Source organism: Peptostreptococcus canis (assembly GCF_014229965.1).
Taxonomy (GTDB): domain Bacteria; phylum Bacillota; class Clostridia; order Peptostreptococcales; family Peptostreptococcaceae; genus Peptostreptococcus; species Peptostreptococcus canis.
This window is the reverse complement of sequence record NZ_JABGBW010000003.1, coordinates 115,343-173,013: the sequence shown is the minus strand read 5'-3', so window position 1 is coordinate 173,013 and position 57,671 is coordinate 115,343. Positions and strand designations below refer to the sequence as shown.

At 30.4% G+C, this 57,671-nt stretch carries 52 protein-coding genes and 1 other annotated feature (2 of these 53 running past the window's edge); of the genes, 45 read left to right on the top strand and 7 right to left on the bottom strand.

What is annotated here, in order from left to right; translation table 11 throughout:
* The 13 genes from HLB29_RS06160 to HLB29_RS06100 form a co-directional block, all read left to right on the top strand.
* Positions 1-345 carry the end of a radical SAM protein gene (locus tag HLB29_RS06160; RefSeq protein ID WP_185624282.1) on the top strand. Its footprint begins 486 nt before the window's first position, so 345 of the gene's 831 nt are visible here — the last part of the coding sequence; its start codon lies off the left edge, out of view; its stop codon occupies positions 343-345.
* A gap of 236 nt (positions 346-581) precedes the next feature.
* The gene (locus tag HLB29_RS06155) at positions 582-1,067 is read left to right on the top strand and encodes a DNA-deoxyinosine glycosylase (RefSeq protein WP_185624281.1); all 486 of its coding nucleotides are present in this window, start codon (positions 582-584) and stop codon (positions 1,065-1,067) included.
* A 347-nt stretch (positions 1,068-1,414) separates the two neighbouring features.
* Positions 1,415-2,692: an adenylosuccinate synthase gene (locus tag HLB29_RS06150; RefSeq protein WP_185624280.1), complete on the top strand. Its 1,278-nt coding sequence runs from the start codon at positions 1,415-1,417 to the stop codon at positions 2,690-2,692.
* Between the two features lie 13 nt (positions 2,693-2,705).
* On the top strand, positions 2,706-4,130 hold the full coding sequence (gene purB, locus HLB29_RS06145; RefSeq protein WP_185624279.1) for an adenylosuccinate lyase: 1,425 nt from the start codon (positions 2,706-2,708) through the stop codon (positions 4,128-4,130).
* 134 nt (positions 4,131-4,264) lie between these two features.
* Positions 4,265-5,089 (top strand): carbon-nitrogen hydrolase family protein, encoded by an 825-nt coding sequence (locus HLB29_RS06140; RefSeq protein ID WP_185624278.1) that lies wholly within the window; start codon positions 4,265-4,267, stop codon positions 5,087-5,089.
* A gap of 188 nt (positions 5,090-5,277) precedes the next feature.
* Entirely contained in the window at positions 5,278-6,369 is a 1,092-nt protein-coding gene (locus HLB29_RS06135; protein WP_185624277.1) for a DUF975 family protein, read from the top strand.
* A gap of 221 nt (positions 6,370-6,590) precedes the next feature.
* Positions 6,591-7,178 carry a DUF3867 family protein gene (locus tag HLB29_RS06130; protein ID WP_185624276.1) on the top strand — a complete coding sequence of 196 codons (588 nt, stop codon included), beginning with the start codon at positions 6,591-6,593 and terminating at the stop codon, positions 7,176-7,178.
* The gene (locus HLB29_RS06125; RefSeq protein WP_185624275.1) at positions 7,165-8,580 is read left to right on the top strand and encodes an RsmB/NOP family class I SAM-dependent RNA methyltransferase; all 1,416 of its coding nucleotides are present in this window, start codon (positions 7,165-7,167) and stop codon (positions 8,578-8,580) included. Before HLB29_RS06130 ends, HLB29_RS06125 begins: the two co-directional genes overlap by 14 nt.
* Positions 8,581-8,614: 34 nt before the next feature.
* On the top strand, positions 8,615-9,220 hold the full coding sequence (lepB, locus tag HLB29_RS06120; RefSeq protein ID WP_243155099.1) for a signal peptidase I: 606 nt from the start codon (positions 8,615-8,617) through the stop codon (positions 9,218-9,220).
* Between the two features lie 88 nt (positions 9,221-9,308).
* The gene (locus HLB29_RS06115; RefSeq protein ID WP_185624274.1) at positions 9,309-10,961 is read left to right on the top strand and encodes a nucleoside kinase; all 1,653 of its coding nucleotides are present in this window, start codon (positions 9,309-9,311) and stop codon (positions 10,959-10,961) included.
* Positions 10,962-11,109: 148 nt separating this feature from the next.
* A complete protein-coding gene (gene nth / locus HLB29_RS06110; protein ID WP_185624273.1) occupies positions 11,110-11,769 on the top strand; it encodes an endonuclease III in 660 nt (219 codons plus the stop codon).
* 70 nt (positions 11,770-11,839) lie between these two features.
* Positions 11,840-12,310, top strand: coding sequence for a tRNA (uridine(34)/cytosine(34)/5-carboxymethylaminomethyluridine(34)-2'-O)-methyltransferase TrmL (trmL, locus tag HLB29_RS06105; RefSeq protein ID WP_185624272.1), 471 nt, complete (start codon positions 11,840-11,842; stop codon positions 12,308-12,310).
* 42 nt (positions 12,311-12,352) lie between these two features.
* Positions 12,353-13,207 carry a DegV family protein gene (locus tag HLB29_RS06100; protein WP_185624271.1) on the top strand — a complete coding sequence of 285 codons (855 nt, stop codon included), beginning with the start codon at positions 12,353-12,355 and terminating at the stop codon, positions 13,205-13,207.
* A 67-nt stretch (positions 13,208-13,274) separates the two neighbouring features.
* Here HLB29_RS06100 and HLB29_RS06095 read toward each other — a convergent pair whose 3' ends face one another.
* Positions 13,275-14,726, bottom strand: coding sequence for an aminoacyl-histidine dipeptidase (locus tag HLB29_RS06095; RefSeq protein WP_185624270.1), 1,452 nt, complete (start codon positions 14,724-14,726; stop codon positions 13,275-13,277).
* A 149-nt stretch (positions 14,727-14,875) separates the two neighbouring features.
* Between HLB29_RS06095 and HLB29_RS06090 the strand changes: the two genes are divergently transcribed.
* The 14 genes from HLB29_RS06090 (at position 14,876) to HLB29_RS06025 (ending at position 33,277) form a co-directional block, all read left to right on the top strand.
* Positions 14,876-17,296, top strand: coding sequence for an endonuclease MutS2 (locus HLB29_RS06090; RefSeq protein WP_185624269.1), 2,421 nt, complete (start codon positions 14,876-14,878; stop codon positions 17,294-17,296).
* 10 nt (positions 17,297-17,306) lie between these two features.
* Positions 17,307-17,771 carry a 2-thiouracil desulfurase family protein gene (locus HLB29_RS06085; protein WP_185624268.1) on the top strand — a complete coding sequence of 155 codons (465 nt, stop codon included), beginning with the start codon at positions 17,307-17,309 and terminating at the stop codon, positions 17,769-17,771.
* A gap of 11 nt (positions 17,772-17,782) precedes the next feature.
* On the top strand, positions 17,783-18,661 hold the full coding sequence (locus tag HLB29_RS06080; RefSeq protein ID WP_185624267.1) for a diacylglycerol/lipid kinase family protein: 879 nt from the start codon (positions 17,783-17,785) through the stop codon (positions 18,659-18,661).
* Between the two features lie 105 nt (positions 18,662-18,766).
* The gene (gene argS / locus HLB29_RS06075; protein ID WP_185624266.1) at positions 18,767-20,467 is read left to right on the top strand and encodes an arginine--tRNA ligase; all 1,701 of its coding nucleotides are present in this window, start codon (positions 18,767-18,769) and stop codon (positions 20,465-20,467) included.
* Positions 20,468-20,851: 384 nt separating this feature from the next.
* A complete protein-coding gene (locus tag HLB29_RS06070) occupies positions 20,852-22,306 on the top strand; it encodes a carbon starvation CstA family protein (protein WP_185624265.1) in 1,455 nt (484 codons plus the stop codon).
* A 152-nt stretch (positions 22,307-22,458) separates the two neighbouring features.
* The gene (locus HLB29_RS06065) at positions 22,459-23,580 is read left to right on the top strand and encodes a hypothetical protein (RefSeq protein WP_185624264.1); all 1,122 of its coding nucleotides are present in this window, start codon (positions 22,459-22,461) and stop codon (positions 23,578-23,580) included.
* 9 nt (positions 23,581-23,589) lie between these two features.
* A complete protein-coding gene (locus HLB29_RS06060) occupies positions 23,590-25,359 on the top strand; it encodes a B12-binding domain-containing radical SAM protein (RefSeq protein ID WP_185624263.1) in 1,770 nt (589 codons plus the stop codon).
* A 94-nt stretch (positions 25,360-25,453) separates the two neighbouring features.
* Entirely contained in the window at positions 25,454-26,587 is a 1,134-nt protein-coding gene (locus tag HLB29_RS06055; RefSeq protein WP_185624262.1) for a tetratricopeptide repeat protein, read from the top strand.
* 31 nt (positions 26,588-26,618) lie between these two features.
* Positions 26,619-27,953 carry a cytochrome c biogenesis protein/redoxin gene (locus HLB29_RS06050; RefSeq protein ID WP_243155098.1) on the top strand — a complete coding sequence of 445 codons (1,335 nt, stop codon included), beginning with the start codon at positions 26,619-26,621 and terminating at the stop codon, positions 27,951-27,953.
* A 128-nt stretch (positions 27,954-28,081) separates the two neighbouring features.
* Positions 28,082-28,286 (top strand) — a binding site (T-box leader).
* A 230-nt stretch (positions 28,287-28,516) separates the two neighbouring features.
* The gene (locus tag HLB29_RS06045; protein ID WP_185624261.1) at positions 28,517-29,353 is read left to right on the top strand and encodes a transporter substrate-binding domain-containing protein; all 837 of its coding nucleotides are present in this window, start codon (positions 28,517-28,519) and stop codon (positions 29,351-29,353) included.
* Between the two features lie 37 nt (positions 29,354-29,390).
* Positions 29,391-30,611, top strand: a complete 1,221-nt coding sequence (locus tag HLB29_RS06040) for an argininosuccinate synthase (protein ID WP_334298242.1) — start codon at positions 29,391-29,393, stop codon at positions 30,609-30,611.
* Between the two features lie 29 nt (positions 30,612-30,640).
* Complete coding sequence (gene argH / locus HLB29_RS06035) at positions 30,641-32,038, top strand: argininosuccinate lyase (protein WP_185624260.1); 1,398 nt, start codon at positions 30,641-30,643, stop codon at positions 32,036-32,038.
* A 207-nt stretch (positions 32,039-32,245) separates the two neighbouring features.
* The gene (locus tag HLB29_RS06030; RefSeq protein WP_185624259.1) at positions 32,246-32,830 is read left to right on the top strand and encodes a DUF3793 family protein; all 585 of its coding nucleotides are present in this window, start codon (positions 32,246-32,248) and stop codon (positions 32,828-32,830) included.
* An 18-nt stretch (positions 32,831-32,848) separates the two neighbouring features.
* Positions 32,849-33,277, top strand: coding sequence for a flavodoxin (locus tag HLB29_RS06025; protein ID WP_185624258.1), 429 nt, complete (start codon positions 32,849-32,851; stop codon positions 33,275-33,277).
* Positions 33,278-33,474: 197 nt separating this feature from the next.
* On the opposite strand, the gene HLB29_RS06020 is transcribed toward HLB29_RS06025, so the two are convergent.
* A complete protein-coding gene (locus HLB29_RS06020) occupies positions 33,475-33,702 on the bottom strand; it encodes a helix-turn-helix domain-containing protein (RefSeq protein WP_185624257.1) in 228 nt (75 codons plus the stop codon).
* An 8-nt stretch (positions 33,703-33,710) separates the two neighbouring features.
* Complete coding sequence (locus HLB29_RS06015) at positions 33,711-34,211, bottom strand: DUF2975 domain-containing protein (RefSeq protein ID WP_185624256.1); 501 nt, start codon at positions 34,209-34,211, stop codon at positions 33,711-33,713.
* Between the two features lie 287 nt (positions 34,212-34,498).
* On the opposite strand from HLB29_RS06015, the gene HLB29_RS06010 reads away from it, so the two are divergent.
* Together HLB29_RS06010 and HLB29_RS06005 are read left to right on the top strand one after the other, a co-directional pair.
* Positions 34,499-36,175 carry a formate--tetrahydrofolate ligase gene (locus HLB29_RS06010; protein WP_185624255.1) on the top strand — a complete coding sequence of 559 codons (1,677 nt, stop codon included), beginning with the start codon at positions 34,499-34,501 and terminating at the stop codon, positions 36,173-36,175.
* A gap of 98 nt (positions 36,176-36,273) precedes the next feature.
* Complete coding sequence (locus HLB29_RS06005; RefSeq protein WP_185624254.1) at positions 36,274-36,915, top strand: YczE/YyaS/YitT family protein; 642 nt, start codon at positions 36,274-36,276, stop codon at positions 36,913-36,915.
* Between the two features lie 129 nt (positions 36,916-37,044).
* Here the strand turns inward: HLB29_RS06005 and HLB29_RS06000 are convergent, their stop codons facing one another.
* Entirely contained in the window at positions 37,045-38,049 is a 1,005-nt protein-coding gene (locus HLB29_RS06000; protein WP_185624253.1) for an NADH:flavin oxidoreductase, read from the bottom strand.
* A gap of 143 nt (positions 38,050-38,192) precedes the next feature.
* Here HLB29_RS06000 and HLB29_RS05995 point away from each other — a divergent pair, with 143 nt between their 5' ends.
* The 4 genes from HLB29_RS05995 to HLB29_RS05980 all read left to right on the top strand — a co-directional run bounded on the left by HLB29_RS05995 (position 38,193) and on the right by HLB29_RS05980 (position 42,062).
* Positions 38,193-38,621 carry a hypothetical protein gene (locus tag HLB29_RS05995; protein ID WP_185624252.1) on the top strand — a complete coding sequence of 143 codons (429 nt, stop codon included), beginning with the start codon at positions 38,193-38,195 and terminating at the stop codon, positions 38,619-38,621.
* A 72-nt stretch (positions 38,622-38,693) separates the two neighbouring features.
* Positions 38,694-39,689 carry an asparaginase gene (locus HLB29_RS05990; protein ID WP_185624251.1) on the top strand — a complete coding sequence of 332 codons (996 nt, stop codon included), beginning with the start codon at positions 38,694-38,696 and terminating at the stop codon, positions 39,687-39,689.
* Positions 39,690-39,708: 19 nt separating this feature from the next.
* Positions 39,709-41,244 (top strand): hypothetical protein, encoded by a 1,536-nt coding sequence (locus HLB29_RS05985; protein ID WP_185624250.1) that lies wholly within the window; start codon positions 39,709-39,711, stop codon positions 41,242-41,244.
* A 188-nt stretch (positions 41,245-41,432) separates the two neighbouring features.
* Positions 41,433-42,062, top strand: coding sequence for a hypothetical protein (locus tag HLB29_RS05980; RefSeq protein WP_185624249.1), 630 nt, complete (start codon positions 41,433-41,435; stop codon positions 42,060-42,062).
* 65 nt (positions 42,063-42,127) lie between these two features.
* Here HLB29_RS05980 and HLB29_RS05975 read toward each other — a convergent pair whose 3' ends face one another.
* On the bottom strand, positions 42,128-42,748 hold the full coding sequence (locus HLB29_RS05975; RefSeq protein WP_185624248.1) for a response regulator transcription factor: 621 nt from the start codon (positions 42,746-42,748) through the stop codon (positions 42,128-42,130).
* A 1-nt stretch (position 42,749) separates the two neighbouring features.
* Positions 42,750-43,874 carry a sensor histidine kinase gene (locus HLB29_RS05970; protein WP_185624247.1) on the bottom strand — a complete coding sequence of 375 codons (1,125 nt, stop codon included), beginning with the start codon at positions 43,872-43,874 and terminating at the stop codon, positions 42,750-42,752.
* A gap of 260 nt (positions 43,875-44,134) precedes the next feature.
* Here HLB29_RS05970 and HLB29_RS05965 point away from each other — a divergent pair, with 260 nt between their 5' ends.
* From HLB29_RS05965 to HLB29_RS05955, 3 genes are read left to right on the top strand one after another with little or no spacing between them, the layout of a single operon-like run.
* The gene (locus HLB29_RS05965; protein WP_185624246.1) at positions 44,135-45,067 is read left to right on the top strand and encodes an ABC transporter ATP-binding protein; all 933 of its coding nucleotides are present in this window, start codon (positions 44,135-44,137) and stop codon (positions 45,065-45,067) included.
* A 15-nt stretch (positions 45,068-45,082) separates the two neighbouring features.
* The gene (locus HLB29_RS05960; protein WP_185624245.1) at positions 45,083-46,216 is read left to right on the top strand and encodes an ABC transporter permease; all 1,134 of its coding nucleotides are present in this window, start codon (positions 45,083-45,085) and stop codon (positions 46,214-46,216) included.
* Positions 46,203-47,324, top strand: a complete 1,122-nt coding sequence (locus HLB29_RS05955) for an ABC transporter permease (RefSeq protein ID WP_185624244.1) — start codon at positions 46,203-46,205, stop codon at positions 47,322-47,324. Before HLB29_RS05960 ends, HLB29_RS05955 begins: the two co-directional genes overlap by 14 nt.
* A gap of 176 nt (positions 47,325-47,500) precedes the next feature.
* Here HLB29_RS05955 and HLB29_RS05950 read toward each other — a convergent pair whose 3' ends face one another.
* Positions 47,501-47,986 carry a GAF domain-containing protein gene (locus HLB29_RS05950; protein ID WP_185624243.1) on the bottom strand — a complete coding sequence of 162 codons (486 nt, stop codon included), beginning with the start codon at positions 47,984-47,986 and terminating at the stop codon, positions 47,501-47,503.
* A 259-nt stretch (positions 47,987-48,245) separates the two neighbouring features.
* Here HLB29_RS05950 and HLB29_RS05945 point away from each other — a divergent pair, with 259 nt between their 5' ends.
* The 9 genes from HLB29_RS05945 to HLB29_RS05905 all read left to right on the top strand — a co-directional run.
* Complete coding sequence (locus tag HLB29_RS05945) at positions 48,246-48,506, top strand: TM1266 family iron-only hydrogenase system putative regulator (protein ID WP_185624242.1); 261 nt, start codon at positions 48,246-48,248, stop codon at positions 48,504-48,506.
* Entirely contained in the window at positions 48,503-49,582 is a 1,080-nt protein-coding gene (gene hydE / locus HLB29_RS05940) for a [FeFe] hydrogenase H-cluster radical SAM maturase HydE (protein ID WP_207719533.1), read from the top strand. Before HLB29_RS05945 ends, hydE begins: the two co-directional genes overlap by 4 nt.
* A 73-nt stretch (positions 49,583-49,655) precedes the next feature.
* Positions 49,656-51,059 carry a [FeFe] hydrogenase H-cluster radical SAM maturase HydG gene (hydG, locus tag HLB29_RS05935; RefSeq protein WP_185624241.1) on the top strand — a complete coding sequence of 468 codons (1,404 nt, stop codon included), beginning with the start codon at positions 49,656-49,658 and terminating at the stop codon, positions 51,057-51,059.
* 23 nt (positions 51,060-51,082) lie between these two features.
* Entirely contained in the window at positions 51,083-52,399 is a 1,317-nt protein-coding gene (locus tag HLB29_RS05930; protein WP_185624240.1) for a GTPase, read from the top strand.
* Positions 52,400-52,489: 90 nt separating this feature from the next.
* On the top strand, positions 52,490-52,990 hold the full coding sequence (locus tag HLB29_RS05925) for a DUF1097 domain-containing protein (protein WP_185624239.1): 501 nt from the start codon (positions 52,490-52,492) through the stop codon (positions 52,988-52,990).
* 192 nt (positions 52,991-53,182) lie between these two features.
* Positions 53,183-54,238, top strand: coding sequence for an NADPH-dependent oxidoreductase (locus tag HLB29_RS05920; RefSeq protein ID WP_243155097.1), 1,056 nt, complete (start codon positions 53,183-53,185; stop codon positions 54,236-54,238).
* A 117-nt stretch (positions 54,239-54,355) separates the two neighbouring features.
* Positions 54,356-55,432 (top strand): SH3 domain-containing protein, encoded by a 1,077-nt coding sequence (locus tag HLB29_RS05915; RefSeq protein WP_185624238.1) that lies wholly within the window; start codon positions 54,356-54,358, stop codon positions 55,430-55,432.
* A gap of 65 nt (positions 55,433-55,497) precedes the next feature.
* Positions 55,498-56,070, top strand: coding sequence for a nitroreductase family protein (locus tag HLB29_RS05910; protein WP_185624237.1), 573 nt, complete (start codon positions 55,498-55,500; stop codon positions 56,068-56,070).
* 3 nt (positions 56,071-56,073) lie between these two features.
* A protein-coding gene (locus HLB29_RS05905) for a cation:proton antiporter (protein WP_185624236.1) crosses the window boundary here: on the top strand, positions 56,074-57,671 show its 5' portion. The gene runs 298 nt beyond the window's last position; the window shows 1,598 of its 1,896 coding nt (coding positions 1-1,598); its start codon is at positions 56,074-56,076; its stop codon lies beyond the right edge, outside the window.

Genomic DNA, 57,671 nt, shown 5'->3' with positions numbered 1-57,671 from the left:
AAAATATTACATGATAATGGAATATATACTGTATTGTTTATGTCTCCGATTTTTCCAAAAATAACGGATTTTAAAGAAATAGTTCGGTGTAGCAATTCATTTGTGAATGAATATTGGTTTGAAAATCTTAATCTGAGAGGTTCATATAAACATGATATAATGAATTATATAAAGCAAGAATATAGTCAATACTATGCTTTATATGAAGAAATATACATAAAGAAAAATAATAGTTTTTGGGAGAACTTGTCGAATGAAATAGAAGATTACTGTATGAGATTGAACCTTAACTATATAAATTATTTTTATCATGAAAAACTGGTAAAGAAAAATAAGCAAAAATAAATTAATACATCTAAAAGCTATGATATTTGCTAGAGAGCGTGACAAGAATTATAGATTTTTGACACAGATGAAAATTTAATTTATTATGTAGTAAAAAATATCTCTTTATTTTTAATATAAAAAGTTTTTCAAATTATGATATAAGGTATGAAAAATCTGTGAAGATAATTGCATATCTTATAAGATATACCGTATTATAAAGATACCAAAAATTTACCCAAATTAGGAGAACAACAATGCAGATACATACAATTCAACCGATATACAATAGGGATTCAAAAATACTTATTTTAGGTACATTTCCATCCATAAAATCAAGGGAAGAAAGTTTCTTTTATGCACATCCGCAAAATAGGTTCTGGAAAGTTCTTGCCTTAGTGTTTGAACAGTCATTGCCGAATTCTATAGAAGAAAAAACGGAATTTCTTTTGAAAAATAAAATCGCATTATGGGATGTTATTTCATCATGTGACATAGTGGGTTCTTCTGATAGTAGTATAAAAAATGTAAAAGTAAATGATATAGGAAAAATATTAAAAATAGCAGATATACAAAAAATATTTGTGAACGGGAATAAGGCATATCAACTTTATAGAAAATATATAGAGCCCGAGTTTAATATTTCAGCTGTTTGTTTGCCATCAACCAGTCCGGCAAATGCCAGATATAATTTGGAAAAATTGTTAGAAGACTGGCAAAAAATAAAAATCGGTAAATTATAGGTAGGGATATTATTTACAAAAAAAGAAAAGTAGGAATGTATGAAAGTAAATATTTTAGAATTAATGATATATTTACGAGGAAGGAATTTTAAGAATTATATATAAAAATTATAAAATTTAGTTCTAACATAGTTGAACTAAATTTTGAAAATATAAAATAAATTTCATATTTTTTGATTCTATTCTTTACTATAATTATATAACTATGTTATAATCTATAGGTAATAGGCAGTGTTCTTGTGGGAAATTTTGTTTGTTGCAATCTAAAATTTCATATCCATAAAGAACGCTATTTTTTTGTGAATTAGGAAGATAAATTAATATTACATTAAGAAAGGACAGATTTTATGTTAACAGCGATTACTGGTATAAACTGGGGAGATGAAGGAAAAGGGAGAATGGTTGATTTGCTTTCTGAAGATTACGACATAGTTGTAAGGTATCAAGGCGGAAATAATGCAGGTCATACTGTTGTAAATGAAAGAGGTAAGTTTATACTTAATCTTTTACCTTCAGGAATATTACGTTCTAATGTAGTAAATATAATAGGAAATGGTGTAGTAATTGATATAAAACACCTTGTAAACGAAATGAATAAATTGATAGAGGCAGGAATTGAAATAACTCCCGATAATTTGAAAATTAGTGATAGAGCGGTTATAGTTATGCCTTATCATGTTGAACAGGACTGTCTGGAAGAGGAAAGACTTGCAGATGCAAAATTTGGTTCTACTAAAAGAGGTATTGCACCGGTTTATGGTGATAAATATCTGAAAAAGGGAATTAGAATGGGAGAGCTTCTTGATAATGAAGAAGATCTTAAGAATAGATTAAAAGGAATCATTGAATGGAAGAATTTGATGATTGAAAAAGGATATGGTAAAGAGCCGATTAGCTTTGATGCCATGTGGTCATATTTAAAAGAGTACGGCGATATTTCAAAGAAATTTGTTTGTGATACCGGTGTATACTTAAATAATGCACATAAAGATGGTAAGAAGATAATGTTTGAAGCCCAGCTTGGAGCACTTAGAGATATAGATTTTGGTATTTATCCGTTTACATCTTCATCTTCAACGATAGCACCTTATGCACCGATAGGAGCAGGTGTACCCAATTTGAAATTGACAAATTCAATCGGTATAATGAAGGCTTATTCGACTTGTGTTGGTGAAGGACCATTTACTGCAGAAATGTTTGGTGAAGAAGCTGAAGAATTACGTAAAGCCGGCAACGAATACGGTGCGGCTACCGGTAGACCTAGAAGAGTAGGAGGATTTGATATACTTGCATCCAGATATGGGGTAAGGGCTCAGGGTGCTGATGAAATAGCCCTTACTAAGTTGGACGTACTATCATATATGGAAAAAATTCCCGTATGTGTAGGTTATACTTTTAACGGTGAAAGACTTGAAGAATTTCCAATAGGGGAAAAATTATTTAAAGCTAAACCTGTATATGAATATAGAAAAGGTTGGATGAAAGATATTTCAAACTGTAGAAAGATAGAAGATCTTCCTCAAGAAGCAATAGATTATATCAAGTATATTGAGGATGTTGTAGATTGCAAGATTAAATATGTATCTGTCGGACCAGAGAGAGAACAGTATATTGTAATGCCATAATAGGAGGTTTTTGATGAAAAATACTTATGAATCACCACTTACTTCGAGATATGCAAGTGATAAGATGCAGGAGCTTTTTTCTCCGGATAAGAAATTCAAAACATGGAGAAAACTATGGATTGCATTAGCTGAAACTGAAATGGAGTTGGGATTGGATATTTCTCAGGAACAAATAGACGAATTAAAAAAATTTCAAAATGATATAAATTATGATGTGGCAAAGGCTAGAGAGAAAGAAGTCAGACATGATGTCATGAGTCATGTTTATGCTTATGGTGTTCAGTGTCCTAAGGCTGCGGGTATTATCCATTTAGGTGCAACTTCGTGTTTTGTGGGAGATAATACCGATTTGATAATAATTTATGAGGCTATGGAATTAGTTAAGAAGAGATTAGTTAAAGTAATTTCTACTCTTACAGAATTTGCCAATGAGTATAAGTCACTTCCAACTCTTGGTTTTACGCATTATCAGCCGGCTCAACCGACTACTGTAGGTAAGAGGGCTACATTGTGGATTCAAGATTTTCTATTAGATCTTGAATCTTTAGAGGATTTTCTCCAAAGAAAGAGATTAAGGGGAGCCAAAGGAACAACGGGCACTCAGGCCTCATTCTTAGAATTATTTGATGGAGATTATGAAAAGGTGAAATTATTAGATAAGACAGTTGCAGAGAAAATGGGTTATGAAGATGTATTTGCAGTGACCGGACAGACATATTCGAGAAAAATTGACAGTCAGGTTGTTAATATACTTGCAGGAATAGCTCAATCGGCAACAAAATTTTCTAATGATATAAGATTACTTCAACATTTAAAAGAAATTGAAGAGCCATTTGAAAAAAATCAAATAGGATCTTCTGCAATGGCATATAAAAGAAATCCGATGAGAAGTGAGAGAATAGCTTCTTTATCGAGATATGTAATATCCGATATGCTAAATCCGGCAATGACTGTTTGTGGTCAGTGGTTTGAAAGAACTCTGGATGATTCTGCCAACAAGAGAATATCTGTTCCGGAAGCATTTTTGGCGATAGATGCCGTATTGAATCTTTGTGCCAATGTAAGCGATGGATTGGTTGTTTATCCTAAAGTTATTGAGCAGAGATTGATGAAAGAACTTCCGTTTATGGCTACTGAAAATATAATGATGGATGCCGTAAAGAGAGGCGGAAATAGACAGGAATTACATGAAAAGATAAGGGTTCATTCACTTGAAGCAGCTAGAGTAGTTAAGGCTGAAGGTGGAGAAAATGACTTAGTAGATAGGATTGCTAATGATTCATCGTTTGGAATTACAAAAGAGGAAATTCTTGAGGTTTTAAAACCGGAGTTATATGTTGGTTGTGCACCAATGCAGGTTGAAGAATTTATTGATAATATTGTCAAACCTATGATAAAAGATGAAGATTCAGTTGAAATTTCAGAGATAACAGTATAATTTTAAAAATTATTGATATAAAAAATTAGCAAAGTGCTTGTATAAATGGCATGGTATCACTATAATTTATTATAATGAAACCATGTCATTTATTTTGTTTTTTATAAGAGAAAATTATTTGAAAGGAGAGTATTATGAGGGATTTTAAAGTCGCAATATGTCAAATGAAAATTTGTGGGGATAAGACGGTTAATATTAATAGGGCGGTTGAAATGATTGAGGAAGCCTCAAAAAATGGGGCTGAATTAGTGGTGCTTCCTGAAATTTTTAATAGTCCGTATGATACGAAGTGCTTTGAAATTTATGCGGAAGAATTTCCTGGAGAAACTTCAGTTGAAATGATGAAAGTAGCAAAAAAGTGTGGTGTCCACTTAATAGCGGGTTCAATTCCGGAGCGTGAAAATGATAGTATATATAACACATCGTATTTTTATAATAATCGTGGCGAAATGATAGCCAGGCATAGAAAAGTGCATCTTTTTGATATAGATATCGAAGGTGGACAATATTTTAAGGAAAGTGATGTTTTGACTCCGGGAGATGATTTTACAATAGCGGATACGGAGTTGGGAAGTATAGGTATTGGAATATGTTATGATATAAGATTTCCCGAATATTTTAGGGGCCTGTCTGATATGGGAGCAGAAGTGATTGTATTACCCGCTGCCTTTAATATGACAACGGGTCCGGCTCATTGGGAAATGTCGGTTAGAATGAGAGCTGTTGATAACCAGGTCTATATGATTGCCGCGTCTCCGGCAAGAGATGAAAATTCTTCGTATATTTCCTATGCAAATTCAAGAATTGTAGATCCATGGGGAAATATTATAGCGCAGGCAGATATTGATGAATGTATAATATATGCTGAGATTTCAAAAAAGAAAATAAATGACGTTAGAGAGCAATTGCCACTTATAAAACATAGAAGAAGAGATTTGTATAGTCTTGAGATTTATTAGAGAGAGTAGTAAAAATTACTTTGTTAATGTTGAAATTTAGCATTACATTATTTTTACTTATTATGTTGATTTAGAATTATTAATTATGTATAATTGAATAAACAATATAAGTAATAAATAAGTAAGAAATTTTTAAAATCGGGTAAAGTATTAAGAAAAATAGATATTTTACTTAAAGGGGTGGTAATATGTTATCAAATTCGGATATAAAAAAATTAAGCAAGGAAAAAATAAAAGGTCAGTGGTTTAAAATAGGTCTTTTATACCTTTTAATTTCTGTGCTGATAGGAGTACCTATTGTTTTATTTTATGATACAGTAAATACCGGTGCTATGTCTGCATATAACGCCATCATGTACATATTTTATATTATGCTGACTATTGCCATTTATAATGTCTCATTTAAATTAGCAAAGGATGAAAATTATGGAATTAGGGACTTTTTTGTAAAGCCTAGAGTATATGGTAGAACAATATTGTTTCTTATATTGTATGCTTTTATAAGTTTAATTATAATGATTATTGTCTTTATGATTTTCTTTTCTGCTTTTCTTGCAAGCAGATTAGGAGATTTAGGAGGAGTTACAAATTTAATGAGTGAAGCGAATTTGAGTCCTCTTACTGTTACTTTCCTGATATTGACACTCTTAGTTACTATGGTGGTGGGTATTTATATAGAGTTAATGTATTTAAATACTCAGTTTATTATATTGCTGAATCGCGATGATTTGGGAACTATAAGAAGTATGAGATTATCTAGAAAATTAGTAAAAGGAAATAAATGGAAGCTGTTTAAATTGTCATTTTCATTTATTGGCTGGTTTATTTTATCCATGTTTACTTTAGGAATATTATATATTTGGCTTATTCCTTATATGGTTACATCTTATTGTATATTTTTGTTTGAGCTATTTAAAGAGAAAAAAGAAGTTCTTGAAGAATTTGGCATATTACAAGATGATACGATTTCAGAAATTATTAATAATGAAAGAGAAATTATTATTGAATCTGATTATGAATTATATGAAGATACTTTTATGGATTCTGATTTAGAAAATGAAGTCAATGAAGAAAAATCTTTGGATGAGTTGGATGACAATAAAGAGAACGATGAAAATATGTCCAATGAAATTGAATCTGATGAAATTGAATCTGATGAAATTAAACCTGATAATATTGAGTCCCATAAGGATAATTTAAAGAAGGAAGATTCAATAGAAGTGAAATATGATGCTTCAATAGAAGACGATAAGAAAGAAAGTAATGAAAAAACTGATTAATTAATAGTACCTCTAAGGTTTTCTTTGTTTTGAAGTTACCTTAGAGGTTTTTTATAAGTTTAATTGCTTTGTATTTGTTTTTAGTGATAAAGATTTTCCGTAAAGAAATATAGGCTAAATAATTGGATTTACAAGGAATTAATAATGTGGAATTTTAGGATAAATATAGATTGTGATGTTATAATTTTAGATAATATAGTGAAGTTTATTGGAGGTAATGTATGTCTGATGAAAAAATAATAAAATTTAAAGATTTACAAGATAAAGTTAGGCCGTCGGATATTGATAAATTTGAGAGATATATGATGGATAAATTCGAAAAAGTTGCCAAAGGTGATATTAGCATGTTCGAATTTACTACTGAGATTTCGAAGTATATCGAGGAAAATGACATAGATATTGAAAAATTTAAAGAAATTGAAAAGGAAATATTAAAGAGATATGGTTACGATGTAGAGGGTTTGGAAGAAGAAATGTCCAAACTTGAGCAAAGTAATTCAGATGAAATTTTTTCTAATTTTGAAGGGTTTGAAGGACTAGATGTAAAAACTGCAGCCAGAAGATTAAGTTTTTACGATTATTATTCTGACGTTTTGACGGATAGAAAAGTTTTAGAACTTAATTTAAAGAATGACAAAAATGAAGTCAGATTTATTTTTGATGATGGCAAAATTACGCTTATAAGTGAGAAAAAAATAGATTTAAGTGATGAGGAAATAAATAAGATAATAGCTTATTATAAGTTGAGTACAAAGGGAACATTGACAGTAATTTTATGCGAGGCAACAAATAAATATGAGTACCATTAAAGATAAACTTCCGCAAAAATTTAAGGAAGAAATGAAAGAATTACTCGGTGATGAGTATAGTGATTTTTTGGAATCGTATAATAATCCCAGAACCAACTCAATTAGAATTAATAATTTAAAGATTGGTAGGGAAAAGTTCATTTCTCTAAAACTATTTGATATAGATTTTGATAAAGATGCTGTAGACTGGTCAGATATCGGATATTATATAGACAGTGATTTAAGTCCGGGAAAAAATGCGTTGCATGATGCAGGTGCTTTTTATATTCAAGAGCCTTCAGCAATGAGTGTTGTAGGTTGCACGGATATAAAAAAGAATGAACATATTTTGGATTTATGTGCTGCTCCGGGTGGTAAATCCACTTATATATTGTCAAAATTAGAAAATACAGGTTTATTGGTATCTAATGAAATTGATTCAACGAGGATTAAGGCTTTAGGTGAGAATTTGGAAAGATTTGGAGCCATTAATTCAATAATAACTAATACTGATTCAAAGCGCTTATTAACTTTTTTTAAAGGTTATTTTGATAAGGTATTTATAGATGCACCTTGCTCCGGGCAAGGTATGTTCAGAAAAGATGAATATGCCATTAATGATTGGTCAGAAAGTAAGGTTGAGGAATGTGTTTCAATTCAGAAAAAAATAATAGAAGATGGTTTCGCCATGTTAAAAGATGGGGGGATGTTGATATACTCCACATGTACATTTACGAAAAGAGAGAATGAGGACATTATAGAAGAGTTTTTGGCTAATCATTCAAGTGCAAAATTTGTCAATTCTCATAGGATATGGCCTCACAAAGACAGGGGAGAGGGGCATTATTGTGCCAGGATTATTAAAATAAACAATCCACTTGATTTAGAGTGTGATTCGGATGATTACTCTATAAATGAAATAAATAATAAGATTAAGGAACCTAAGAATAGGATTTTATCAAAAAAGAATAAAAAAAGTAGGAATAATTCTGATTTAGTTCTATATAATGAGTTTATTGAGGGTATTATAAAAAGAAATAGTAGTTTTTTGAAAAAAGTAGAGGGTCATAATATCATAAAGAAAGGAAATATGATTTATTCAGTTCCGGATATTGGAATTGATTTATCAGGTCTTAAAATGCTTAGAAGTGGTATTTGTCTTGGTGAAATAAAGAAAAATAGATTTGAACCATCTCATTCATTGGCAAGTGCACTGCATACAGAAGATGTGAACTTCTATATCGATTTTGAAAATGAGAGTAAGGAGATAAAAAAGTATATTTTAGGTGAGTCTATAGAAACGGGAAAATCAAGAGGTTGGATTCTCGTTACAGTTGATGGAGTATCCATTGGATGGGGAAAAGAGTCTAATGGAGTTTTGAAAAATAAGTACCCAAAAGGTCTTAGAAGAGCGATAAAATAAGGATTCAAATTTAATTTTGGGAAAGGAGAATGAGTTGAGTCAGGAAGGAAAGAAGGGACTTTTGCACGAAGTAGTTGAAATTATAAAATTATTTTTTATGGCAATTATTCTGGCGGTGATCATAGTTCAGTTTATCAGACCTACAAGAGTCGATGGACTTTCTATGTATCCTACATTAGATAATAATGATTATTTAATAATTAATAGAATTAGTAGATATACAGGTGTAAAGCGTGGTAATATTGTAGTGTTTGATAGTACATTGCCAATAGATGCAAATACTGGTGATGAAAAAAGTATAACTAAAAAAATGTTGGATTTTGTTTTACAAGATGATAGTAATACAAAAGATTTAGTTAAAAGAGTCATAGCAGTAGGAGGCGATCATATTAAGATAAAAAATGGAGTTGTTTCTGTAAATGATACTGTATTGAAAGAAAGTTATATTTCATCAGATAATTATACAGACGGTGATATAGATAAAGTCGTTCCGGAAGGATACCTATTTTGTATGGGCGATAACAGAATGAGAAGCTTGGACAGCAGATATTCGGAAGTTGGATTTGTTCCGGAAAGCAGAATAGTCGGCAGTGTATTTGTCAGGTTGTTACCTGTAAGCAATATAGGTATTGTAAAATAATAACATTATAAGAGATGGAAGTTCAAGGTTTTTGCCTTGAATTTCTTGCTTGATGAAATAATTTGTGAAAGTGAGTTGGAGGTGACTTATGTCTAAATTAAAATTCATTGTTGATGGAATTGAACTCAGTTTTAATAGAGAAAAAGTGAGTTTGAAAGAAATTGCAGACAGGGTGAAAAATAAATATCCCGGTCATATTTGTATGGGTATAATTAACGGAAAATTATATGACTTGAATAGAAAATTGTATAGGGATGCTGAAATAACTTTTTTAGATACTACAACTGAAGATGGAAAGAGACTTTATTTTAGGGGCTTGTCGTTATTATTGGTATTAGCTAGTAAAATGCTTTTTAATAATTGTGAAGTTTTTATAAAACATTCCCTATCAGATGGGTTATATTGTGAACTTGATATAAAAAGAGAATTGAGTCAAGACGATATAGTTGCTATAAAGAAAGCCATGAAAGAAATAGTGGACTCAAATTATCCTATATCTTGTAATTATGTACCAAACGATCTTGCAATAGAGATTTTTGAAAAAATAGGAAGAAAAGAGAAGTCAGAACTTCTTAAATATAGAAAAGAAGATTTAACCAGAATATATGAGTGTAATGGGTATTTGGATTATTTTTACGGATATATGTTTCCTTCTACAGGATATATTAAGGATTTTGATGTTCAAAAAATGGCAGATGGTTTAATCGTTATGGGACCAAAAGAAGGATTGAAAGGAACTATAACTGAATTTAAAGAGCTTCCAAAGTTATCTGATGTATATAGAGAATCAGAAAGATGGTCGGAAACACTTGGTATATTTAATGTGGTCGATTTGAATAAAATTATAGAAAATAATCAGTATGGTGAGATGATTAGAACGGTGGAGGCACTTCATGAAAAGAAAATAGCGGAAATTGCTGATACAATTGTGAAAAATAAAAGTAGAGTTATTCTTATAGCTGCGCCATCATCATCTGGTAAGACCAGTTTTGCCCATAGATTATCAACTCAATTGAGAGTAAATGGTTTGGAACCTATTCCGATTTCTATTGATGATTATTTTGTTGAAAGGGAAAATACACCTTTAGATGAGTTTGGAAATATGGATTTTGAATCGATATATTCAATTTGTATCGACGATTTTAATAGGGATGTTAACTCTTTATTGTCCGGAGATGAAATAGAGAAAATTAAGTTTGATTTTATAACCGGAACCAGGATTTATACCGGTGAAACAATTAAACTGGATAATAATCAACCAATAATTTTAGAAGGAATTCATGCCCTAAATCCTATTTTGACTGAGGATATAGATGATAGCACCAAATTCAGAATATATTTAAGTGCAATAACTCAAGTAAATTTGGATAATCATAATAGAATACCTACAACTGACTTAAGGCTAATTAGAAGAATGGTAAGAGACTACCATTTTAGAGGATTTGATGCTGATAAGACATTGGAATTATGGCCTTCAGTCAGAAGGGGCGAGAAGAAAAATATTTTTCCTTTTCAAGAGCAAGCCGATGTTATGTTTAATTCAGTAAGCGTGTATGAGTTATCCGTTTTAAAAAACGAAGCAATGAAAATTTTAAAGGAGATAGAAGAAGGAAGTAAGAACTATCTGGAGGCTACGAGAATAAAAAAAATACTACAATATTTTGAAAAAATTGAGGATTTTGATGATATAGGACCTACATCTATAATCAGAGAATTTATTGGAGGAAGCAGGATAGTGTAATTAATTAGAATGGTCTAGTCATTAATTATAGCATGGAAATAATTAAAATATAAATATCCATATTGCTAAACATGGTTTTTTATACTATTTATTTTGTAGTATTATATACTTAATATATTAATTTAGTAGTTGATAAGGAAGGTGAATTATGCCCAGAAAGAAAACTAAAAAAGAAACTATTGAAATTCTTGATAAATTAATGGAAATTCATCCAAATGCCCATTGTGAACTAGTACATGAAACACCTTTTGAACTATTGGTAGCTACTATATTATCTGCTCAATGTACGGATGTGAGGGTAAATATGGTCACAGAAGAGATGTTTAAGAAACACAATACTCCTCAGGATTTTAAAAATTTACCTATTAAAGAAATAGAGAATGAGATTAAAACTTGTGGACTTTATAAGAGCAAGGCTAAGAAAATAAAGGATACATCTACTATAATTGTAGATAAATTCAATGGAAAAGTGCCTGATAATTTGGATGATCTTGTTACATTGCCGGGGGTTGGCAGAAAAACGGCAGGAGTTGTACTGAGCAATGCTTTTAATATTCCGGCTATAGCTGTTGATACACATGTATTTAGGGTGAGTAACAGAATAGGTATTGTAAAGGAGTCCACTCCGGAAAAGACGGAGTTTGCTCTTATGAAAGCCATACCAAAAGACAGGTGGATACATAGTCATCATCTTATAATTTTTCATGGTAGAAGAGTGTGTAAAGCAAGGAATCCGGAATGTGATAATTGCAATATCGTTGAGTATTGTAATTATTATAAAACAGATATTGAAAAGACATTAGAATAAATATTAGAGGAATTATATTTTCATATATGTTTGTTAATGACATTTAATAGAGGAGGAGTATTTAGAAATTATGGCTATTAATATAGTTTTAGTGGAACCGGAAATACCACATAATACGGGGAATATCATTAGAACTTGTGCAAATACAGGTGCAATTTTGCATTTAGTAAGACCACTTGGTTTTTCGCTTGATGATAAGCATTTGAAAAGATGCGGACTGGATTATTGGGATATAGCCGATATACAATATTATGATAGTTTTCAGGAATTACAAAATAAATATCCTGATGCAAAATACTTTTTTGCGACAACAAAAGGTAGTAAAATTCATTCAGATGTTGAGTTTGAAGATGGTTGTTTTCTGGTTTTTGGAAAAGAAACAAAAGGTCTTCCAAAAGACTTGGTAGATAAAAATATAGATAACTGTATCAGAATCCCAATGCTGGGAATTGAAGGAGCGAGATGTTTGAATCTTTCCAATGCAGTGGCAATCGTAGCCTATGAGGCTCTTAGGCAATTGGGATATAAAGATATGGTATAGTGGGCATAATTTATGTGAGTGGTATTAATTTGGAGGAATAAAATGGATAATATAAAAATAGTATGTGATAGTCTTTCAGATATCACTGAAGAGTATATAGATAAATATGATATAGAATTTGTTCCACTTAACGTGATAATAGGTGAAAAACAGTACAAAGATAGAGTAGATATTTCTAATGAGGATTTTTATAAAATGATTAGAGAGGATAGAGTTACTCCTAAAACATCTCAAATTACCTATGCTGACTTTTATGAGGTATTTGATAAATACACAAAAAATGGTGGAAAAGTTATTTATATAGCTGCAGCTGCATCGGCTACGGGTACAATTCAAAGTGCCATGATTGCAAGAAATGAATTAGATGATAGGGATATAAGGATAATAGATTCAAATTCACTTTGTTTTGGTATATCACTTTTAGTCATAAAAGCTTGTGAATTAAAAGAACAAGGAAAAAATATTGATGAAATTGTTGAAGAAGTAGAATCCATAAAGGATAATGTATATGTTACTTTTTCGTGTGATGATTTGGAATATTTAAATAGAGGTGGAAGGATTTCCAGTACCAAGGCGATGATAGGTACGATGCTTAGTATAAAACCTATTTGTGTTATAAATAATGGTTTGGTGGATAATGTTGCAAATGCAAGAGGTAAAAAAAATGTAGCTACAAAAATTGTTGAAATAGCAAAAGATAATGGAGTTGTAGACTTAAGTGAACAAACAGTATATATAGGGTACACCGATGATTTGAAGGAGCGTGCCAGACTGGAAGAAAAGATAGTGGAAGAATTAAATCCAAAAGAGGTAAAATATTTCCAAATTGGAAGTGGAATAGGAACACATGGTGGTCCTGGAACTACCGGATTTATAGCATATAAAAATTTTAGATAGCAGTTATTGGCAATATAAAAAAATCCGTGATTATCGAAAGATAAAAGCGGATTTTTTAGTATTGCGATTATATATTTTTTAAAATTTCAATTAGGAAATCCCACATTTTGGCAATGGAGCTTATTTCTACATATTCTTCCGGAGTATGTACATTAAAAGTATTTGGACCTATTGAGATTGCTTCTGCTTTATGATTTAATTTACTTAACAATATGCCACTTTCAAGTCCGCAATGCATTACCACAACACCAGGTTTTTTTCCAAATATATTTTCATAAATCTTCACAGACAGTTCTTCAAATTGTGAATTGGTATTATGTTCCCAGGCAGGATATTCAGAGTCACTGTTAAATTCCGCATTAAAAGTATTGGCAAGTAATTTTAGCTTGGATGTTACATACTCTTTTTGAGATTGTAGAGAACTTCTAGTCAGACTTGTAAAATCTATCTTATTATACGTTTCTCTCACTAGTGCGAAGTTTGATGAAGTTTCTACTGTGCCGGGTATTTTATTTGAAAAAGATATTACACCATTTGGTATAAAAGTAAGAAGTCCAATAATTCTTTTTTTACAGTCATCAGTATAGACTTTAAAATCAGCAGGTGCAGATCTTCTAAGTTCAACTTTTAGACCGGGATCAACGGCATAAATTTCTTTTTGTATTTTTGCTGTGGTTTTTTGTATTTCTCTTACAATGTTTTCCAAATGTTCAGGATTTACAGATAAAACGGCTTCTGAATTTCTAGGGATAACATTTCTTTTTGAACCGCCACTTATATTAAATAGATCAAATTCATGCGTGATAGAATTAAGTATTCTTCCCATAATTACATTTGAATTTCCTCTTTGCTTATCTATATCCATACCTGAATGACCACCAAATAATCCTTTTACATTTATTTCGAGTGCAATATTTGTAGGTACGGCAGGTTTATATTCTTTTTTTAAAGATATGGTTGTATCTATTGAACCGGCAGATCCAACCAGTATAAAATCTTCTTCCTCGGAGTCGAGGTTTATTACATAATTTGCCTTTAGACCTGATAAATCCATCTTTCCTACACCTACCAGACCAATTTCTTCATTTGTAGTAAATACACATTCTAAGTTTGGATGTATTATGTCATTGCTTTCAAGTATCGCCATTATATATGCGACGCCAATTCCATCATCGGCACCTAGAGTGGTATTATTAGCCCTCATCTTATTTTCTTCTATTATTATTTCGATAGGATCCCTAGTGAAGTCATGGTGTGAACCATCAACAGCTTCTGTTACCATATCGACATGAGCCTGCAACATAACGGTAGGACCATCAATATTGCCGTTAGTAGCAGCTTTTTTTACTATTAAGTTGTAGTATTCGTCCTGAATTGTTTCAAGACCAAGAGATTTAGCGAAACTCATTATATAATCGCTAATTTCTTTTTCATTACCGGAGCCTCTTGGAATACTTGATATATTTTCAAAATTTTTAAAGACTCTTTCCGGATAAATTCCCTCTGTAATATATTTCATAACACACCCCCTAAAGAGATAATATTTTTCAAATGTAATCTGTATATTAATTATAACATGATAGTTGCTTTAAGTATAAATAAATTTATTTAAATTTCAAGATATGATATAATTAATTTTAGAATATTGTAGGTAAAAGGATTGTGAATATGGATAAGAGATATTATAAGGTTTTGGAGTTAGACAAAATTATAGAGCTATTAAAAGAAAAAGCATCATCAAAATTGGGCATTGAAAAAATAGAGAATTTAGTGCCTTTATCAAATTATGAAGAAGTAAGGAATGCACTTCAAGAAACTACAGAAGCTCAGTCTATTTTAATAAAAAGAGGTCATGTGCCACTACAGGGGATTTATGATATTGTAGATAAAGTTAAGAGGGCTGAAATAGGAGCTACTTTAGATACAAAAAGTCTTATAGAGATAGCGGATACTATGAGGGCAACCAGGGTATTATTTAATATTTTAAGTGGAGATATAAAAGTTGAAACATTTGGAAACTCTGCAAATTCAGTTGAAGAAGAACGGGTTGAAAAATATCCAATAGTTAATTCTCTTGCGGGCTCTCTTTACATACACAGAAGTATTGAGGAAGAAATACATAATTCCATAGTAAGCGAAATAGAGATATCCGATAATGCTTCTTCTGAACTTAGAAATATTAGAAGAAGAATTACCCAAAAGAATCAGTCTATAAGATCCAGATTAAATACGATTATATCTTCTACAACATATCAAAAATATCTACAAGATGCTATTATTTCGATGAGAGGTGATAGATTTGTAGTGCCGGTGAAGGCCGAATACAGGTCTATGGTTTCAGGTATAATTCATGATCAATCCTCATCAGGGGCTACTTTATTTATAGAGCCTATGTCAATTGTAGAGATGAATAATGATTTAAGACAATTGAAGCTGGCTGAAGTTGAAGAGATTGAAAGGATTCTTTCAGAGTTATCTTCCATGGTTGGAGAAGTGAGTAGAGAATTGATAAATAATCAGGAAATCCTTTCAAAATTGGATTTTATTTTTGCTAAAGGTAAATTATCTATTTCAATGAGAGGGATAGAACCGGATTTAAATAAAGATAAGAAATTTAAAATAGTAAGGGGTAGGCATCCTCTTTTGGATAAAAAAACAGTTGTGCCAAATACGGTTGAACTAGGATACGATTTTTCTACTCTTTTGATTACGGGACCGAATACCGGTGGTAAAACGGTAACTATAAAGATGGTGGGAATATTTGCACTTATGAACCAGTGCGGACTTCACATTCCGGCTGATTTTGGAAGCAGTATGTGCATTTTTGACAACATTTTTGCGGATATAGGGGATGATCAGAGTATTGAACAAAATCTATCTACATTTTCATCCCATATGACCAGAATAGTAGATATAGTTGAAAATGTGACTGAGGATTCATTGGTAATATTTGATGAATTGGGTGCCGGTACCGATCCTGAGGAGGGGGCATCTCTTGCAATAGCAATATTAGAAGATATTAGACTGGCAGGTGCTTCCTGTATTGCAACTACCCATTATAGTGAGTTAAAGAAATATGCATTGGCAAGAAACGATGTAGAGAATGCTGCAGTTGAGTTTGATATGGATAGTCTTTCGCCTACATATAGACTTTTGATAGGTGTTCCGGGAAAATCAAATGCTTTTGAAATATCAAAAAAACTGGGATTGCGAGAGGATATAATCGAACGTGCCAGAGAGTATCTTACTACGGAGGATATCGAATTAGAAGAGGTTCTTCAAGGTGTTGAAAAGAATAGATTGAAGATAGAGGAAGAGCTTAAAAAGGCGGAAGAACTAAGAAAAGAAGCTGAAAATATAAAGTCATATTATTCAAAGAAAATGGAGAAATTTGAAAAATCCAGAGAAAAGGCGATGGAAAATGCCAGAAGTGAAGCTTTTTCAATAATCAGACAAGCGAAAGAATCGACTGATAAACTGATAAAAGAATTGAAAGAAATAGAAAATCAAAGGGCGTCCAGAGAGAAAGATAAGAGAATAGATGAAATAAGAAAAGAGATTACCAAATCTATGGGGAATTTACAACCAAGTGTTGAAAGTATGGTAGTACCAAAATTTTCGGATTCCGAAATCAAAAATTTAAAAGCCGGAGAAGATGTAAATATAATTACACTTAGACAGGAGGGAACTGTAGTATCATGTGATGATAAAAAGAAAGAAGCCGTGGTACAGGTTGGTGTAATGAAGATGACTCTTCCATATAAATCTTTGAAGCGAATTGAAAAAAAAGAAAAAAATACTGTGACGAAAACAACCAGAAAGATTTTTAAGGCTAAATCCGGAAATATAAAAAGAGAGGTTGATTTAAGAGGAATGACACTTGAAGAGGCCATAATGGAAGTGGAAAAGTATTTGGACGATGCCTGTATGGCAGGGCATGATGAAGTGACTATAATTCACGGTATAGGAACAGGGGTTTTAAAAAAGGGAATAACTGACTGGTTAAAGAAAAATCCTCATGTGAAATCAATGAGGCAGGGACAATATGGTGAAGGCGGAGCAGGAGTCACAGTTGTTCAAATAAAATAGGTGGTTAAATATGAAGGAAAGAATACTTGTGTCTGCATGTTTACTGGGAAAGAATTGTAAATATAATGGAAAAAATAATTTAAATGAAAATTTAATGAAATCAATTAGTGAAAAAGAAATTATAGAGGTCTGCCCGGAAGTAATGGGAGGTCTATCTATTCCAAGAGTTCCGTCAGAGATAGAATATGGGAAATCAGGTATAGATGTAATTGAAGGAAATGCCAGAGTAGTGACAAAAGACGGAAATGATGTTACAAAAGAGTTTAAAAAGGGTGCATACAAAACACTGGAAATAGTGATAAAAAATAAAATAAAACTGGCTATCCTCAAAGAATCGAGTCCGTCTTGTGGTTCAACTTTTATCTATAATGGATGCTTTAATTCAACCAAAAAAAGGGCAATGGGTGTTACCACAGCTCTTTTAACAAGTAATAATATAAAAGTTGTAAATGAAAATTTTGATAATATTGAATAGGAGTGATAGATATGAAAAACTCGATGCTTATAATCAATCCCACGGCAGGCAGCGCAAATGCACTGGACTTTAGGGATAAAATTGAAAAAAAATTAGGTGCATATTTTGAAACAGTGGATACAAGAATTACTGAAAAAGCAAAAGATGCTACGAAATTCGCTATTGAAGCTTGTGAAAAAAAATACGATTCAGTATTTGCGATAGGTGGAGATGGAACCGTAAATGAAGTGATCGCTGGGTTAGCGGAGAAAAAATATAGACCGAAGTTTGGAATTATTCCAGGAGGAACGGTCAATTTATTAGGTAGAGTCATAGGTCTTCCAATGAATATAGAGGAAACAATAGATTATTTTGATTTTGATAAGACTAAACATATTGACATAGGAAAGTCAAATTCTTCATACTTTAGTTATATTCTGAGTCTGGGTAAGGTTGCTGAAGGTATACATAATGTTGATATAGAAGAGAAAACTAAATTTGGAGCATTTGCCTATGCAAGGTCTTTTATAAAAAATATAGCAAAAGACAAGACACATCATATAAAGGTAGAAACTGAAAATGGAGTGTATGAAGGTGATGCAAGTCATGTTGTAGTTTTGCTTGCAGATTATTTTGGAGATTTTAAGATAGTAGATAATAATGAAGATACAGATGGGTATGCAAATGTTATGATACTCAAGGATTCAAATTTAATGTCTAAAATAAATATAATACCCGATATGATAAAAGGAAATATTGAAAAAAACGATAATATTGAATTTATAAAAGCAAAGAAAATTGTAATTAGTTCATCGGATGATGGAATAGAAACGGATGTTGATGGTGATAAAGGCGAATATTTGCCGGTTGAAATAAAGGTATTAAAAAATCATTTGGAAGTGTACTGTTAGATAATATAGCATCTATAAAATGTTTGATTTTTCAATGAAAGTAAGTTATAATAACATATTGGACGATATGTGAATTATTAAAGTGAATTTGGGAGGAATAAATAAATGGTAGATTTCAAAGAGGTCATTTCAGAATGTTTGAAACAAATGATAGATGAAATGACTATAGAAGAGATAAAATTATTGATAGAAGTACCGCCAAACAAAGAGATGGGAGACTATGCATTTCCATGTTTTAAACTGGCTAAAATTTTTAGGAAATCACCTAATATGATAGCGGAAGAAATTGCCAAAAATCTGTTACTAACAGAAGATATAACAAAAGTAATAAATCTGGGTGGATATGTGAATTTTTTTGTGAATAAAGAACAGCTTGCTAAAAAAGTAATAAATCAAGTTCTTAGCGAAAAAAGTGAATATGGAAAGAGTGATATGGGCAAGGGGAAAAAAGTAATAGTTGATTTCTCTTCTCCTAACATTGCAAAACCATTTCATATAGGTCATATCAGAACAACTGTCATAGGGAATGCACTTCATAAAATTTATGAATCTCAAGGGTATGATACTGTGAGAATAAATCATTTAGGGGACTATGGAACTCAGTTTGGTAAACTTATAGTAGCATATAAATTATGGGGAAATAAAGAGGCTGTTGAAGAAAATCCAATTAAGGAATTATTAAAATTATATGTTAAATTTCATGATGAAGCCGAACTAAAACCGGAAATGGAAGACGAAGCAAGGGCATGGTTTACAAAACTTGAGCATGGTGATCACGAGGCAAAGGAATTATGGCAGTGGTTTAGAGATGAGAGTCTAAAGGAATTTCAGAGAGTATATGATTTACTTGAAATAGATTTTGATTCATTTGCCGGTGAGAGTTTTTATTCAGATAAGATGGATGCAGTAGTTGAAGAATTGACAAAAAAAGGACTTTTAGTCGAATCTCAAGGTACTATGATTGTGGATTTGGAAGATGAAAATTTACCACCTGCATTAATTCAGAAAAATGATGGTTCAACTCTATATTTGACAAGAGATTTGGCTGCTGGGATATATAGAAAGAATACTTATGATTTCGAGAAATGCATATATGTAGTAGGATCTCAGCAAATTCTCCATTTTCAACAGTATTTTGCTGTGATAAAGAAAATGGGATACGATTGGTATAAAGATCTTATTCATGTTCCGTTCGGTATGGTTGCACTTGAAGAAGGGACTATGTCAACTAGAAAAGGTAGAGTAGTTTTCCTTGAAGATGTTCTTAATCAGGCTATCGAAAAAACAAAAGAAATAATTATAGAAAAAAACCCTGAGGCAGGAGATATTGATCAAATAGCTAAAGAGGTAGGAGTTGGCGCAGTTGTATTCCAAGAACTATCCAATAGCAGAATCAAAGACTATACGTTCTCGTGGGACAGAACACTTAGTTTTGAGGGCGAAACAGGACCATATGTACAATACACTCATGCGAGATGTTGTGCAGTGAAAAGAAAGGCAAATGAGGAAGTTACTGCTAATGTAAATTATGATTTGTTGGCGGACGAAGATGCTTCGGAAGTATTAAAAGTTATTGAAACATTTAATAAATCAATTGTTTTGGCCATGACAAAAAATGAACCTCATATAGTTACGAGATTTGTCTTGGATTTGGCACAAGCGTTCAATAAATTCTACCACAATAGACCTATTTTGGTAGATGACAAAGATTTAAAATTAGCGAGGTTGGCTCTTGTTGAAGCTACTAGACAAACAATAGAAAATGCCCTTAAATTATTAGGTATTAACTCTCCTACAAAAATGTAGTGAAATACAAAGATATGAGGTTGTAGAGCGCATTAGCTTAATAAATAAGAATATATTTTAAATCATTATAAATAAGCATATAGCTACCATTATTGTTGTTATTTTACAATAATAATGGTAGTTTTTTTATTTTTTTTAATATATGGAATATTGTATAATAATAAATAATATTTTGCATTAAATATACAACTTTTAAAAAAAAGGTTTTTTAATAGATTTGGTTAATATTTTTTCACATAAATTTCATATTAAAATCTCCTTACTTTTATTTCCGAGTTATATACTGTAGTAGAACAATATAAAATGTGTAATTTTCAACAGTGTTTTTTATTTTTTCAATTAACTTTTATATTGTAATTATTTAAATATTTAGGAGGTATTATTATGATTACATTTTTAATCGGTTTAGTAATACTTTTCGGTGGCGGACTATTATATGGTAAGTATGTGGAAAAAGTTTTCGGTCCAGATGATAGACCAACTCCAGCGATTAGTATAAATGACGGTGTTGACTATGTGCCTATGAGAAAGAGAAAAAATGCATTAATAGAATTATTAAATATTGCAGGTACAGGTCCAATATTAGGACCTATACAGGGAATATTATTCGGTCCAATAGCATTTATACTTATTCCAATAGGATGTGTACTTGGTGGAGCAATGCATGATTATTTTAGTGGTATGATTTCAATAAGAAGTAATGGTAAACAAATGCCGGCTCTGATAAAGGATCATTTGGGAGGAAAAGTATACAAAATTTATAATGTATTTGTTATATTCTTAATGATATTAGTCGGTTCTGTTTTTATTTATACTCCGGGAGATTTAATTGTCGGAAGTATTCTTAAGCAATCTTTGGATGTCAATAATCCAATTGTATGGATAGTTTATGGATGTATTTTCTTATATTATTTGGCAGCTACATTATTCCCGATAGATAAGATTATAGGTAGGATATATCCTATCTTTGGATTAATATTATTACTATCTGCTGTGGGTATATTCTTCGGGTTATTTATAAAAGGATATCAGTTAGATAATCTGACTCTTGCAAATGTAAGAGGAGTTCATCCACTTGGTGTTCCGATATTGCCAGTATTCTTTGTCACAGTTGCCTGTGGTATAGTATCCGGTTTCCATTCAACTCAGGCTACTTTAATTGGTAGATCTGTTGGAGATGAAAGGGAAGGAAGACGTACTTTCTATGATATGATGATTCTTGAAGGATTTATAGCTATGATTTGGGCTGCTGCAGCAATGGGAATTTATTACAAAGGTGTACCGGCTGAAATGGTAGGAAAACCGGGAGTTATAGGTCTTGTTGCTAATGATATGTTAGGAACAATTGGTGGATTTATAGCAGTTCTTGGTGTAATAGTACTTCCTATTACATCTGGAGATACTTCTCTACGTGCTGCAAGATTGATGATAGCTGATGCTATAGGATATGATCAGTCTAAGGCTCATAATAGAGTTATACTTTCAATTTTCATATTTATACCAGTTATAGCGATACTAATTTTTGCAAAGATGAATGCTCAGGGATTCAATATTCTATGGCAGTACTTTGCATGGGCGAACCAGACAATTGCAGTATTTGCTTTTGCAATGATTTCGCTTTATTTATACAAGAATAAAAAACCATATTTAATAAGTTTAATACCTGGCATGTTTTATATGTTTATCATAAGTTCATATTTACTGGGAGCTAAGATTGGATTTGGTTTACCACAGAATATAGCTAATATTATTGGACTTGTACTTGCATTTATCTATGCAGTTTTAATAGTAAATACTGGTAAAAAGGCATTAAATAATCTTGAAAAATTAACTGCTTAAGTGTTAGTACAGTAGATTATTACTTAAAATATATTAGATAAATAAGTTTAAAATAAGTAAAATATTGACTCACCATTACAAAATGTATTTGGTGGGTCTTTGTTTTTGTGATAAAATAAAAAAAGCAAGTAAAAATAGGAAATGGTGTAGATATGTCAAAGGAAAAAAATAAATGTCATAAATATAATGTTGATAACTTAATAAAAAAAGTATATGTTTCGTCTTTTGGTAGTGAAAATAGGGATATAGAATACCTTATATTAATTTGTACGAAAGTTATTTCCAATAATATTAAAACAAGAGAAATATCAATAAACATAGACAGATTATATGATGAGTTTATATATTTCAAATATTATTCGGAGAGAAGAAAAATATATTTGCTTAATTTTTTTCTACCTCTTATATTAGTGAATAGGAGTTTTGAAAATTATTCACATATTGCTGTCGATTTAGTGGATAAAATCACAAAATTTTACGGATATGAGAGTGAGAAATATAGGTATTTAGTAGATTTATTCTGCTATGATTTCATATTTAGAAAATTATTAAGTAAAGAAGAATTAGATGTGGAAAGTTTATTTATGAATATAAAGGAAAGTATTATAATATTTAATCCATATACAAATAACAGAAAAGATAATGTTAAATTTCAAGTTGAAAAAATAAGGTACATCAATTCCATACATAAACTAATAAACGATTACGAAAAAGGCATGGATTTAAAAACTAATATAGTGATATTTGATATTTTTTTGAGGTTATATTTAAAATCAATAGATGATGGTTCATATATTTTTGAAGAATTATCAAGTGATGGTTTGAATAATTTAAAACAAAATTCTGATATTTATACTGATGATGCGAAGAAAAATAATTTTCAAAAAGGCTATATTCATAAAGAAGATTTAGGTATAATCAGTATTGAAAATACGCTAAAAGAATTAATGCAGATTAGAGAAAATGCTATTTCAGAAACCAGACAAGCGGAAAATGAAGATGTTCGAAAGACGAGAATTAATTTTATAAAAGCCATGTCGGATTATATTATAAAAATAAGAAATTTTGAAATTCAAACAAAGTCATACAATGGAAAAACTACACCTAGAAAATTCTTAAATCTCAATGTAGGAGATAAAATATCAGATCCTATTTTTAGTAATGCAGAAGTGATATCAAAACTTATAGTAGATAATTGTTGTATAGTAGACTTAAAAACAAAAACGGGAAAGTATAAATTAACTTTTAAGGGTAGAAATAAGGATATAGAATAGAGGTTAGATATGAAAGTATTGCTCACAACTTTAAATTCTAAATTTATTCATACTAATTTAGCTATTAGGTATATAAGAGAATATTCTAGATATTTAGAAGGAGAATATTATAAACTTTTTTTAAAAGAATACACCATAAATAATTCCATAGATTTTATTATGAAAGATATAGTAAAAATGGATGTAGATATAATAGTTTTTTCGGTATATATTTGGAATATAGAAGATATAGTAAGAATATGTGAAAATTTAAAGAAGATAAAAAAAGAGATAATAATTTGTTTAGGCGGGCCTGAAGTAAGTTATGATTTCGAATACTCAATTGAAAAATACAAATTTGTAGACTATATTCTTTACGGCGAGGGAGAAGTTGTCTATAGAGATTTAATTTTATATTTCATGGGAAAAAAGTCGGTGGTGGATGTAAAAGGAATCTGCTATAGGAATCATAAAAATATAATAGTAAATGATGAGATGCCTCTAATTTGTAATTTGGATGAAATACCTAGCCCTTATGAAAATATTGACAGAACTGAATATGAAAACAAAATAGTATATTTTGAGTCCTCAAGAGGATGTCCTTTCAATTGCCAATATTGTCTATCTTCTGCCATAAAAGGTCTCAGATATTTTAGTATACCGAGAATAAAAAGAGATTTAAAAAACTTAATTGATGTGCGTGTATCTCAGATAAAATTTATTGACAGGACTTTTAATGCAAATAGAGAAATAGCTAAGGATATAATGAGTTTTCTTATGGAAAATGATAATGGTTATACTACCTATCATTTTGAAGTTACTGCACATTTAATTGATGATGAGATGCTGGAATTTTTAAAAGATTGTAAACCGGGATTATTTCAATTTGAAATTGGTGTTCAATCTACTAATGAGAAAACATTGATAGAAGTAGGGCGTACAGATGATTTTGGAAGGCTTACAAAAGTTGTAAATACAGTAAGTAGTTATAAAAATATACATCAACACCTGGATTTGATAGCAGGTCTTCCCTATGAAGACTATAACAGATTCGGAATATCATTTGATGATGTGTATAATCTGAAAGCCGAATGTCTTCAGTTGGGATTCTTGAAAATGATAAAAGGTACCGGTATCAGAAATAGATCTGATAAACATGGTTACATATATAAGGAGTATCCTCCTTATGAAATAATTTCCAATAATTATATTAGTTTCAATGAGATTCTAAAATTGAAGGATATAGAAGAAATTTTGGAAATATATTATAATTCCGGGAATTTTAAAGTTTCAGTTGATTATATTATAAATAGATATTATGATAGACCATTCGTTTTTTATGAAGAATTTTCCGGATTTTTCGATAAGAATGGATATTTTGATATGTCAAATGGAAAAAATAGGCTTTATGAGATATTTTTAGAATTTGTGTCTTGGAAATTAAATGATGATGAGGAAATTAATAAATTTAGGGAAATATTAAAATTTGATTATATCTCTCTTGGCAAGACGTCATCTTTACCGGTTTTTTTTAGCAGGATTGAGTCATATGATTATAAAAATAGAGGACATCAATTTCTTAAAAATGAAGAAAATCAAAGAAAATACACCTCTAACAGAGTGGGAGAGGCGGCTAAAAATTTGATAAAGTATGTTCAATTTGAAGAATTTGAATATAATGTAATAGATTTAAAAGACGATATTAATACGGAACTGGTTAAAAAACAAAATACTATATTATTTTATTATGATATAGATAAAATATTTGAAAAATCAAAAACCTATAAAGTAAAAATTTAAATAAAGTATTAGAAAGCTATTTAAAATGTTATAGTTTTAATATTGAAGGGTATTAGTATACTACCTTTATTGCGTAATGTGAAAGGATATTTGTATGAAAACAAGAATAGATAAATATATATTAGAAAAATCCGAGGAGCTTGTATTTATAACAATAGATGAAACAAATGAGTTGAGTCTGGAAGGGTATGAAGTTCCTGAAGGCGGATTAAAAGTTCCGCTAAAGAGTGATGTTTTGGTAAAATCAATCAAGGATAACAAAGCCCAAGAAGAGCTAAATATGATGTCTATGGTAGATGCGATGTTATTTATCCAAGGTGTTGACGAAGATTTTATGTATAATTGTGAATATGATAAGTTTATTGAATTTTTTTCAAAAAAAGTAAATTTCGATTATATGCAATATCTGGGTTTTATGTCTAATAAGAGTTATACAGAGGGTGAAATTACTGATGCACTTGTATATATAAAATCGTTTTTGCGAAGAGAACCTGAAAATGTTGATGCTCTTTATCAATTTTCGATTATTTGTCAGGAGCTGGCAATCAGATATCAAAAAGATGAAGAACTGGAATCCATGAATGATTTTTTGATGGCTGCTTTATATAGCTTAGAAAAGATTGTCGATTTAGATGATAAATTCTCATTAGCATATTATCAGTTAGGCTTTCATTATTCAAATCAAAAACAATTTGTTAAATCCAAATTAATATGGGAAAAAGCTTTAGATTATGGAATAGATGAGGATTTAGCAGGAGAGATACAGGATAATCTCGAAAAAATTGACTTTAAAGTTAGATATGAAGAAGGATATAACCTTGTTTTTCAAGGGAGAGCTGAAGAGGGATTGCAAAAATTACTTCCACTTGAACAGGATAATCCGGACTGGTGGAATTTATTATTTATAATTAGTGTAGCATACAAATCACTAGGCGATTTAGGAGAAGCGAAAAAATATTTAGAAAAAATACTTATAATTAGACCGACACAGGTTGACACATTAGTGGAAATGGCCTTATGTCTTGCCGAAGAGGGAAATTTAGAAGGTGCGATAGAATTTTTGACAAAAGCATCTAAATTGAGAAAGGATAATCCTGAGATACTTTGTAATTTGGGAATGGCATATCTACATAATGGAAATTACGATGAGGCTAAATACTATATCGAAATGGCATACGAAATAGATCCTACTGATGAGGTAACAGTGGCCTGTATGAGACAATTATAAGTTAACGAAAGGATGTGTTACTATAGAATCATTGAGTTTAGGAACGAATGTAAATTTTTTACTTGTTTTTTTAGAGGGTGTAGTTTCTTTCTTCTCACCTTGTGTAATACCTCTTATTCCATTATATATGGGATATTTAGCAGGTGGAGCTAAAACTACAGATTTAGAAGGAAGAAGTAAATATAGTAGAAGGTCAATAATGATTCACACGATATTCTTTATTTTGGGAATTTCGTCTGCATTTTTTATACTTGGTTTGGGATTTTCTTCACTAGGAACATTATTAAATAAAAACAGTGATATATTCTCTAAAGTAGGTGGTGCAATAATCATTTTAATGGGACTTAATCAGCTGGGATTATTTAGACTAAAATTTTTAAATAGAGAATTGAGAATTAACAAACAGGTAAGTAATAAGAATATGAATCCAATAATAGCATTTGTAATGGGATTTGGATTTAGTTTTGCATGGACACCTTGTGTGGGACCTGCACTTGCTTCTGTTCTTATATTGGCATCAAATGCAAATAGTGTACTAGTTGGAAATCTATATGTACTTTTGTATTCAGTTGGATTTTTGATTCCATTTATTGTTTTGGGATTATTTACGGGAGAAACGTTAAATTTTATTAAGAAGAAACCTCAAATAATGGATATAATAGTTAAAGTAGGCGGACTGGTTCTTGTTATTATGGGATTGATGCTTATATTAGGAACTTTTAGCAAATTTGAATCTCTATTTAATCCATCGGATAACTCAGGAGAAACAAATACTGCTATTAATGATAGTGTTGACAAATCAAAGAGAGAAAATAGTAATAAAAAAGACTCAGATACAACTAATAAAGCCATATCCGATACAAAGGGCGAAGATAAGAAAAAGAAAACTGCCAAAGATTCAGAAGAAAATAAAAATACTCCAAAAATGAAGGCAATAGAATTGAAAGACCAAAATGGAAATATAATTAATATTGAAAAAGATTATAAAGGAAAAGTTGTTTTTCTGAACTTCTTTGCAACCTGGTGTCCACCTTGTAGAGCAGAGATACCGGATATTCAGAAATTATATGAAGATAATGGCTACAACAAGCGGGATGTTGTAGTAATAGCTGTTGCTTCACCTGGTCAAGGTAGGGAAAAAAACGAAGCCGGTGTGAAGGAGTTCATAAAAAATAATGGAATAACTTATCCGGTTTTGATGGATAATACCGGAAAGGTTTTTCAAGAATATGGTGTTTATTCATTACCAACAACATATTTGATTGATAAGCAAAGTAAGATCTATGGGTACATAACGGGTGGAATTCCTAGAAAAATTATGGATAAGGCTGTAGATGATGCATTGCATAACAGACCTATAGAGTGATAAAAAACTTGAAAATAAAAAATAATTATAAGGCGATATTATCACAAAAAAAATAACAACAGAAAATAAAAAATACTGTTGACAAGAGTTTTTTTAGTGAGTATAATAGTCTACAATATAAAATTTAAAATTAGCCGATGAAAAAGAGAGTAGCTCAAATGAATTTTCAGCGAGTTGGAAAATGGTGCGAGTCCGATATTGAAGTTTGATGTGAAGAGAGCTTTGGAGGTTACTAGAAGAAATTAAGTATTTTAGTAGGTTTCCCGCCTTAAGGGTTTGAGTGGATAGAATTTCTATCAATTAGAGTGGTAACGCGGAATTTTCGTCTCTTGGTCAATTTTGACCAAGGGACTTTTTTGTATCGTAATTACTTATAGTAATCCGGAAACTATTTGTATATACAAATCTAATTAATTCTATCAACAAGAGTGGTACCACGATAAATCGTCTCTTGGATTAATATCCAGGAGCTTTTTTTATACGATGTATTCTAGAATTCCGTATAAATGATATGTATTTTTGTCAAACAAGTTAAAAAGTAATTTTATTAGGGGGTATTGAAAATGAAAAAAATGGCAAAATTTATAAGTATAGTTTTGATAATGGCAATTTCAATTTCGGTAGCTGCTTGCAGCAAAAGTGATGTTAGTGATAAAGTACAGAATAATAAATTACAAATGATAAAGGACAAAGGAAAGCTTGTCGTAGGAACTTCTCCAGCATATCCTCCGTTTGAATTTGTAATAGGGAAAGGTGGAAAAAGTGAAGTTGTTGGTGCAGATATAGATCTATCGAAAAAAATAGCAGAAAAACTGGGAGTTGAGTTGGAAATTTCTACAATGGATTTTGATACTATAATTCCTTCCTTAAATTCAGGGAAAATAGATATTGCGGTGACAGGTATGACACCGACAGAAGAAAGAAAAAAATCCGTGGATTTTTCAGATATTTATTTTGAAGGCGTAAATTCCGTAGTAGTTAATGAAAGTTTCAAGGGTGATATAAAAAATGAGAGCGATTTGAAAAATCTAAAAATAGGTGTTCAAAAAGGTAGTACTCAAGAAATATATGCAAAAGAAATTTTGAAGGCAGAAAAAGTAAAATCACTAAATACAGTTCTTGATTTGGTAATGGATATGAAAAATGGAAATTTAGATGCAGTTATTATGAGCGATATTGTTGCAAAAATAAATAAAAAACAGACTTCAGGGATAAAAATTATTGAAAATATAGAATTAAAAGGAGATCAAAGTTCTGAAACTGCAGCAGTTGCGCTGAAAAAAGGGGATAATGAAGAACTATTGAAAGAAATAAATTCTGTAATTAAAGAGTTAAAAGACAGTGGGGAATATGACAAGATATTAAATAAAAACATAGATACAGCTAGCAAAGTACATTAAAAAATAATAAAATATTAAAATTTATAGGAAAGGAAATATGAAAATGGCAAAAATTGTTTTAGCATATTCGGGAGGATTGGATACATCGGTAATAATACCATGGTTAAAGGAAAATTATGATGGATGCGAAGTAATAGCAACTTGTGTAGATGTAGGACAGGGAGATGAATTGGATGTTGTGTATGAAAAGGCATTAAAAAGCGGTGCCAGCAAATGCTATATTATAGACGCAAAAGAGGAATTTGTAAAAGACTACGTATGGCCAATGTTAAAGTCGGGAGCTATTTATGAGGGGAAATATTTATTGGGAACTTCGATAGCCCGCCCGCTGATTTCGAAAGAATTAGTGAAAGTGGCTAAAAAAGAAAATGCAGATTATATTTGCCACGGAGCAACGGGGAAAGGAAATGATCAGGTAAGATTTGAACTTTCCGTAAAGGCATTAAGCCCGGATACAAAAATAATTGCTCCTTGGAGAGTATGGGATATTAAATCACGTGAAGATGCCATTGATTACGCTAATAAACATGGTATTGAAGTTCCGGTAACTAAAAAGCGCCCATATAGTATGGATAGAAATGTACTTCATTTAAGTCATGAAGGTGGAGATCTTGAAAATCCTGCTAACCAACCAATAGATGACCTTTGCTTGATTTGCAATAATATAGAGAAAGCACCCGATAATCCGGAGTATGTTACGATAGGATTTGAAAAGGGGGCACCTGTCTCTATAAATGGAGAAAAATTGGAACCTCTTCAATTGCTGGAAAAAGCAAATGAAATTGCGGCAATTAATGGAGTAGGAATACTAGATTTAGTTGAAAATCGTCTGGTTGGAATGAAATCAAGAGGTGTATATGAAACACCGGGTGGAACATTGCTGTACGAGGCTCATAAGGTATTGGAGAGTCTTGTACTTGACAGAAATACAATGTCTTTTAAATCCCAGGTCGCTATAAAATATTCGGAGCTTTTATATGATGGCATGTGGTTTACTCCGTTAATGAAAGCACTTCAGGCTTTTGTAGAAAGTACTCAGGAGTATTGCACCGGAGAGGTAAAGATGAAACTGTATAAAGGAAATTGTTTTTCAGTGGGAGTAACTTCTCCCTATTCATTATATAGTGAAGAAATGGTTACTTTTGGTGAAGACAATGTGTACGAACAGTCAGATGCTGAAGGATTTATAAACCTTTACGGTTTGCCATTAAAAATGAATGCTATGATGAAGCAAAAAAATAATATCAAGTTATTTTAGTTAAATCGTTATATTAATTGGAGGAATTTATGAAAAAGTTATGGGGAGGACGTTTTGAAAAAAATACAGATGCATTGATGGAAGATTTCAATTCGTCGATAAGTTTTGACAAAAAATTATATAAATATGATATAGAGGGAAGTATTGCTCATGCAATTATGTTAGGAGAAACGGGGATAATAAAAGAAGAGGAATCTCATCAAATAATAGAAGGTTTGAAATCAATTAGAAAAGATATCGAATTGGACAGATTTGATTTTGATAAAAAACATGAAGATATTCATATGAATATAGAAGCAGGGGTGATTGATAAAATCGGTGAAGTGGCTAAAAAATTGCATACGGCCAGAAGCAGAAATGATCAGGTGGCTTTAGATCTTAAAATGTATTCCAGAGATTCGGTCAAAATGATACAAACTTTATTAAAGGAATGGATAGAAGCTCTTGTTGATGTTTCAGAAAAAAATATAGATACTATTATGCCTGGATATACTCACTTGCAGAGAGCCCAGCCCATAACTTTTGCTCATAATTTGATGGCACATGCAGAGATGGCGGTTAGAGATTATAAGCGCCTTGAATCTTGGCTAAATATTCATAATACAATGCCTTTGGGAAGCGGGGCATTGGCAGGAACAACATTTCCAATTGACAGATATAGAACTTGTGAATTATTAGGATTTGAAAGTCCTTGTCTTAATTCGTTAGATGGAGTAAGTGATAGGGATTATGTGGTGGATTTGTTGAGTGCCTGTAGTGTTGGGATGATGCATTTAAGCAGAATTTGCGAGGAACTTGTAATTTGGTCCACTCAAGAATTTTCATTTATTGAAATAGATGATGCCTATAGTACAGGAAGTTCGATGATGCCGCAAAAGAAGAATCCCGATGCGGCAGAGTTAATAAGAGGTAAGACAGGTAGAGTATATGGAGATTTAATGGCAATACTTACCACGCTTAAAGGACTTCCTCTTGCATATAATAAAGATATGCAGGAGGATAAAGAATGTTTATTCGATGGTGTAGAGACATGGATTAAATCTTTAAGTATAATAATCCCTATGATAAAAACGATGAAAATTAAATTTAAAAATACTTTTGAAGCGACAAAAGGCGGATTTACAAATGCTACTGATTTAGCGGATTATTTAGTAAAAAAAGGTGTGGCGTTTAGAAATGCACATAAGATTACCGGAGAAATCGTGCTTGATTGTATATATAAGGGGATTTCGCTAAATGATATCAGTCTGGAAGAGTATAAAATTTATTCAGAGAAAATAGATGATGATATTTATAAGTATATTAGCCTGGAAGAGTGTGTTAATAAGAGAAACAGTATAGGTGGTCCAAGTAAAGAACAGGTCAGTAATCATATAGATATTTTGAAAAAGTATGTAAATACCCTATCTACAATAAGTGATATATAACATTAAAAAATAATGAAAATCTATATCAAAACTGTTGACATATATTTAAACGCTTGCTATAATGAAATCAGATATTTATTGAAATTAAAAATCAGTATCCTTTCTTGTTTTTATAAAATTAATTTAAGTAATATATAAAAACTTCTAAAGCAGAAAGAAAAATTTTATTTCGATAAAAAATCATTTGTAGAAAGGTTGGTATATTTTATGACAGATGCAAAATTTGAAAGTGTACTCGCCAATTTTTGTTCACCGGTCTTGATGAATGAGAAGATATCGAATTTGGTTTCGATACATAAAAAAGACATACCAAATATTCATTCTTTAATAAAGTACTATAATTACTTATTTAAGAAGTATGACTTGGTTATGACTTCGGTTTGTGAGTGTAGCAGGAGAGTTTTAGTATTTGTCTATAAAAAGTCTCTTCTTTCTGAACACTTAAGAGATAAGAATGTAGCTGAAATTCTAAATAAGTATGGATATAAAAATATAGATACTTTAGAAGGATATATAAATCTCTTGAGAAGTAGAATTGGGCACAATGATTTTCCACATGAGATAGGTATATTTTTGGGATATCCTATTCAGGATGTCAAAGGCTTTATAAACAATAGGGGTAAAAACTATAAATATTGCGGATATTGGAAAGTATATGAAAACATAAAACAAGCAAAAAAAATATTCAGGCAATATGATAGACTAAGAAATGTTGTTACAGATAAGCTTAAAAGTGGAGAAAGCATTGAAAATATATTAAACCAGTCACATAGCAACTACAATATTGCATAATAGGAGGATTTGAGTAGAATGAAGAAGGTAGGAGTATTTTATTGGAGTGGAACTGGAAACACTGAGAAGATGGCAGAAGGAATAGCTGCAGGTCTTAGTAAAGCTGGAGTAGAATTTGATGTTATCAATATAACTAGCGATTCTAAGAGTGTTTCAGATTATGAAATGTTAATGTTCGGTTGTCCATCAATGGGTATGGAAGTTCTTGAAGAAGCAGAATTCGAACCATTCTTTGAAGAAGCAGAAAAATCAATTTCTGGAAAGAAAGTTGCATTATTTGGTTCATATGGATGGGGAGATGGAGAATGGATGAGAAACTGGCAGGATAGAGTAAATGATGCCGGTGCTGACCTATTCAATGATGAAGGACTAATAGTTAATGAAACTCCAGATGATGATGCTATGACACAGTGTGAAGAATTCGGTAGCTCATTTGCACAGTATTAGGATTTGAATTACTTCCAAATGTATTAAAGTATAATAAACTTATTACTAGTTGAACAAAACATATAAATAAATTAAAATAACAATAAAACATCTTAAAATAATAAAACATCTTAAAAAACAGTAATATTAATTAAAAAACATCTTCAAAATACCTGCAATTGCATTTCCGGTAATTGCAGGTATTTTGCATTATAAAATTATTCAATTGTATCTTCAATTTCATCATTTACATACTCCAAAATATCACCAGGCTGACAGTTTAGAGCTTTACAGATATCATTTAAAGTTGAGAATCTTATTGCCTTTGCTTTTCCGGTTTTTAAAATTGACAAATTTGCATTAGTTATATTAATTATTTTGGCTAAATCTTTAGATGACATATTTTTTTTCAGCATAACCATATCTAAATTTATTTTAATAGACATATATCCCCCTAAATAGTAAAATCATTCTCTTCTTTTATTTTACACGCACGTTTGTAAACATCACTTAAAATAATTAGCATGAAATTTGATAACAGCAATAAAATGGTTTCTACAGAAAATCTTAAATTAAAAATTTCAATTGTTGTTGTTTTATTTATAATTGAAGCACCGATAATTGTATCATTTACAATAAGAGAAGCTGTAATAAATAAAAGAGCGTATGATATAAATTTTAATATATTGATGCTTTTCTTTTTTATAGGATTTTTTTTGCTATCATATCTTAATAATAAAGTGAAAAATAATACAATGGCAATAAGAATAGCAAAGAATGTATTTGAAAAATATTCAAGCAATGTTTTATTTAATATATCTTTACTGAAAATTATTTTTTGTAATAAAGAATAAATAAAGATTATAGAACTAGCTAACATTGTTAGAAAAAATAAAAAAATAAAAAGGCTAATTACTGATAGTAAGATTTCTCTAGATTTAATTTTTTTGTTCATATGATATAACCTCCAAAATATTATTTTTAAGTAAATTATAATACTGTATTTATTGAAAGTCAATATAAAATTATCGAAAAACAATAAACGGTGTTTATAAAAAAATTCTATAAAAAATAACGTATTGACTTATTCTTTTTTCTAAATTATACTATTACTATAAAATGATAAAATAATATTCGTGATATAACGAACTATTACTTGGGTATATGGTTATAATCTACATATAAATTATTGTAAATTATATAGAACAAAGTTTAGTTTTTTGCCGGATTAAGGAGGATAAAATGGGATTTAAATCAGATATTGAAATAGCACAGGAAGCAAGACCGCAAGATATAAGGGATATTGCCAAGAAAATCAATTTATCGGAAAATGACATTGAGCTTTATGGTAAATATAAAGCTAAAATTGACTACAATGTATTAAGTAGAACTGAAAGTAAAAGAGGAAAACTAATTCTTACAACTGCTATAAATCCAACTCCAGCCGGGGAAGGAAAAACTACAACATCTATAGGTGTGGCTGATGCACTATCTAAATTAGGTAAAAATGTAATAGCAGCATTGAGAGAACCATCTATGGGACCGGTTTTTGGTATAAAAGGCGGGGCTGCAGGCGGTGGTTATGCTCAAGTAATACCAATGGAAGATATAAATTTGCATTTTACCGGAGATATGCATGCGATCAGTGCGGCAAATAATTTGTTGGCAGCTATGTTAGACAATCATATTTATCAGGGAAATTCATTAAATATTAATCCTAAACGTGTCGTATGGAGAAGATGTGTTGATATGAATGATAGACAGCTTAGGAATATAGTTGATGGACTTGGCAAAAAGGTAGACGGTGTAACAAGAGAGGATGGATTTGATATTACTGTTGCATCAGAAATAATGGCTACTTTCTGTCTGTCAAATAATATAGCCGAATTAAAAGAAAATTTAGGGAATATAGTAGTTGGTTATACATATGATGGTAAACCCGTTACTGCAAGACAATTAAAAGCTAACGGTGCCATGGCTGCTGTACTGAAAGATGCCCTTAAGCCAAATCTGGTTCAGACGCTTGAAGGAACTCCGGCAATAATACATGGTGGACCATTTGCAAACATTGCACATGGATGTAATTCAATAATAGCTACAAAAATGGCTTTACATATGAGTGATTATGTTGTCACAGAAGCGGGATTCGGTGCAGATTTGGGAGCTGAGAAGTTTCTGGATATTAAGTGTAGAAAAGCGGAAATCAGACCTGATGCAGTGATAATTGTAGCAACTGTAAGAGCGCTAAAATATAATGGTGGTGCACCAAAGGATAAGTTAAATGAAGAAAATTTAGAGGCTTTAGAAAAAGGGCTTCCAAATTTACTAAAACATATTGAAAATATTACTCAGGTATATAAATTACCTGCTGTAGTTGCAATAAATAGATTTCCATTAGATACAGAATCAGAATTAAAATTAGTTGAAACTAAATGTAACGAATTAGGTGTGAATGTAGCTCTATCAGAGGTATGGGCAAATGGTGGAGAAGGCGGAATAGCTGTTGCAAATGAAGTTTTAAAACTTATTGAAAAAAATGAAAATAACTTCGAGTACTGTTATGATGAAAGTGAGAGTATCAGAGAAAAATTAAATTCGATAGCTACTAAAATTTATGGTGCAGATGGAGTAGATTTTACTGCAGAAGCTATAAAACAAATGGAAGAAATAGAAAAGCTTGGTTTTGGGAATTTACCTATATGTATTGCTAAAACTCAGTACTCCCTTTCAGATGATCAGACAAAATTAGGAAGACCTACAGGATTTAGAATAAATGTGAGAGAAATGACAGTATCGGCCGGCGCAGGTTTTATTGTTGTATTGACAGGTGCAATAATGAAGATGCCCGGATTACCGAAAATTCCTGCAGCTGAAAGAATAGATGTGGATGAAAAAGGTGTAATTTCAGGTTTATTTTAAAACTTTAATTACTAAAACGACTATGTTACAATATATTATAGCATAGTCGTTTTTTATAGGTTTAATTAGTTAATTTCAGAGAAAATTGAGGTGTATGTATGAATTTTTTTATAAGATTGGTAAAATTAATTATAGGTTTGTTTTTGTATGCTTTAGGCATAATGGTAACCATAAGAGCTAATATAGGTTATTCACCTTGGGATGTATTTCACGTGGGTGTTTCTAAGACTACCGGACTGTCATTGGGAACTATTTCAATACTTGTAGGATTTATAATAATTATTATAACGACGATTTTAGGAGAAAAATTTGGTTTAGGTACTGTTTTAAATATGTTATTGATTGGAATTTTTATTGATTTTATTATAAAATTAGATTTCATACCTATGGCTGATAATTTTTTAATAGGTGTTGTTATGTTGCTTTTAGGAATAGTAATCATAGCATTTGCAACATATTTTTATATATCACCCGGATTTGGAGCCGGACCAAGAGATGGACTTATGGTTGCACTTTCCAGAAAATCAAAATATTCAATAGGGATATGCAGGGGAATAATCGAATTTATAGCCGCAGTTGGAGGATATTTCTTAGGAGGTATGCTTGGATTAGGTACACTAATTTCCGTGGTTATGGTTGGAATAATAATACAATATACATTCAAGATAATTAATTTCGATCCTAAAGCAGTGAGACATGAAAATATAAAAGAGACTTTTGAAAATATAATGAGGAAGTAATAAATAAATGGTTGATTTAAGATAAAAAATTAGTATTTTAAAACATTAAAGATGTTTAAATTCCTGTAAAAATTAAAATAGAGAGTATTATAAGAATATGATTGCATTGATAATACTCTCTTAAATTTGCTAAGATTTATTTTCTATAAAGTTCATTTCTTTTTCTACCCAATTTGAGTCTTTTAGCAATGCACGGCCGATACCTATTAAATCGGCATCTCCATTTTTAAGAAATTTTTCTGCTTGAACAGCTGTCTTGATGCCACCTGTTAATATCACCGGTATATTTACGTTCTTCTTTATATTATTAGTTAAGTCTGAAAAATATCCGGGTTTAGTGTCAATAATTCTGTAACTACATAGTCCACCGGAAATATCCAATATTTCAACGCCAAGTTTTTCGAAATGCTTCGATGCTTTTATTGCATCTTCAATACTCAGACCATCCTTTGAATAATCTCCTGCACCAATTCTTATGAGAACGGGATAATTGTCTCCAAGTTCTTTTTTTATTCCATAGATAATTTCAGAGTGGATTTTTATCCTAGAATATATATCTCCTCCATATTCGTCAGTTCTTTTATTTGTAATAGGAGAAAGAAACTGATTTAGCAGGTATCCATGTGCGGAATGGATTTCAACCCCGTCAAAACCGGCTTTTTTAGCTCTAACAGCAGCATTTATGAAGTATTTTATTATTATTTTTATTTCATCATTGTTTAATTCTCTTGGAGTTTCGGCATCGGTTTTAGAGGGATTAATAATAGAGGAACAACTTATAGGTTGTTCTCCAATAACAGAAGATAGTGCGGAACTTCCCGAATGTGCCAGCTGAGCAATAGCCAACGACTCGTTTTTATGAATCGTATCGACTAATTTTTTTAAGCCGTCTATACAAGTATCATTTTGTATTGACATTTGAAGTGGGTTAGCTTTTCCCCGTGGTTCTACAAAACAGTGTTCAACTATTACTAGAGAAATTTTTTTACTTTTTGTTTTTTCGTCATAGTACTTAATTATTTCATCAGTAACCAGACCATCCGGTGTGGATTTTGAAGTAGCCATGGGTGGCATAACAAGTCTATTTTTCAAAGATAGATTTTTAGTTTTTAGCTTAGATTTTAATATGTACATAATGATACCTCCAAAATCATTTTATAGTATGTATTTTACATTAAGTTATTAATAAATGTCCACACCTATGGTATAATTTTTATTAGTTACATTTAGTTATATAATGGTTTTAGATAAATTTTATAAAAATACAGGGGGTATATATGAGATGGGTTTCAGATAAATTCGATGTCAAGAGTTCAATATTGGCATCTATTGTGATAACGGGATATTGTTTTATAGTAAAGGCAATATTCGATATAGGAATATTTATTTATAATAAAAATTTCGGGAATTGGATCAGCAACTTAACTAATGGAGATATAATAACCTTGATTTCCGTTATTGTGGGAATATTAATTATAGCCAGGAAAGCATATAATTCTCCGGATACGGGGGATGAAGAAATTGATGCTACAAAATATAGATTTTATAGAGTAGTATTAGTATTGGTGGCACTGGTTGCAACCATTGCTTATAATAAGGAACCTTTTAAGCTTGTTATAACAACAATGCCGACTTTATATTATATTATTATAGGATTAATTGTGATTATTGCCTATAAGATAATAAAGAAAATAATATATAAATAGCATTATGATGGACGCAGTAAATAGCAAAATTGAAAATGCTGATGACCATCGAAAAAGGAAAATGGAGGATAGATGAAAGAAATACTTTTAATTGCGACAGGGGGGACTATAGCTTCAAAACCTACAAGTGTGGGATTGGTTCCCAGTATTACAAGTGAAGAAATAATAGAATTTGTTCCTAAAATAGCCCAATTATGCAAAGTTTCTACAATACAATTAATGAATATAGATAGTAGTAATATGGATCATAATGGTTGGATAAAAATTGCTAATTGTATAAAGGAAAATTATAATAAGTATGATGGTTTTGTGATAACTCATGGAACTGATACTTTGGCATATTCGTCATCAGCATTGTCATATCTTATTCAAAATTCTAAGAAACCAATAGTAATGACGGGTTCTCAAAAATCTATATACTTACAGGATACAGATGCCAGAAAAAATTTGTATGATAGTTTTATTTTTGCCTGCGATGATAATGCTAGTGGAGTACATATAGTTTTTGATTCGAAGGTAATTGTGGGTACCAGAGCCAGAAAAACCAGAACCCATAGCTATAATGCTTTTGATAGTATCGATTATCCGGTTGTAGCTGTTATATTGAATGAAAAGGTGATTTATTATATAGAAGAAAAGGTTGAAGGAGATCCTATTTTTTATGACGAATTAAATTCGAAAGTCAGTATTATAAAATTAGTTCCAGGAATTAATTATGAAATATTTGAGTTTGTGGGTGAAATTTCTGATGTTCTGATAATAGAAGGTTTTGGTGTTGGAGGATTGCCATGTTATAATGATGAAAATAAGTTGGCAAAGTCAGTTGAAAAACTTAAAGAAAATGGAAAAATAATAGTATTTTCTACTTCGGTTCCACATGAAGGTAGTAATATAGAGGTATATCAGGTCGGAAATGAGATAAAAAATAGTTTGAAGTTACTGGAAAATTATAATATGACTATGGAATCTACGGTGTGTAAATTGATGTGGATTACTTCCATAACAAAAGATATTGATAAGGTAGAGGAAATGTTTTACAATCCAATTTCTTATGACATATTATTCTAACAGAAAAGAAGGTGGTACAATGAGTGAGAGTATTTATGAAATAATAAAAAAAGAATTTCAGTGCAGCGGTGTATTGCCTTATGAATTTCAGGATTTGGAAGTTGCGGGCGCAGAAGATGTAAATGAACTTATATGGGGAAAAGATGAATTATCAAATTACCAAAAAGAAAGAATATCTTTGGATTTAATAAATAAAATAAAATTTTTAATTGAAGAGTGTACAGAAGATATTATAATTGAAACCGAATTAGTAATATTTCTAAAAGAAAATCCAATATACAAATATATCGATGCTTTAAACAGAATATTGTCGATACATATAGAAGAGGGATATTTTGATAAGGAAAAAATATATAATTTCGGGTTAAAATTGGCCACTAAAAGTATAAATATAGAAAATACTAAATTAGGTATTATTATACTGGGAAATTTTGAAAATGATTTTAGTAACAGAATAATAGCAACTTTAGGATATCATAGTGAATTTACATTATACGCTGTGGAAGTATTTAGAAAATATGATAATAGAAATAAACGTACTTATGATTTAGTTAAAAATACTGATGGATATGGGAAACTTATTTCAATCATGAATTTTTATCCTATACATGATGAACAAAAAAGATGGATTTTTGAAAATTTTGGAGTACATTCATCAGGGGTGAAAAATGATATAGCTATAATTATCATGGAAAATACTCTTATGTGTGATTACATTCTCAACATTAGCATAGATGAAGAAAATTTTAATATATTTTCATTACTACTTGCACATAGTTCGAGGTACAGATTTTTTAGTGATATAGATAGATTCCTGGAAATAATCAAAAAATATTTATTTAAAGCATATAGATACGCAAAAACGTATACTGATTTGCTTGCAATTGCACTGATAAGGAATAACATTAGTTATTCAATTAATATGTCAGAAAATAAAGTTTGTTCCACAGTATGGAATGAAGAAACAAAAAAAGAAGTGCTTTCAATTTGTGAGGAATTACTTGAAAAATTTGATTTTCAAAAAATAATTTTTTCTGAGATAATTGAAGAAAACAGACTGGATTATTTTGAAGATGTTGTTTTGTTGGTAAATTTGGTTGTTGAGCTGTTTAAATATAACGGATTTTTAATTAGTTCACAAATATTTGAGATTATATTTGACTCCAGACCTTTTATTTACGATTTAGTTGAATTTCTAAAAATGGATGTGGATGAGCAATATATAAGGGAAATAAGCACTCATGTGATCGACAGAATGCCGGATGATGTATTTGAAGGTGAAAATATTTCCGGAAGTCTTGGGTTTGAAATATTGCCGGATATATGGTTGGTAAATATATTAGAATCATATCGCGAAAATGAAATATTTGATGAAGAACTGCTATTAATGTCTCTTAAAGCGAGATTTAACGATGTCAGAATAGAAGCGATTAAGTCACTGGGATTTTTCAAAAATAAATGGTCTGAAAAGGTTGAAGGATATTTGTTAGAAGCATTGAAGGAAGAAAGAGATGATAAGATAGTCGACGATATAAAAAATATACTCGGAATTTGAAAATCAATTTTTCTGTTTAAAAAATAATAGTGTTCTTTTTAGTTTTGGCAAAAAATCGAAATAATTTATGATACTTCTAAAGTTCCCTTTAATCTAAATATGTTATATAAGGAGGATTTTAACATGAAAAAAAATATTTGTTTTTAATTATTGCAATTGTTGTCTTAATTGTTTGTAGTTTAAAAATAGTGAATAATTCTAAAGAGAGTACGCCGAAGAAAAATTCGTCAAATGTATCTACTAAAACTGTTAATGACAAAAATAGTAATCTGACTTTTGACACATCTGAATTTGAAAAATTAAGTAAAGACGATTTAATCCGGAAAAGAGATAAATTGATTGATGAAAATTTATCAATAGATAAGAGTGTTTCGGAAGAGGAAAATAAAAGAACCAAAAAAGAATTGCTATTAAATGATTCATGGACTTTAGTTGGATATGTTGAATATAAATATCCAAATTTAGATGATAGAGAAAAACTTATGAAACAAATTAATCTTATACAATTTGCTAATTTTTTAGGTCATCGTATGGATCCATCCGGTCAGTATTTTATGATTTTAGATGAAAACAGTCAGTATGATGATTTTTTGAAATTTAAAAAACGTGAAGATTTAAGGGATATTTCATCAACTAGTACAGTTAAAGAAAAAATGAAATATTTAGCAAAAAATATCGATGAACTTTCTTCTTTTGTTGATATTCCTAAAGAAAACATTATAGAGAATTTTACTAATTACTACCAAGATGAGAATTCCTCGCTAAGCGAAAAAGAAAAAAATGAAATCAAAGGATTGATAGAGAATTTTAAAAAGTAATATATTAATTTGCAAGGGGCTTTTGATTAAGCCCCGATAATAAAAATAGGATACTAAAAATATAATCATCTAAGGTAAAAAATAGCTAATTGCGTTCTGTCTCTTAGATTTAATTTGACAAGCATTGAAGATATGTAATTTCTTACTGTACCCTCACTTAAGTACAGTTTGTTTGCAATTTCTTTATTATTTAGTCCGTCAGCTACCAATTTTAATATATCTATTTCTCTTTCGCTTAATTCTGACAAAATTTCCCTGTTATAATCTTTGTTGTTGTTCCTGTTTATGTTTCCTATATTTGATATGACTTTTGTACCAAACACTGTTTGACCTGCATATACCGCCCTGATAGAGGGGCAAATACTTTCAAAATCATCTTTTAATAAATATCCCGAGCTACCTAAATTTATCGCCTCACTTATATAATTTTCATCTAAAAAAGTGGTTAGAAAGATAACTTTCGAATCCGGATATTTTGATTTTATATGTTTAAATGCATCAATTCCATTTTTTTCTCCAATTCTTATATCAAATAGTGCTATATCGGGACTGTATAAGTCATACATATTTATTGCATCGTCAAAGTTGTGTCCTATGCCTACTACTTCAAAATCAGATTGTGATTCTATTATAGTTTTTAGTGCAAAGCATATCATTTTATCATCATCAATTACCAGTATTTTCATATCAATTCTCCTTGCAAATAGTGATAAATATTCTGAAGCCATTTTCAGTGAATATTTCGACGGAACCATTTATTTCATTAATTCTTTTTCTTATGGAATTTAAGCCCATTCCGAAATTTTTTATTTTAGAGTTACTTCCATTATCTTTAATGTTTATATAAATATTGTCGCTCATTTCAACCATACTTATATCTACAATAGTTGCATTGGAATGTTTAGATACATTTGTCAATGCTTCTTTTACAATATATATAATAGAATACTTGTATTTTAAATTTATATTTTTACTTAAGGAATAAGTAAAATTAACTTTGTAAAAAGTAAACTCCTTTATAATTTTATTTATTTCTTCCTCCAGATTTATCGATTCATTTTGGAAGTTGTGTAGACTTTTTCTGACTTCATTCATTCCTTCAGATAATGTATTTTTAAGCATATTGAGTTGTCTAATTTTATTTTCGTCTTTTTCATTTACAAGCATTGCACCTATCTGGAGTATTCCTCTGGAAGTTAAATGCCCTAAACTATCATGTATATCTCTTGAAATTCTATTTCTTTCATTTAAAATAGCTATTTCAATTTTATGGTTTTCATTTTGTATTTGCTCAATATATTTTTTATGAAGTTCTAATTTCTCATCTTTTGAAGAAGAGTAATACTTATAATATTTGTTGCTGATATTTTCTAATTGCAGGGCATTTACCGAGTAAATCATTGAAATTATGTTTATCGATATAAGCATAACAAAAAGTAAATAATTATCCATAATAAATAATAGTGCAATAGAAGATAGTGCACATATTATGATATTAGTTTGATTGAAAACACCATCTTTAATATTGCAATAAATAATGGCGGGCGAATAATAGATAGAGCAATGTAAAAAAAGATTTTCGTCTGTTATTTTAAGTTTGTATAATAAAATTAGCAATATATATGTAGTATATATGATAATTTCATTTTTTTTAAAATTAATTATAGAATCTATAGTGCAAAGTATAGTACCTATGCATATGGGCATTATTACATATATATTTTTACATTGATATATAACTATTGTTGTAGATATTATCCATAGTAAAATCGGATTCAAAAATTTTTTATAATCAATACTATATCCGTACATACTTATCCTCCATTATTATTTAGATAAATTAATAATATCATATAATTAGATATAATTACATATTCTATATATAAGCAATAAATTTAATGACAAATGTAATATTATTAGATGATTTAAGACACTCACAAATTTATTGAAAAAGATATATAATCAATTATAAATAAACATATAAAAAAGTCGTGGGAATTAGATTTATGGAAGTTAGCCGGGGAGATAGCTAATTATGAATATGACAAAAAAATGAAAGAGAGGTGGAAAGTATGATAGTTGAAGTTTCTAATATTTTAAAAAGATTTGACGATTTAGTAGCACTTGATAATTTGTCAATAAAAGTTCAAGAGGGTGAAATATATGGATTGCTGGGACCAAATGGATCCGGTAAAACGACTTTAATCAATTGTATATTATCATTACTTAAATATGAGCAGGGTGAAGTTCTTTTGTTTGGAGAGGAGATGTCTCCTAAGAGATATGATTTAAAAGGTAATATAGGGTATGTTCCACAGGAGATAGCGGTTTTTGAAGAATTAAATGTCTATGATAATATAGATTTTTTCTGTGGTTTGTATATAAGTGATAAGAAAAAGAGAAAAAAATATGTTGAAGAGGCAATAGAATTTGTAGGTTTAAATGATTTTAAGAAGTTTTATCCAAAAAAATTAAGTGGAGGCCTTAAAAGAAGATTGAATCTTGCTTGTGGTATATCTCATAAGCCAAAGCTTTTAATACTGGATGAGCCTACAGTTGCCGTAGATCCACAGAGCCGAAATTCAATTTTGGAAGGAATAAAGCGACTTAATAAAGAGGGAGCTACAATTATTTATACAACTCATTATATGGAGGAAGTAGAGCAAATTTGCACAAAGATAACTATAATAGATAAGGGTAAGAACTTAATTACGGGAAATAAATATGAATTAAAAAAAGCGGTAGGTTTGGTAGATACACTAATTCTTAAAGATATTGAGTGTTCTGATGAAGATATAGAAAATATAAGTAATGAATTGCATGAGAGTGTTGTGAAGAGGATAGGTAATGAGCTCCATATATCAATAAAAGACAGTATGTTAGTATCCAAGGTGCTTTCTTATATCGAGCATAATAATATTTACTTTGGGGGAATGACAGTAAAAAGTCCTACCTTGAATGATGTATTTTTGGAAATAACGGGAAAGGAACTTAGGGATTACTAGAATAGGGGGTAAAATATGTTCAAATTTATATTTAAATATAATTTAAAAATGGCTTTTGGAAATAGAACTGCGATATTTTGGTTGATAATATTTCCATTTGCTTTATCCACTATATTCAGCATAGTTTTTTCTAAAATTGATACTACAAATAATTTTGAAAAAATGCCAATAATGGTACAAAGTGATATGTATAGAAGTATTTTGGAAACGATAGAAACTGATAATAAGAAACTATTTGAAATAAAAGAATATAAAAATCCGGATAAAGCATTGGAAAATAAGGAGATAATAGGATATGTAAAGCAGAAATCCAATGGTTTCAAAATGGAATCAGAGGTAGTTATTGATAAGCCAAGTCTGAACACTGCAATTTTATATAATACTGTGAATAATATCAATAAATTGGGGCTGACTATTTCTGAGATAGCAAAAGACACCAAAAATTATTCGGCAATTCCAAAAATAATAAAAGATATTTCCAATCAAAATTCAGTGGAAATAAAGAAAGCTTTTACTATGAAAAATAAAAAAAGCAGTACTATATTTTTCTATGCCTTACTTTCTATGATCTGCTTGGGAGCTACAGCTTACGGGATAATTATAATAGAAAGCATGAATGTTCATTCTACGGAATTAAGTACTAGAAGGTTGATATGTGCACCAATAAGCAGATTAAATTATTTAATACCGCAGTTTTTTGCATATACGTTAATTACTTCAATTTCATCTATGGTTTTATATTCTTATATGAGATATATATTGAAAGTGGATTTTGGTGGTAATCAATTTCAGATTATATTTGGGTTAATTATAGGAAATGTAATGTCAATAATTATAGGCATGTTGATATCAGTATTAATTAATCAATCTCTGGAAATTAAACAAAGCATTAATGCTGTATTTTATGTATTCAGCTGTTCCTTAGCGGGAATGATGGATTCAAGGGTGATGGGTTTTTTTACGAATAAGATGCCGGCTATAAATTATATTAATCCCGGAACCGTATTATCGAGAATGTTTACATCCATATATATAAGTGAAAACAATGTACTGTATTTTAAAAGTATTATAAATATATTGGTGATTATTATCGTAACACTGGTATTGACCCTATTGTTGGTTAGGAGGAGATTAAATGACAGTATTTAAAGCGTATCTCAATATTATGAAAAAAAATTCTATTGGTATAATGATATATTTTTTTATATTTGTACTTATATCTGTACTATCAATGGTATCTTCTCAGAAACTTCCTTCTGATAATGTTGATTCAAACATTTCTGTTGCAGTAATAAATAATGATAGGGATAATGAGTTTAGTGACAAGATAAAAAAATATTTAGATAAAAATTATTCAATGAAATATGTAAAAGATGATAATGAAACAATAAAAGAGTCTTTGATATCCGGATATGTTCAATATGTATTAAAAATAAATGATGATTCGAGCTTAGAATATTATGTTCATAAAGATGACGAGAGTGTGTATTTAATAAATAGTAAAATAATTGAGTACATACAAATTAATAAATTGCTTAGTAAGTACAATGTTAAAAATATTGAACAAAAAAGTGATAATATAATCTCAAATGATATAAAATTAAGTTTTCATATAAATAAAGATGTAAAAAAAGCCAGAATAATTAATTCAATGTACCGATATTATAATTATCAGTTATTTGTTGTATTGGCAATTATTATGATAGGTACCTATTTTATAGAAAGTAGATTTTATGCAGGAGTTGTAAAAAATCGAATCAGTATATCAAAAATGAATAGTAGAAAATTCAATTTAGCCGTGATAAAAAGTTCTTTGTCATATATACTGTTTGTATGGTTGGTTTTTTCAGCTTTGAGTGTTTGCATCTTTGGAGCTGGCTATATAAATTCAAAAGTTGGATATCAATTCCTATTATCTAGTTTTATATATCTTATACCTGCGTCCGGATTATCATTTTTTATAGCATCCATATCAAAAAATGCAAATATGAATATGGCTATAACCAATTTACTTACATTGACTTTATCCTTTATTTCAGGGGTATTTGTACCAAAAGAATTTCTACCTGAATATCTGGAAAAAATAGCATTATTTTCACCAATGTTTTGGAACGGCAGACTATATAGCTCTATAGTAGAGGGAGTTTTTTGGAATTATAGCACTATAAGGTATATTTTAGTTCAACTATTAATAGGAATTACTTTTATTATGTTGACATTGGTTATTCATAAAAATAGGGCAAAAAATGAAGTATAAAGAGATGGATGAAAAGTCAAGTAGATTGGAAAGTAAAACAAGCTGATAAAATTTTATAAAAATCCAATTATGTTTAATCATATAAAGGGATAAATATATAAAGAAATAAAAAGCATTATAGACGTTCTTTGACTTCTCATTGATGACCTATAATGCTTTTTTATATATTTTTTTCTTTAAAATATTTTTGTTGATATAATATCCACGGCTTTAATCAAATATTTTTCTTCAAGCTCCGTAAATCTCGAAAATTCAGAGCTATCCATGTCTAAAACACCCAAACATTTTTCATTTTTAATAATCGGTATGACAAGTTCGGAATTAGATGCTGCATCACATGCTATATGTCCTTCAAATTTATGTACATCATCCACTCTTACTGTTGATTTTGTACTAAAAGCCTTTCCACAAACGCCGTTGGAGTAATTTATTTTAGTGCAGGCAGGCATCCCCTGAAAAGGACCTAATTCAAGTTCTTTACCATTATCTAGATAAAATCCGCACCAGTTCATTCTTCCGACTACGGCATTAATAAGTGCGGATGCATTTGATAATTTACTTATTTTTGAATCATCATTATCAAGTAAACCCGTTAAAGCTGAGAGCATAGTTATATATTTTTCTTCGGTACTCATTCCATCAAATACTTTTATATCAAACATTTTTTCCTCCTGAAGACTTTTCTATAAATTAGGTTTTACTGTAAAAAATTGTTAAAGTAAGATTCGTACTATATTAATTACTATATTAATAACTTCAATTATATCATAAAAATAGTTATAAAGTTATATAAAAAATGAGTTGGAATATTTTGTGTTTTACTTTATACTGTAGTTAAGCAATTAGTGATACTTAATATAATGATATTGCTTTTAGAAAGCAGTATAATATATAGTTATATTTTAAGTTGGAGGTTCGAATATGGAAAGTAATAGAGTAGCTGTAATTAGTGCGGTATTAGATGATCCGGTGAAATGCCAGGTGGAGTTCAATAAAGTGGTTTCTCAATCAAAAGATATAGTAAGAGGAAGAATGGGAATTCCATTTCTTGAAGAAGGAATTTCGGTAGTGTGTCTGACTGTAATGGGTACTATGGATGAAATAAACAGCCTTACCGGTAAGTTAGGTTCTATAGATAGTGTAAATGTCAAAACGGCTATATCAAAGAAAGAAGTATTATGATTAAAACTTGTGAAGAAGAAGCAAAAAATAAAAGGATAGTTAAATTAATAAATAAACTATATATAGAAAATGACTTAAGAGATGATGAACTTTTGTGGCTTATTGATAATATAGATGATGAAAGTAAAAGATACCTGTTTGCATTATCTGAGGATACAAGGAGAATATATTATGGGAAAAGTGTATACTTACGAGGTCTGATAGAATTTACAAATTATTGTAGGAGAGAATGTAAGTATTGTGGGATAAATGTATTCAATAAGAGTGTCAAAAGGTATAGACTTTCTAAAAAAGAAATATTGGACACATGTATTAAAGGAAATGAACTGGGATTTAAAACTTTTGTGTTACAAGGCGGTGAAGATCCATATTTTACTGATAAAATAATTTGTGATATAGTTACATCAATAAAAAAAATGATTCCTGATTGTGCGGTAACTCTTTCCGTGGGAGAAAGAAGTTATGATAGTTATAAAACTTTGAAGATAGCAGGTGTTGATAGATTTTTACTTAGACATGAAACGGCAAATGAAGAATTGTATAGATGGTTGCATCCTTATTCATATTTGCATTCGAGAGTTGAATGTTTGAAAAATTTGAAATCACTGGGATATCAAACAGGAGCAGGATTTATGGTAGGATTGCCTTGGTATAAGAGTGAGGATTATGTAAAGGATTTGAGATTTTTAAAGAATCTTCAACCTGAAATGGTAGGGATAGGTCCTTATATAACACACGAAGATACATCTATGAAAAATTATAAAAGTGGGGATTTAGAGACCACGTTATTGATGCTTGCTTTGATAAGACTATTGCTTCCGAAAGTACTACTTCCAGCTACGACAGCATTAGGCAGTATTTCACCTGATGGTAGAAGAAGAGGAATAGAGTTGGGGGCTAATGTAATAATGCCAAATCTTACACCCGTGGTAAATAGAGGTAACTATTCGATTTACAATAATAAAAAAATCTCAGGAAGTGAGTCAGCAGAAGCATTACAGATGATAAAAGACGATATAAATAGTTATGGATATTATTGTGATATGGGACGTGGAGACAGTAAAATGATATATTAAGCTATTGTATAGCTTTTATATAAATCTAACAAAAAAGAAAGACTAATTATTCTGATTTGAAAGGTGGAGAAAAATGAGTAGAAAAAGATTTGATGAAAACATGAAAATAGACAGGGAGTATGTTCTCCGTCTATTGGAGGAGGCAAAAGGAACTACTGAAGAGGATATCGATAGGATTTTGGAAAAAGCGAAAAATAAAAAGGGACTTGAGCATTCCGAAATAGCAGCATTATTGGAGATAGAAAACAAAGAACAGTTGAAAAAACTTTTTGAGGTATCCGGTCAGATAAAAAAGGATGTTTACGGAAATAGAGTAGTACTTTTCGCCCCATTATACATTAGTGATTATTGTGTAAATAATTGTGTATATTGTGGATATAAATGTAAGAATAAGTTTGTGAGACGAAAACTTACAATGGATGAAATAAGAAAAGAGGTAGAAATTCTTGAACAAATGGGACATAAGAGGCTTGCCTTAGAAGCAGGGGAAGATCCTCTAAATTGTCCTATTGAATATGTTCTCGAGGCTATTGATACAATATATGATACTTATAATAAAAATGGTGTAATTAGAAGGATTAATGTTAATATAGCCGCTACTACTGTGGAAAATTATAAAAAACTTCAAGAAGCACAGATAGGAACTTACATATTATTCCAGGAAACATATGATGAAGAAATTTATAAAAAAATGCATCCTAACTGTATTAAAGGAAATTATGATTATCATACCACTGCTTTTGACAGGGCAATGGAGGGTGGAATAGATGATGTAGGAGCCGGAGTGTTATTTGGATTAGCTGATCCGAAATTTGAGGTGTTATCTTTAATGCTACATAATCAGCACCTTGAAAAAAAGTTTGGTGTAGGATTCCATACTATTTCTGTTCCTAGACTTAGACCGGCAGAAGGTGTCACATTGGAAAGTTTTCCAAATCTGGTAGATGATGATATGTTTAAAAAAATAGTAGCTATAATACGTATTGCCGTACCATATACGGGAATGATTCTTTCCACAAGAGAAGATGCTGATATGAGAAAGGAACTATTAGAATATGGTATTTCTCAAGTAAGTGCGGGATCATGTACGGGAGTTGGCGGATATCAGGAATCTTTGAAAGGAGAAAATATAGCACAATTTAAAATGGCGGATGAAAGAACTCCACTTCAAGTGATTAATGATTTGATAGATGATAATTATATTCCTAGTTATTGTACGGCTTGTTATAGAACCGGCAGAACTGGTGAAAAATTTATGAATATTGCTAAATCTGAAAAAATACATTATATGTGCAAGCCAAATGCATTGACAACTTTGATGGAATATGCAGTAGACTATGGAGATGAAGAGTTCTTGAAAAAGGCTGAAAAATTTGTAAGAGAGCAGGCATCTACAATAGATAGAGAAGATATAGTCAATTTTACATTGGGGAATATAGATAAACTTAAAAAGGGTGAAAGAGATTTATATATATAATGAATAGATGATTGGAGGTTTTTATGCAAAATACACCAACTGCCAATAGAAAAACCGTTGTGCTAGTAGGGAATAGAAATGCAGGGAAGTCCACTTTATTCAATTTAATTTTAGGTCAAGATAGGTCGATTGTTTCTGATTTTGCAGGGACAACGACCGATCCTGTTTTTAAGGCAATGGAGTTGATAGGTTATGGTCCGATTAATTTAGTCGATACTGCGGGACTGGATGATGAAGGCGATCTCGGAAAAATGAGAGTAGAGAAAAGCCAAGAGGAAATCATGAATTCCGATGTCATAATACATGTGATTTCTATTGAAGATTTACTTGTGAATAAAGTTGGAAGTAGTATAAATGATATTTTAAATGAGAATTCGGGAAAATTGTCATGTGAAAATATAGAAGAATATATAATAAATAGATTAAAAATATATAGGGATCAGTATGACGCTTTGAATAAAAAGCATATTTTTATAATCAGCAAATTGGATTTACTGGACGAAAGTGTTAAAGATATATTAAAGCCTATAGAAGATAAATTTAATGATATAGCACTATTCTCTTCTGAAATAATAAACAGCGAAATATCAAAAGTATTAGAGAATTATAAAACAAAATTGGTTTCAAAATTGATTTCAGTTTTAGAGAGTACTGAAGAAGAAAAAGGCTTGTTGCATAATATAGCTGAGAAAGGAAATACTATTTTATTAGTTGTTCCGGTGGATTCAGAGGCACCAAAGGGAAGATTGATATTACCGCAAGTACAGGTTATTAGAGAATGTTTGGATCTCGGTATAAAAGTAATTGTCGTTAGAGATACGGAACTTGAAGAAATATTAGAAGAAAATAAAAATATTGATTTAGTTATAACAGATTCCCAGATATTTGAAAAAGTGGATTCAATAATTTCTGAAGATATGAAACTTACCAGTTTTTCCATTCTCTTTGCCAGACAAAAAGGGGATATAGAAGAATTTATAGAAGGTGCGAAATATATTTATAATCTCAAGGACGGAGATACTGTATTAATAGCAGAATCTTGCACCCATACAGTATCACACGAGGATATAGGTACTGTAAAAATTCCGAATTTAATTAAAAAGAAAACAGGAAAGGATATTAAATTCTCTTTTTCTCATGGGAAAAATATTCCCGGAGATTTATCAAAATATGCAATGATAATACATTGCGGTGGATGTATGGTTACTAGAACTTCAATTATGAATAAGGTTAATCAAGCTAAATTAAATAATGTTCCTATTACAAATTACGGTATAGTATTAGCATACTTAAAGGGCGTTATTAAAGATAAAAATAAGGGAAACCTCATTATTAAATAGCAACCTATATAAAAGTAAAAATTAGCAGACAAGCGATATATGTGGTATAATAGTCGATGAAATTATTATAATTATTATACGGAGGTTTATATGAGTTTATTGTTTGCTTTAGGATTAGGTACGGGTATATGTTGTGCTATTTGGGGATGGATTTCTTCAATACCGGCTTTAGGATTAATAACATGGGTAGGATTTTCTGGATGTACTGCATATTTTGCTTCTGGAAAACATGGATTAGAAGGAGTAAAAACAGCTATTTTTTCTACTTTTTCGGGAATGATATCAGCAATATTTGCCATGTTTATTTCAGGATTTTTACCTACATCAGCTTTTTTACCTGTGTTGATGACAGGAATTATATCTGCAACTATGTGTTGGCAGTCTAAGGCAAAAGTTCTTTGGTTTATACCGGGTGCTTTTATGGGGTGCTTTACAACTTTTGCAGCTGCATCAGTAGGAGTAAATGTGTTAAGTGCAGAGGTAATACATGTAGCGATTTCATTTATTTGTGGTGCGATATTGGCTATTAGTTGTGATACACTAGGGCAAATAATATTTAGGAAGTTTGGAAAACAAGAAATTGAGCAATAAGCTCATAAGTGCAATTTAATATATTATAATGTGCGTTAATAAGGATTTGCTTTTGGACAGGTCTATTATTAACGCTTTTTGTATGTTTAGTATATTATGTTTAGTATATATTGTTTATTGGTTTCAGAATGGGTATAATATTATATAATAATAAAACTATAATAAGTTATTTATAATAGACGGAGGAAAAAAATGATAATGAATGAAACTATAAAAACTCAATTAGAACACAGATCTATAAGAAAGTTCAAGCAAGAATCACTTAGTAAGGATATAATAGAAACTATTATAAATGTAGCAAATCAGACATCATCGAGTGTTGCGATGCAGACATTTAGTATCATAAGAATAACTGATAAAGAAAAGAAAAAAGCAATTGCAGACATTTGTATGCAACCATATGTTGTCGATGTACCGGAATTATGGATATTTGTTGCAGATGTATTCAGAAATGCAAGTATATTGGCAGAACTAGATTCTTATCCGGAAAATAGAAATGATATGGATAAATTTTTTCAAGCATTTTCAGATTCAGTTTTGGCAGCACAAAATGTAATGATAGCGGTGGAAAGCTTGGGATTAGGTGGTGTCTTTTTTGGAAGTATATTAAATGATCCTGAAGAAATGATAAAAATATTAAATTTGCCGGAATATACTTTCCCTGTTCTTGGAATTGGATTTGGTTATCCGGATGAAAAACCGGACAAAAAGCCTAGAATGAGTTCTGAGTTAAAAGTTTTTGAAAATCAATACAAAATTCAAGAAAGCTACATTAAAGCATTAAAAGATTATGATAAAATTTTGGAGGAATACTATAAAAACAGAGAAACAAATTTCAGGTATGATTCTTTTACAAACCATGTATACACAAAATTTCCTTTAACAAGAGAAAATCGAACTAAAATAATGAATTTTATAAGAAAGCAGGGGTTTGAACTGAATTTAGAATATATTCCTGAAAGTGAAATCAGAACTATGTTTAAAAAAGCACCGAAAGTAGTTGAGGAACATGTTTTTGAGGAAAGTAAAATGGGATTTAAAGCGGAGTCAGGTGTTAGAGAACTTTTTGATAAATACCCATTTGTCAAAGATTATTTACTTGTCATTAATCCCAGATTCAATAAACTTAGAACATTAGCAGGTACGGTCGAGTTATCCCAAATGAATATGCAGCAATTGGCAGATATGGGTGATATGCCGGTAGACTCTTTAATCTATATGATTGAATCTAGAATTGATGAAGAATAGCCTTTTAAGATGTTGAGAAATAAGTAAGAAAAGAGTATTATAGTAAGTGGGATGATACTTTATATATTAAAAAATATCATTGGATATTGATTTTAAAATTTTGAAAGGAGGTATTTTATGAGATGGAAAGATAGAAATATTAATGAACATAGGATGATTGATAGTAAAGATTTAAGTCAGGACACACAAGAGATAAAATTCAATAAAGAGACTAGAAGACTATTGGATGATCCTGAGTTAGCAAATGATTTTTTGGAAAAACAGTCTGAAACATCTAAAGAAAATAACTCCGATAGTGAATATAATGACGAATTTGAATCATATATAAAACAAAATGAGAATCATAAAAAGAAAAGAAAGAATATATTTATTATAGTTTCAACATTCGTTATAGTAAGTATTTCTATATTTAGTTTTGTTTTGGTAAGGCATCTATCAAGGATTTCATCTTTAGAAAGAGAGGCCGAACAATACATTGAAGATAGAAATTATAAAGCGGCAGCAGATACATATAGAAAATTATTTGAGCAGACCGGAGAACAAAAATATAGTCAAAGTTATAAATATATGTCCAGAAATTTTGAAAATATTGAGCTCTTAAAAGAAGCAAAAAATAATATAGAAATTCAAGATTATGAGGGGGCAATTGAAGTTTTACTTACTATAAGTTCCACAGATGATAAAACCATTAAAGAAATGAATTCTATGTTAGATATTGCATCTAAAGAATGGATTGAAGAAATATCAACAAAGCAAGATATTGGAGAACATGAATTTGCTTTGTCCGAAATAAATAAAATGGTAAACGTATTACCGGAATATAAGCCCGCCATCAAATTAAAAGAAAGAATATCGTTGAATAAGAGTGCTGATGAAAAAGAAAAACTTTCGCCTTCTGAGGAGGAAAATTTGAAAAAAATCGCATCCAGGAAGAGTAAAAATCTCTATGATAAATCGAAATCAATAGTAGGAACAGAACAGTTTATTACTTCTATCAAGGCAAATGTAAGGAAAGAACCGTCTAGGGAATCTGAAATCATGGATAATTTGGAAAAGGGCGATAGCGTTTATATAGAAGAGACTCATATAGAAAGTGATTCAAGAATCTGGTGTAAAATAACATATTCTTCAAGTAAAAATAAGTATACTGCCGGTTGGATATCGTATAATACCTTAAATGGAACAATAAGATAAGATTTTTATGTTGAAAATATAAGAAAAATGTAACATTTTGATTAAATAATTTATGGAGGATATCTATGGAAATATTAGAATGTATAAAAAATAGAAGGAGTTACAGAAAATTTTCTGATAAAAAATTAGAATATGACATAATTAAGGAACTTTTGGAAATAAGTGTGTGTGCTCCAACAGCACAAATGAGAGAACCATGGGGGTTCGTTATAATTCAAGATAAAAAAGAGTTGAAAGAAATTTCAAATATTGCCAAAAGAGACATTCTTGAAATGATAGATGATTTGCCTCATTTTAAGAAATATGAAGAATGGTTTAGAGATCCGGAATATAATATTTTCTATGATGCAGAAAATTTAGTTGTGGTCTATGGAGATAAATCAGCACATTGGTATAAGGAAGATTGCTCTTGTGTCACGGAGAATATTATTTTGGCGGCATTCAGCAAAGGTATAGGAACTTGTTGGATAGGATTTGGGGAGCATATATTGAATAAATTAGAAATTAAGGAAAAATATGGTGTTCCTGAAAACTATGAAGTAGTTTCATCCCTTATAATGGGATATATATCCAAAGAATCCAAACCACCAAAACGAAAGCATCCAATTATTTTTAATGGAGAGACGGACAGGGGGTAGTTTATGACTTTTACAACCACTACGGCAATTGCTTTGATAATTTTTTTAGGTATATTATCACAATGGGTAGCATGGAAAATATCAAAACCCGCAATAGTAATAATGAGTTTGTGTGGTTTAATAATCGGTCCACTATTTAATATTATAATACCTTCTGAAATAATTGGAGAAGGCATGTATAAGACAATTATTTCATTATCAGTGGCATTGATTTTATTTGAGGGTAGCTTATCTTTGAATTTTGAGGAAATAGAGGACACAAAATTCACTATAAAAAGAATAGTAATATTCGGTGCTTTTATAGCTTGGATTTTAGGAAGTTTGGCTGCACATTTTATTGCAGATCTTTCTATTACTACATCTTTGGTAATAGGAGCGATACTAATAGTTACAGGTCCTACCGTTATTCTTCCTTTGTTGAGACAAGCAAAGTTGGATAAAAGAGTATCTGCCATATTAAAGTGGGAAGGGATATTGGTTGATCCTTTAGGAGCCATACTAGCAGTTTTTTCTCTTGAGTTAGCAAGGGTAATTTCATCATCCGGGGGTAGTGATGTAAAGATTCTTATTCATTTCATGCTAGGAGTAGTAGCAGCTGTGATAATAGGTTATTTCGCTGCTAAGTTTATGAGTATTGCTCTTAGAGAACATTATTTTCCGGAATACTTAAAGCCCGCTATAGTGTTGGCAATTGTTATAGGAGTATTCACTTTAAGCGAATTAATATCTCATGAAACAGGTTTATTGGCTGTTACTGTGCTGGGTGTGGCAATGGGTAATATGAAAATAAGCGAAATTAATGATATACTTCATTTTAATGAAAATATATCGATATTGCTCACTTCATCTGTATTTATAATGCTTACGGCCTCTTTATCTAGAGAAATATTAATCAGTGTATTTGAACCAAGGATAATATTGTTTGTATTATCCATGTTATTTGTAGTAAGGCCTTTGTCAATTTGGATTTCAACTATAGGCACAGATATAACTTTGCAAGAAAAGGCATTAGTAGGATGGATAGCTCCAAGAGGTATAGTAGCGCTTACAGTTACAGGGTATTTTTCGAATTTACTTGTAGCACAAGGATATAAGGATGCCGAAATATTGTTGGCATTGACATTTGCCCTTGTAATAGTAACGGTTTTTGCCCATGGATTTTCCATACAACCATTAGCAAAAAAATTAGGTGTTGCACATGATGGCAAACCGGGGCTGATAATTGTGGGTTCTAATAAATTTTCTGTGGCATTAGCTGATTTTTTGGCTACTGTAGATATTCCGGTTTTAATTGTAGAATATAGTGAATATCATTTAAAGCATGCTATTGAAATGGATATAGAGCATCATAGAGGGGAAATATTATATGAAGTTGCTAACTATAATTTAGATTTGGTTATATATAAAAATATGTTATTAAATACTCCAATACCTCTTTATAATATTATGGTTGCCAATGAATTTACGGGTAGATTTGGTAGAAATAATGTATGTATAGTAAATGTATTAGGAGATAAAATAAAAAATGAATTTAAGGAACTTAGACATATACAATCGACTAGGTTAGGCGATTATAGAGCTACTTATTTAAACCTGGTTGA

Bases quoted from the DNA above. Each gene is read 5' to 3' on its own strand.
- HLB29_RS05985 (WP_185624250.1), top strand. From the start codon at position 39,709: ATGAGTGAGAGTATTTATGAAATAATAAAAAAAGAATTTCAGTGCAGC.
- HLB29_RS05995 (WP_185624252.1), top strand. From the start codon at position 38,193: ATGAGATGGGTTTCAGATAAATTCGATGTCAAGAGTTCAATATTGGCA.
- purB (WP_185624279.1), top strand. From the start codon at position 2,706: ATGAAAAATACTTATGAATCACCACTTACTTCGAGATATGCAAGTGAT.
- HLB29_RS06155 (WP_185624281.1), top strand. From the start codon at position 582: ATGCAGATACATACAATTCAACCGATATACAATAGGGATTCAAAAATA.
- HLB29_RS06055 (WP_185624262.1), top strand. From the start codon at position 25,454: ATGAAAACAAGAATAGATAAATATATATTAGAAAAATCCGAGGAGCTT.
- HLB29_RS06030 (WP_185624259.1), top strand. From the start codon at position 32,246: ATGACAGATGCAAAATTTGAAAGTGTACTCGCCAATTTTTGTTCACCG.
- hydE (WP_207719533.1), top strand. From the start codon at position 48,503: ATGATTAAAACTTGTGAAGAAGAAGCAAAAAATAAAAGGATAGTTAAA.
- HLB29_RS05970 (WP_185624247.1), bottom strand. From the start codon at position 43,874: ATGTACGGATATAGTATTGATTATAAAAAATTTTTGAATCCGATTTTA.
- HLB29_RS06125 (WP_185624275.1), top strand. From the start codon at position 7,165: ATGAGTACCATTAAAGATAAACTTCCGCAAAAATTTAAGGAAGAAATG.
- hydG (WP_185624241.1), top strand. From the start codon at position 49,656: ATGAGTAGAAAAAGATTTGATGAAAACATGAAAATAGACAGGGAGTAT.
- HLB29_RS05960 (WP_185624245.1), top strand. From the start codon at position 45,083: ATGTTCAAATTTATATTTAAATATAATTTAAAAATGGCTTTTGGAAAT.
- HLB29_RS06150 (WP_185624280.1), top strand. From the start codon at position 1,415: ATGTTAACAGCGATTACTGGTATAAACTGGGGAGATGAAGGAAAAGGG.
- HLB29_RS06060 (WP_185624263.1), top strand. From the start codon at position 23,590: ATGAAAGTATTGCTCACAACTTTAAATTCTAAATTTATTCATACTAAT.
- HLB29_RS06025 (WP_185624258.1), top strand. From the start codon at position 32,849: ATGAAGAAGGTAGGAGTATTTTATTGGAGTGGAACTGGAAACACTGAG.
- trmL (WP_185624272.1), top strand. From the start codon at position 11,840: ATGGCTATTAATATAGTTTTAGTGGAACCGGAAATACCACATAATACG.
- HLB29_RS06040 (WP_334298242.1), top strand. From the start codon at position 29,391: ATGAAAATGGCAAAAATTGTTTTAGCATATTCGGGAGGATTGGATACA.
- HLB29_RS06005 (WP_185624254.1), top strand. From the start codon at position 36,274: ATGAATTTTTTTATAAGATTGGTAAAATTAATTATAGGTTTGTTTTTG.
- argH (WP_185624260.1), top strand. From the start codon at position 30,641: ATGAAAAAGTTATGGGGAGGACGTTTTGAAAAAAATACAGATGCATTG.
- HLB29_RS06100 (WP_185624271.1), top strand. From the start codon at position 12,353: ATGGATAATATAAAAATAGTATGTGATAGTCTTTCAGATATCACTGAA.
- HLB29_RS06015 (WP_185624256.1), bottom strand. From the start codon at position 34,211: ATGAACAAAAAAATTAAATCTAGAGAAATCTTACTATCAGTAATTAGC.
- HLB29_RS06065 (WP_185624264.1), top strand. From the start codon at position 22,459: ATGTCAAAGGAAAAAAATAAATGTCATAAATATAATGTTGATAACTTA.
- HLB29_RS05920 (WP_243155097.1), top strand. From the start codon at position 53,183: ATGATAATGAATGAAACTATAAAAACTCAATTAGAACACAGATCTATA.
- HLB29_RS05955 (WP_185624244.1), top strand. From the start codon at position 46,203: ATGACAGTATTTAAAGCGTATCTCAATATTATGAAAAAAAATTCTATT.
- HLB29_RS05925 (WP_185624239.1), top strand. From the start codon at position 52,490: ATGAGTTTATTGTTTGCTTTAGGATTAGGTACGGGTATATGTTGTGCT.
- HLB29_RS05990 (WP_185624251.1), top strand. From the start codon at position 38,694: ATGAAAGAAATACTTTTAATTGCGACAGGGGGGACTATAGCTTCAAAA.
- HLB29_RS06020 (WP_185624257.1), bottom strand. From the start codon at position 33,702: ATGTCTATTAAAATAAATTTAGATATGGTTATGCTGAAAAAAAATATG.
- HLB29_RS05945 (WP_185624242.1), top strand. From the start codon at position 48,246: ATGGAAAGTAATAGAGTAGCTGTAATTAGTGCGGTATTAGATGATCCG.
- HLB29_RS06095 (WP_185624270.1), bottom strand. From the start codon at position 14,726: ATGAAATATATTACAGAGGGAATTTATCCGGAAAGAGTCTTTAAAAAT.
- HLB29_RS05915 (WP_185624238.1), top strand. From the start codon at position 54,356: ATGAGATGGAAAGATAGAAATATTAATGAACATAGGATGATTGATAGT.
- nth (WP_185624273.1), top strand. From the start codon at position 11,110: ATGCCCAGAAAGAAAACTAAAAAAGAAACTATTGAAATTCTTGATAAA.
- HLB29_RS06070 (WP_185624265.1), top strand. From the start codon at position 20,852: ATGATTACATTTTTAATCGGTTTAGTAATACTTTTCGGTGGCGGACTA.
- HLB29_RS06135 (WP_185624277.1), top strand. From the start codon at position 5,278: ATGTTATCAAATTCGGATATAAAAAAATTAAGCAAGGAAAAAATAAAA.
- HLB29_RS05965 (WP_185624246.1), top strand. From the start codon at position 44,135: ATGATAGTTGAAGTTTCTAATATTTTAAAAAGATTTGACGATTTAGTA.
- HLB29_RS06130 (WP_185624276.1), top strand. From the start codon at position 6,591: ATGTCTGATGAAAAAATAATAAAATTTAAAGATTTACAAGATAAAGTT.
- HLB29_RS06085 (WP_185624268.1), top strand. From the start codon at position 17,307: ATGAAGGAAAGAATACTTGTGTCTGCATGTTTACTGGGAAAGAATTGT.
- argS (WP_185624266.1), top strand. From the start codon at position 18,767: ATGGTAGATTTCAAAGAGGTCATTTCAGAATGTTTGAAACAAATGATA.
- HLB29_RS05910 (WP_185624237.1), top strand. From the start codon at position 55,498: ATGGAAATATTAGAATGTATAAAAAATAGAAGGAGTTACAGAAAATTT.
- HLB29_RS06010 (WP_185624255.1), top strand. From the start codon at position 34,499: ATGGGATTTAAATCAGATATTGAAATAGCACAGGAAGCAAGACCGCAA.
- HLB29_RS06115 (WP_185624274.1), top strand. From the start codon at position 9,309: ATGTCTAAATTAAAATTCATTGTTGATGGAATTGAACTCAGTTTTAAT.
- HLB29_RS05930 (WP_185624240.1), top strand. From the start codon at position 51,083: ATGCAAAATACACCAACTGCCAATAGAAAAACCGTTGTGCTAGTAGGG.
- HLB29_RS06140 (WP_185624278.1), top strand. From the start codon at position 4,265: ATGAGGGATTTTAAAGTCGCAATATGTCAAATGAAAATTTGTGGGGAT.
- HLB29_RS06090 (WP_185624269.1), top strand. From the start codon at position 14,876: ATGGATAAGAGATATTATAAGGTTTTGGAGTTAGACAAAATTATAGAG.
- HLB29_RS05975 (WP_185624248.1), bottom strand. From the start codon at position 42,748: ATGAAAATACTGGTAATTGATGATGATAAAATGATATGCTTTGCACTA.
- HLB29_RS05950 (WP_185624243.1), bottom strand. From the start codon at position 47,986: ATGTTTGATATAAAAGTATTTGATGGAATGAGTACCGAAGAAAAATAT.
- HLB29_RS06000 (WP_185624253.1), bottom strand. From the start codon at position 38,049: ATGTACATATTAAAATCTAAGCTAAAAACTAAAAATCTATCTTTGAAA.
- HLB29_RS06045 (WP_185624261.1), top strand. From the start codon at position 28,517: ATGAAAAAAATGGCAAAATTTATAAGTATAGTTTTGATAATGGCAATT.
- HLB29_RS06080 (WP_185624267.1), top strand. From the start codon at position 17,783: ATGAAAAACTCGATGCTTATAATCAATCCCACGGCAGGCAGCGCAAAT.